Consider the following 57,671-nt stretch of genomic DNA (forward strand, 5'->3'; position numbering starts at 1 on the left):
CTTGGGAACCGGTAACAATGGTTCAATCAATGCCCAGAGTTGATCATCCAAAATCGGTTTGGCCATAGCAGTGCTCCTTGCTCGCCAAACTTATAGCCTGACTGGACGAGAAGCACTAGCTCATTTTGTTAGATGCTCTAACTCATTAAGCGTAATTACTTCAGTTTCAGTGTCATGGTCTGGGTAATGTTAGCAGAGCCGATGCCACCCATATCCATTTCGCTGATCGTCTTCATGTTCATTTCTTGAACGCGGCCCTTGGCGTTGTCGAAGAGCGTAGTGCCACTGGCATCCTTAGTGGTCATCTTCATCTGGAATGGTGCATTGGGATCGGGTTCGAGATTCAGATTGAGCTTCATGTCAATCTTGTCGAAGTCGCCTGACTTGCCTGCATAGGAATACTTGGTCTTGGTCTTCATGGTACCCATCGGGCCCATCTTCATATCCAGTGTTTTCTCCCAGTTGGTGCTGCCGGAGACTGGTGCTTCCTTGGGAAGAACCAGAACGGATTGATCCATCATGTTCTTGAACTGGTCTTCTGAAAACATGTTGCCACCCAGGCCGCCAGCCTGCCCACCAACGTTCTTCAGTTCTTCCATCAGCTTCTCTGACATCTTCACATCCGACACTTCGCCACGTGGGGAAATGGTCATTTTGATTTCGCCTTCTGTCATGGCTTTGAAAATGCCAGCCATGGCAGCGAGCGCTCCTTCGGGTTCCTTATCGCTTTTGGAATCGTATTCCATAGAGCCGATTGGCCCGCCTTCCATTTTCATGACAACGCGATCTATCTTCTGCTTGATCTTGCCATTGCCAGTAGCGGTATCGACTGATTCGGTAGTCTGTGACATTTCGAACATCATGTTCATGTTGATTTCGAATTCTTGCCCCATGGCAGACATTTTCATGTTCTGCTTCTGCTCCATGACATAGGAATTCTTGCTACCTGCCTGGAACTTGTATCGCAGTTCCTGTGCATTTAGACAAACAGGCACCAAGGCTAACAGGCAGAGTGTCAAACCCTGAAGCTTGTAACAACGCGCCAACATGAGAAACTCCTGGAAGAGGAAGGCTGAGGTTCAATTCATCTCATGCCTTCAGAATATGAGTAAACGAGCGTAAAAACAGCATAGTCATGAACTTATCATAGACTTAAGGCAGCATCTTAATTCATACGTGGATCAAGCGGCTTAATCCGGATTCCCAATGCTGATTGCAGGGCTTGTGAGCGTTGCAATTCCGTGCGACATTGCTCCCATAAATCGATCTCTTCTGAATGGAAAATATGTTCCGTTTTGGCTGGCATCACATCCCATGAATCTTCGATGATTTCCTGTTCCAACTGCCCTGGCCCCCAGCCGGAATAGTTGAGCACAAACAGTGTTGGCTCCTGCTGCTTGCGAATCAGTTGCTGCAAATGTTCAGGCAACAAGGCTCCATAAACCCCAGGCATTACTTCCATATCTGCCATGTCCCGGATGGTATGGGCAGCGGCAAATGGCCCACTGACTGGCCCGCCCATATTCAATGGCTTTTGCCAGTTCGAGGTAAATTCAAATGCCTTCTTAGCCACATCCGCCACCGTGACAGACATGGGCTTGTTGAGAATGATCCCCGCTGCTCCATTCTCGGTATGATCAAAGATCAACACGACCGAACGGGAAAAATTCGGATCGTTCAGACTTTCTGTCGCCAGCAGTAAATGACCTTTAAGTGATTTCATATTGGTGATACATCATCGCTTGAATTGACCCGCTTTGCAAGTTTTTCCAGTAGTGATAATGCATCCTGCCTGTTGTTGATTTCTTCATTCAGTTGAGCATCGCGGACTGCATCGAGAAGCACTTTGAAACGCGGACCCTTCGTAACGCCTAATTGAATCAGATCCTCACCCGTAACAAGCGGTGCAGGTTGCAATTGTTCCCTAGTCCAATGACGCAGGTGTTCGCGGCAATAATCGAGACCTTGCGTTGAGATTCCTCGTCCCTTGACATCTGCTTCCACCAGGCTCAACAAGTCAGCCACATCAGCATGTGCCAGGATAGGTTTTAATTCTGCCCAGGGCATGCTTGCAGCATGATGCATTTTCTCCAGTGAGCGAATCAGGAAATCAACCTGGGCAATCTCAGCCTGTGATAGTCTGAATTCCCTGCCAAACGTGCCAAACAATTCCTGATGTGTGATCTGCATTTCCGCTCGAAAGGCACGCTGCAAATCGAGCAACACCGCAGCCCAGCACAGCGGAAAACTGCTTTCGCCAGGCAGTTGGCTGACCAGAACGCCTGGGAATGTCTCTTCTGCCTGTTCAATGTCTACCAGTGTGGGAAGCAGTGTTGGCAATAGACGCAACTTCATGAGGTAATTCAATGCAATCTGACGTGCGGGGTACAGCAGCATTTTTTTCAGTTCATCAGTAATCCGTTCAGCACTGACCTGCTTCAAATCGGGATGCATCAGTTTGATGGCATCTGCGGTCTGTTCCTCCAGGGCAAAGCCCAGCCTGCTGACAAACCGAACGGCACGCAACATGCGGAGTTTGTCTTCCTCAAACCGCTGTACGGGATCGCCGATGGCGCGAACCAGCTTTCGGTTCAGATCAAGTTGTCCGCCGACAAAATCAATCACTTCATCGCGCGTGGGATCAAAGAACAATCCATTGATGGTAAAGTCCCGCCGCTTGGCATCCTCTTCAGGCGTTCCATAACGAACGGAATCGGGGTGTCTGCCATCGGAGTAATGGCCATCGCTACGAAAGGTAGCCACTTGAACATGAATGCCGGGTTCCTGTCCCAGAATTTCAATGACGCCAAACTGGGCCCCTACCGCAATCGTCCGGCGAAACAGCTTTCTGACATGATCTGGGCTGGCATCGGTGGCTACATCGTAATCGTGAGGTGTAATTCGCAGGAGCAGATCGCGTACACAGCCGCCAGCCCAGTAGGCACAATAACCGGCATCACGCAGACGTGTCAGTACCGACAGTGCGAACATCCGCATCTTCTGTGCGTGTTCGGCTGGCGTCGGGTTGATGCCAGATGGCAAGCTGGTTCCGGCCATATCGACGAACGTCCCACTGTGAGGCATCGGGTAGTTGTTCCGGATCGTAGTCATCATCGGTCTGGAGCACCAACACTGACCCGGGAGCTATCTTTGATTGTAATACTTCCACGCTGTTCCGGATGGCAGAAGCCTGCTCACTGATATCCGTATAGGGTGGACCCAGAAAGTAATTCGCAGGTTCTTTGGGAATGGCTCCTTTTTCAATCCATCGATAGGCATCAACCTGGAGCACCCGTACCTGGTCACTGACACCAAATATTTTTGCGTGTTTCAGAATAGCCTGTACAGCAGCGCCATCTTTTTCGATGAACGTAGACTGTCTGGCTCCGCGGCTCAATGCTTCCAGTCCGACAGCTCCGCTACCTGCAAAGATGTCGAAAAAAGGCCGTTCGGGTATTTCGTGCATCAGAATGTTGAAGAACGCTCCCCTAGCCCGATCCGACATGGGCCGGAGCTTGGGATCGAGTTTCACATCGATCTTTCGACCACGAAGATCGCCGCCAATAATACGTAAACGGTACTGCACTGAAACCTCTTGAATAGACGTTGGCTTTGCTATTCTACAAAAACAGCCGCTGGTTCACGAAACATCCATGACCATTCACTTGTGCCCCACATTTTGATTTCTTAGGATAGAGATAACTTGCCTGCTTCCCTCCTGTCCGTTCCCGCCTGAAAGATGTTTGCCATGCTTCGATACCTTGCAGTTCTTGTCTGTCTTTCTATTTCTGTTCATGCTTTGCACGCTCAGCCCGTGCCTCGTCTGAATGTACTTTCACCCGCTGGAGGGCAGGTAGGCACTGAGGTCAAAGTCGTGCTCACAGGCACTGATCTGGATGAGGTCACCAGCCTGCTGATTGCACCCGCGGGTTTAACCGCTGAACGAACACCTGACCCTGCCAAGAAGGGTGCATTCCTGCCCAATGCCTTTACCGTCAAGATTCCCAAAGAAACTGTTACAGGCAACTTTGATGTGCGTGCTGTTGGCACCTGGGGAGCCACCAACCCTCGGGCATTTGTCGTAGGCGAACTGCCCGAATATGCGGAAAAAGAACCCAACAACGATGTCCCCCAGGCTCAGAGCATTTCGCTTAACTCTACGGTGAACGGAGTCATTCAAAGTCCTGCTGATGTTGATTATTATACCGTCAGTTGCAAACAGAATGAAACCATTATTGTTCACATCCTCGCTGAGAGTATGGACAGCCGTCTGGAACCCGATGTTCGCGTTTTTCAAGCATCCGGGAAACTCATCTCTGCCAATCGACCTCGCGCTGTACCCGATGGAATCTGCACCTTTACTGCTCCCGTCGATGGCGTTTACCTGATCCGAATCTGTGCACATGCCCATGTCGAAGGAAATCCAGAGTCGTTCTATCGTTTAAGTGTTTCGACACGCCCCTGGATTGAAGCCATCTACCCTGGCATGGTAGAGCCAGGCAAAGCGACTTCAGGAACGATCTGGGGTTACAATTTGCCAGGCGGAACTGCTGATCCCAGTTTTGTCGTCAATGGCCAGCCTCTTCAGAAACTAAATGTCACGCTGACGCCCCCTGCCGATGCACATGCTGCACAGCAGTTGCAGGGTCAATGCTGGATACCTTCTTTCAGGTCAACTCTGGACGGTTTCTTTTATCGCACCAGGAACGCTGCAGGCTGGTCTAATGCCGTGCCAGTAACCTATGCTCATGCACCAATCATCGTGGAAGCAGCGGATCATGGCACTGCAGCCAAGGCACAACCGATTACCCTGCCTTGTGAACTGGCAGGCCGCATTGAACGACGTAATGACCGCGACTGGTATGCATTCACCGGCAAGGCGGGCGAATTCATTGCCATGGAAGCCTTTGCCGAGCGGTTGGGTGTCCCGGTTGATCTCTATTTCGCCTTGTACCGGGACAATGGCACACTGATCAGCGAGTACGACGATCAAAGTGAACCGGTGTTGTATCATCGCTTTTACGGTCGGACCGACGATCCATCGGTTCGAGTCACATTGCCTGCTGATGGAAAATATCATCTGCTGGTGAGCAGTCGGGATGCGACTCTGCGAGGTGATCCCCGACTGATGTATCGGATCAGTTTGAACAAACCGAGACCCGATTTTCGCGTGGTGGCAGCCGACGCCAATCCGGTTAACCCAGGCGCCATCAGGCTGGTGCCAGGCGGCAAACAGCTTGCAGATCTGGTGGTGTTCCGACGAGGTGGATTTACCGGCCCGATTACCATCGGTGTGGAGGGGTTGCCTGCCGGGGTGACCTGTGAAGCAAACTCCATCCCCGCCGGTGCCAACACCGGTTTGATCGTGTTTTCCGCAACGAATAAAGCAGCCGTTGGGAATGTGAATCTGGTCATCAAGGCAACCGCAAGCATTGATGGACAGACGGTGACAAGGGAAGTACGAACAGGATGCCTGGTATGGCCTAATGTCAATGAACAGAACAACAGTCCGGGCATCAGTCGACTTTGCCGGGCTATGGTACTTTCAGTTTGTGCGGGTAAACCGGCATTCCGGATCAGTTCGGTGGAGAAAGAACTGAAACTTCCAGCGGGAGCCGGACATAACCTCAAAGTAAAAGTAGAACGTCTTTGGCCGGAAGCCAAAACTCCAATCATCATCACCGCGTTGCATCTGCCAGCTGGGGTAACGTTCAATAACAATCAGCCGCTCACTCTGGCAGCAGATAAAAATGATGCCGAGATCAGGCTGCAGGTGCAACCTAACAGCCAGGCCAAACAGTTTCCACTGGTTTTACGCGCAGTCACCCAGGTGCCTTTTGCCAAAGACCCGCAGGCTAAACAGAAACCAACTATTCAGATCTCTGACTGGTCATCACCCTGCCCGGTTGAAGTGTACCGTGAACTGGTCGAAGTCACCGTTCCCAGTTCACCTGTTTCGCTGAAACCTGAGGGAGAAGCTACCGTCGAACTAAAACTGAAACGCCTGAATAATTATCAGGGCGCTTTTACGGTTCAGGTACAGGGGTTGCCAGGAGGAATCACTGCAGTTCCTCTGACCATTGCGGAAAAAGCAGTGGAAGCCAAGCTGGTGCTGAAAGCCAACCGGAATGCTACTGCGGTCAAGACAGACAACGTACGAGTGCGATTTTCAGGCACGGTAAATGGAGTGAATCTCGTGACCGAGATTAAACTTCCGATTGAAGTAGTGAAAGCTGATGTGGCAAAACCTCAAGCACCAGCCAAGAAGAAGTAATTACTTCACCGGCGGAAGTGGAATACTTGGAATTTGTGGAGCCTTCAGAGTTGGATCGCCACTGGAGACCTGTTTCAGCTTGGCTGCCCACGACTGATAGAGTGCATTGAGACTGTTATCACCGGTCGCAGAAAGCTTTTCCTTGTGGGAACGTGCATCCTTCAGTAATGGATGATCTTTCCAATCATTATTGGTGCCGTATTTGTTGATAGCAGAATCGTAAAAGCTGATGGCTTTCGATACATCACCCAGATTCTCGTTAGCACGGGCAGCACCGATGAATGCACGCAGCAGAATTTCAGGATGGCTGGCAGTCTTGCTCAGCGATTCGTACTGCTGGGCAGCCTGGTCGAATTCCTTTAGAGCTTGTTGTGGATCAATGAACAACTGGGAAAAGCCCCGGTCGAACGCCTGATCTGCTGCACCTAACAGAATGGCATGACCTGCGGGTCCTGACTTCCAGGGCTCTGGAGCATCGCCAAGACGATCACGCTGTTCGTAATACTGAATCCAGGCTCGCGAAACACGGTTGGCAGCAGTACTCGACCAGTACCAGTAAACGATGCCCAGGGCAACGACCAGCCCCAACATGAGGAGAATCATGTTCGATGGGCGTTTCACACCAGTCGTTAACTGAGTTAACCCCTTGGAGAGATCATTTTCTGCCAGACGATGCCGTTCTTCAGCCTTCATTGCTGCATCCTGAAACTCTTTGCAACTGACATCTTAGGTGGAGTGGAATACAGGTCAATCCTCCAAGTTCATGGAGTTGCAGCAACAGTTTCTCGTTGGGGTTTGATTTGCACCGATTTTCTGCGAGAACCACGTGCTTTTTCGTGCCTGCCACTGAGTGTTTCGTAGTTTTTGCATAGCCACCAGAACAGCCAGATCAGGTGCAAGGCCAGGCCAGTGGCATACATGACGGTCAATACTGGATAGAAGCGTGATAATTGATTGCGCATACTGTATTCATAGGTAGAACGATCCAGAGGAATCAGCGTCATCATAGCCGGATGGATGAAACTAATGGAATCAAAATACGGATTACGAGAGTTACCCATGATCCAGCACGAGCACAGGCATACCAGAAATAAATGAACCTGTATCGATAGTAACGACACCGTAAAGGCATGCCTGGTCCACAGCGTGAGCAGCCAGGCAAGAGGCAACAGAAGCATACAGAGCAGCCAGAGGGTCATCAGTCCATCCTCCCGGAACATGCCAAAGACCATCGGCACGAGAATGACGGTCACCACCGGCAGGCTGAAACCAGCGAAGAGGGCACCCGTTACCGAGCGGGCTACCAGCGAGCAGGTTATGCCATGCAGCACAAACCCCATCGTGACTAACGTACCCATAAATATGGAGAGCACTGCATTGCTAAACGTAACCTGGTCTGCAAGTACAAAGAGCAGCATGACCGTAATAATGAGCAGGTAAACTTTCTTGACATGTCGCCAGACCGAGAGGAATGTCCCGAATATGACTTCATGGGCTTCGAGTGGCGTCACCAGAATAAACTCAAGGAAACCACGTCGCCGGTCATTCACAATACAGATGCCAGCAGTCAGGCAAGCCATGATTGCCAGGCCCAGCCAGGGCCAAACCATGAAAACGATAATCGATTCGACGCGTCGGAAAAAGTTTTCATCCAGTGTTACGAGATATACAAGAGCCAGAATCACCAGAATCCAGCCACCTAATTGAGCACGCTGCAAGTGATTCTCCCGATCGTAGACGAATGCCCGCCTTGACCGTTGCCAGAGTGGATTTTCGACCGGAAACCAGAGCCATTGATCAGGCTTACTTTTGGGCAGATGCTTGAGCAAGCGGCTAGTGACCGGCTTGAGCAGGATCAGATTCACCACCCAGGTAATTGCCCGCCGTATGCGTTGCATCAATCTACCTGGCCCTGGTTCTATTCGCACACGCCGCATGGCCAGGTAAATCAAAAGGCAGGACCAGAGCACCGGCAAAATCAACATCCACCAGAAATACCAGGGGCCTAACACGGCACTGATCCGCATGGCCGTGAAATCTTCGACTGATATCACGAACATCGCTAATGGATTGATCAGGCAAACAATGGTTAAGGCCAGAAAATAGATTCCATCGCGAGAAAACGCGGGGCTCAATTTTCCAAATATTTCCAGTTGGTACATCACTTCCAGACTGTGAAGCACTTCTGCACCGGCAAAAATCAGCATGGGAATCACCAGCAGCCAGCACAGCATCCACCAGTAGGTTCTGATCAACGCACCGAGTGTGGTTTTGGTCGTCGTGGAAAAATAGATGGCAAAAGAACTGACATACAGCAACGCCACCATGGTAGCTATCAGTGCGTGGACAAATACCTGAGCATTCACGCCGCCGAACAACATGGTCATGGCAACAATGGGCACACCGCTCAGAATCAGCAGCACCATTGAAACCACACGGCTAAGCAGCTTGCCGAAGATGATTTCCCGGTTGGTGAGTTGCGTGGTAAACAGCAGATCAAGTGTCTTTTGTTCACGTTCCCCCGAAATGACACCGGTGAGAAAAAAGGGGACAAAAATATAGACCGCAAGGTACTGCACCCACAGGTAGCCCAGAAAAAAGTGCTCCGCCATGCGGGCCAGGGTTGCGACTGTTGTTTTGCCCTGAATTCGAACCATCCACTGCGATTCTTCATAGACCAACCATAAAACCAGCAGCACCACAGCGCCAAATAGTATGCGATTCTGGTAATACCTCCATCGACGCGACATCTCCACCATTTCCTTGGCGAAGATCGGACCGAACAGGTCTGTAATCATCGAGAGCATCAGCCAATACTCCAGTTGCATTACAACCTAGCAGATGAACCGACGTGATGCATTATCTTTCCAACTGATTACTGTGCCGTCAAACCACCATCCACAGGCAGATTGGCTCCAGTCAGGAAGCCTGCTTCGGGCGAACACATGTATAACACCGCACTGGCGATTTCTTCAGGCTTGCCGATTCTGCCAATGGGATGCATCTTGTTCAGCATTTCCCTGCTGCTTCCCTCTTCGGACATTCGCTCAAACATTTCCGATTCGACCACGCCGGGAGAAACCGAATTGATTCGTACACCCTGGCTGGAATACTCCAGTGCTGCCGAACGGGTCAGACCAATCACGGCATGTTTCGATGCAGCATAGACTGACATGCCTGCTACACCCACCACGCCTGTTACGGATGCATTATTGACAATCACCCCGCCGCCCCCTTTCAACATGGCTGGAACCTGATATTTCATGCACAGCAACACGCCAAGAACATTGCAATCCATTACCTGGCGATAGTTCTCCACGGTCTGTTCATGCGTCGGCTTGTACCGTAGCCCCTCCACACCAGCATTGTTGAATGCCACATCCAGACGGCCAAAGGTTTTCATGGTTGCTTCGATCAATCCATTGACCTGTTCTTCACGACTGACATCGGTTGGAACGAACAAGGCATCGGTCTGATGTGATTTCAATTCTGCAACCAGTGATTCGCCTTCTACAGCACGTCTGCCAGCCACCACAACCCTGGCTCCTTCGCGGGCAAAGGCGATGGCAGTGACCCGGCCAATACCTGAAGTGGCCCCTGTAACCAGTGCAACTTTGTTGTGAAATCGCATCGTAATTCACCTTTCAACTGAAAATGATACGGAGATTGTCAAGTTGATTACATTACACCAGTGTATGAGGCGATATTGACCCCTTTTTCCCACCAGCGTACACTTCCTTGGTTCATATACTGTACTAATACCGCTGTGTTTTCTTCAGAACTTTTGGTGCGAAGATAACTTACGGTTTGAACTCGGGGAAAATGCGGGTAGGGATACCCAATCTCTCAGTATTTCCACAACTCCTTCAGTCAGGCGCTCCACACGATGTCTACCGCTACGAAAGAACCCAAGATGGCTTCGACATCCAATCAACCCGCAGCACCCCGGCAAGACGATAGCAGTCTGTGGGAGAAGATCGGCGATGGATTTACGGCCATGACCGAGGGCGTCAACGGCCTACTCTCCAAGATGTTCGGATCGAGCAACGAACGTGCGGTTCGCAATCTCGGTTTTATCCGTCTGAAGGATCAGGATCCACCTTACCGCATTGCTCCTGGTTCCGTGCTGGCCCGCATCAATGAGCTAGAACCGAAAATGCGGGAGCTTTCCGATGAAGGCCTCAAGGCATTAACCCCTGCATTCCGGGCACGGCTGGCCAAGGGCGAAACGCTGGATGACATTCTTCCCGAAGCGTTCGCTGCCTGTCGTGAAGCTGGCCGTCGATTCAAGAATATGCGTCATTTCGATGTGCAGATGCTCGGTGGCATTGCACTGCACCAGGGCAAGATTGCTGAAATGGTGACTGGTGAAGGAAAAACGCTGGTAGCCACCGCACCTGCCTACCTGAATGCATTGACTGGTCAGGGGGTGCATGTCATCACGGTCAATGATTACCTGGCCCGTCGCGATTGCGAATGGATGACACCCATTTATCAGGGCCTGGGAATCACGGCGGGATTCATTCAAACCGATATTGATCCTGAAGGGCGACGTAATGCCTACGATTGCGACATCACGTATGGCACCAACAGCGAATTCGGCTTTGACTATCTGCGAGATAACATGAAGCCGGCCCGTTGGGGTGACAACCGTTTCAATAAGTATCAGCAGCAGTGTCAGAAGGCACTGAATTACGCCATCATCGATGAAGTGGATAACATTCTGATCGATGAAGCCCGTACGCCTCTCATCATCAGTGGTTCAGCACATGGCAACGTTGAACGATTCAAGCAGGCAGATCGTGTTGCCCGACAGTTGAAGAAAGATGTTCACTTCGAAGTGAAGGAAAAGGAACGCACCTGCCATCTCACTGAAGAAGGCATTCACTATGCAGAAAAGCTGGCTGGTGTGGAAAGCTTTTACACCGCAGGCAACATGCACTGGCCTCACCTGCTCGATCAGGCATTGAAGGCACACCACCTCTACCACCGCGACAAGGAATACATGGTCGCGCCAAGCCAGGAACCACATGAACGTGGCAGACCTATCGTGGTGATCATCGATGAATTCACTGGTCGTGCCATGTTTGGCAGACAGTGGTCGGACGGGTTGCATCAGGCGGTAGAAGCCAAGGAAAATGTACCCATCAAGGAAGAAACACAGACGCTGGCGACGGTCACCCTACAGAATTTCTTCAAGCTCTACAAGAAGCTGGCAGGCATGACCGGTACGGCCATGACCGAAGCCAACGAATTCTGGAAGATCTACAAGCTCGATGTGTTGGCTGTGCCAACAAACCGGGCCATGAAACGCAAGAATTATCCTGATGTTGTCTTCCGAACAGAAAAAGAAAAATGGAACGCCATTCTGGAAGAAATTGTTGATGTACACGCATCGGGACAGCCCATTCTGGTTGGCACGACGGATGTCGCCAAATCGGAAGAACTGAGCGTGATGCTTAAACGCCGAGGCATCAAGCATGAACTGCTCAATGCCAAACCTGAATTTGTCGCCAAGGAATCTGAAATTGTTGCCCAGGCAGGTCGACAAGGCTCAGTCACCATTGCCACCAATATGGCTGGTCGAGGGACCGATATCATTCTCGGCGGTAATGCGGAATACATGGCTTGGAATGAACTGCGTCATGAATACCAGACTCGTCTCGACGTACCGGTTGATGTCTGGAAAGCAAAAGTAGATGAAGTTGAAGCACGTGAGAAAACCAAAGAGGAAGGTCGCAAGGTTGCTGAACTGGGCGGGTTGCATGTGATCGGCACGGAACGGCACGAATCACGCCGCATCGACAATCAGCTTCGCGGTCGATCAGGCCGTCAGGGCGATCCTGGATCGAGCCGGTTTTATGTCTCACTACAAGATGAATTGATGCGTATTTTCATGGGTGAATGGGTCGCCAACGTGCTGACACGTTTGGGCATGAAAGAGGGCGAAAGCATTGAAAGCAAGATGGTCAGCCGGCGTATTGAGGCTGCCCAGAAGAAGGTGGAAGAACGCAACTTCGATATACGCAAAAATCTATTGGAATACGACGAGGTCATGGATTATCAGCGTAAACGCATCTATGGCTTCCGGCAGAAGATTCTCGATGGAGCCAACTGCAAGCTGATTATTCAGGAAATGCTGCAGGACACCGTTTCCAAAAACGTGGACAGATTCCTGGGAGATCGTTACGGCACCGAAGCGTTTACCCGCTTTGTCGGCAATCGGCTCAATTGCGAGTATGACCCCAGCGAATTTGTCCGCATGCCGTTCAGCGAAGCTGAAACCAATGCCAAGAACAAGGCTTGCATGAAGGCGGTCAACGCCATCCAGGATGCCCTCGAAGAGAACATGGATCCCACCATTGAGGACAGCGAGTGGAACTGGGAAGCCTTTGCCAAGTTCATGGACGCGAAGTTTGGCGTCAAGACTTCGGTGCGTGAACTGAAGCAGATCGGCCGTGACAAGATCATGGAAGAGTTGCTGCCTCGCGCTGAAAAGAACATTGAGGCCATTGACATTCGGGAAGGTGCCCCGATGCTTGCAGAAGATTACGGCCTGTCTGCTATTGCTAACTGGTTCAGGCTTAAATTCAACCTGACGGTCAACATCGACGAACTGCGTGATAAATCGGGTGCCACGGTTAAAGCCTTGCTGAATGAAAAGGTGAAGCAGCTTTACACGGAAAAGGAAGTTGAATTCCCCGTCAAAGTATTGATGCATCACTTCCTGGGCCGCGACATGTATGGCCAGCAGCGGTTTGATCCGCACGGACTGTTAGCCATGGCCAAGGAACGGTTTGCCGGTGGTACTGCTGGTATTGCCGATCCTGAGTTCGTAATTGCCACCAAGGACAACATCGAAAAAATGCTGATTGACACCAGCCGGAAAGCCTACCCGGCAGATGGGGCTGATCGCATTGAAGCAGAACTGGACAAGCACTTCGGCTCAGCGACCAAGCTCAGCGAAGAATCTGCACGGGAACTGGCGGCATGGGCCAACCAGTCGCTCAAGCTGCAGGTGGAAGTCAATGAACTGGCTGGCTTCAAGGAAGATCATGTTCGCCAGGTACTTTACTGTGCTTTTGATAATGTCTATCGACCGGAAATGATGTCGATGGAACGTTCACTGGTGCTGAACGTGGTCGACTCTTCCTGGAAAGACCACCTCTATTCGATGGACTACCTTCGATCTGCCATCAGCTTCGTGGGCTATGCACAGCAGGATCCCAAAACGACCTACAAACGCGAAGGTATGCGGGCGTTCGATGAGATGTGGGAAGGTGATCCGAATGCGGAATTCCAGGAGAAGGAAAGCATTCGCGACAAGATTACTGATCTGATTTTCCGCATGGAAGAAGCCATTCAGGATACATCCGAAGCGGTGCTGTCGAGTGCTCAGACCCGGCACGATGCCGCCAGCAGACCCCTGCCTCCCGAAGGCAGTATTCGGGCACAGCAGGATGAAGCCATCGCCAACAGCCAGCAGGGCGCAGGCAAACCGGAACCGGCCCGCAACAAGGGGCCACGCGTCGGCCGCAACGACCCCTGCCCCTGTGGCAGTGGCAAAAAGTACAAGCAGTGTCACATGAAAAAGGACATTGGCTAAAAAAAATACTCGGTGCTGAGTTCTCAGTGCTTAGCCTGAGTACTGAATTGAGATAATTGATGCTTTGGGTGCCATGGTTTGCGTGTACTCACGCTAACCATGCCTATCCGAAACTCGAATACTAAGCACTATTTCATGCGAAAGGATTCGCGAACGTGCCTGGGCTTCTCAATCTTCTTTACCTGCTGGCACTTCTTATCGCCTCTCCCTGGCTCCTTTACCGGCGATGGCGTCAAGGCAAACGTCTAGGCGGCCTTCGTACCAAACTCACCGGCGACGTCGTCTTGACTATGACTTCGGGAGCATCCCCAGGCCAAAACCAACGCATCTGGTTGCATGCCGTCAGCGTTGGCGAAGTATTGCTCCTTCAACCCATTATCAACAAGCTCAAACAACAATTCCCAGATTTCGGTCTATACCTCTCCGTCACCACCACCACCGGCAGAGAAGTCGCAGAGAAAACCTACCCCGATCTGAACATCATCTGGTTTCCTTTCGATTTCACCTGGGCGGTCAACCGTGCTTTATTGCAGATTCAGCCTCAACTGATCATCCTGGCTGAGTTGGAGCTTTGGCCGAATTTCATCACGATCGCTCACGCCAGATGTATTCCAGTTATTGTTGTGAATGGCCGCATGGGGCAGCGCAGCTTCCGGGGGTATCAGCGGCTTCGCTGGTTGATTTCCCCGCTGCTGAAACGCATCGATCATTTTGCAGTACAGCAGGAGGAGTATGCACAAAGACTGCTGCAGCTTGGCATGCCAGCGGAAAAAATCAGCATTACCGGTTCCGTCAAATTTGATGGCGTCACGGTGAATCGCCACGACGCGAAAGTCGAGCAGATGCGCACCTTGCTAGGCATCAAAAAAGAAAGCCTGGTCTGGGTAGTGGGAAGCACCCAGGCACCCGAAGAATCCTGGGCGCTGGAAATCTTTCAGATCGCACGTCCATTTCATCCTGATCTGACGCTGATCATCGTCCCGCGCCATCAGGAACGTTTCCAGGAAGTGGCTGACTTGATGGCAAAATCAGGACTGCCTTTCCGCCGCAGATCAACCCTGAACACTCAGCACTCAGCACCTGGCACCACTCTCTTTTTGATCGACACCCTGGGTGAACTCAAGACCATCTGGGGGCTGGCTGACGTCGCCTTTGTTGGTGGCAGCTTTAACGAGCGGGGCGGGCAGAACATGATTGAACCTGCTGCTTATGGCGCTGCAGTAACCTTCGGCCCGAATACGTGGAATTTCAAGCAGATCGTTCAATCGCTGCTTGAGCATCGTGCTGCCATCGAAGTGAAAAACAAAAACGAATGGGCTGGTACAACGACGCGTTTATTGGCAAGTGCAGCAGAGCGTCAGGAACTAGGCAACCGGGCCCAGCAGTTCGTAGCCAGCCAGCAGGGGGCAACGCAGAAAACGATCGAATTGATTGAACCCTATTTACAACAGGATCACACCCGGAAGCAGGCGGCTTAGTACGCATTCTTCTGTGAGAAGCCTCGCAGAACTGTCAGCACCATGATGCGTAAATCGAACCAGGGATTCCAATGCGTGATGTAATAGAGATCATGGCGAATGCGTTGTCGTAGTGATGTATTACCTCGCCAGCCTTGCACCTGGGCCCAGCCGGTCATGCCTGCTTTCACCATGTGCCGTGCCATGTAGTTGGGAACCGTTTTCCGGAACCGCTCAATAAAGACTGGTCTTTCCGGCCTTGGGCCTACCAGGCTCATTTCACCTTTGAGAACATTGAATAACTGAGGCAGTTCATCGAGATTCCACTTGCGTAGATACTGTCCCAGCCGGGTAGTTCGTGAGTCCCCTGCAGTTGCCCAGATCGGGCCGGTGGATTGTTCCGCATCGAGGCGCATGGTGCGGAACTTGATCATCTGAAATCGCTGGCCGTTCAGACCGCAGCGTTCCTGCCGATAGAACACCGGCCCCTTGCTGGTCAGTTTCACCAGGCAGGCAATCAGCAGCATCATTGGCAATGAGAGAAGCAATGCCAGACTTCCCAGCACCAGGTCCATCGTTCGCTTGACGGCTCGGTTCAAGCCCAAATGAGGATTATCCCGCAAACCGATAAAGGTCAGCCCATCCACTTTGGTAGTAGAGAATGACAATGGAGTGAGTGGGGCAGCATCGAGTATAAGCCTGATTTCCACAATGCTCTGACTCAGCGTTTCATAGACCCGCCTGGCTTCATGGTACCGTTGTAATGGCAAAGCGATAAAGACCTGGCTGATGCCATGTTCCAGAACCAGCCGAGGTAAATCAGACACATTTCCGATGATTGGCAGATCGCTCGTCCAGCGTGTCGGTTCATCTTCAATGAAGCCGATCACATGCATGCCCATCCAGCCGGCATGTTCCATGGCACGGGCCGTTCGACGAGCAACCCGGCCTGTGCCGACAATCACCACCGGGGTGGCGTTGTAGCCCTGGGCACGCAGGTTGCCAAGAATGAGCCACCAGAGCCTGCGAAAGAGGAATAGCCCAAATGTTACCAGAACAACGAGGTAGAGCACAATAGAGCGATGAATACCTGGAAGTGGCTCGATAACATAGAGCGTCAGCAGCCAGAGCGCCATCGCTTGTAAAAGGCTGACTAGTTCTTCCCTGGCTCTACGCAATCGATGCAACACATAGAGCTTGCATACCGCGAGCGACAATGCCGCCAGGCTGAGGATGGCTACCCATTTGGAAATGAACTCCTCGCCTGCCTGCAGGTAGAAAACAACCGAGATGACCAGCAGGTCCCAAAGCAGAAACCAGAAAACCAAAAGTTGTCGATTCGAAGGCAGCACGTCGGACCTCCTTGTCCGTTACCATGCATAGTAAACCGTCTTCGAAGTCGCTGGTCAAGATTAGTCATCAAGTGATTAAGATTTGCAGCAATATCAACCGACTATTTTCCACGCAACTCGCGTCTAATGACCAGTTTCAATCCTGACCAGATTTCATCTACCGCACACACCTTGATATCCACCAAACTTATAGGCAAACAGACATCCCGAATCGTCTGCTCGGTAATATCCGTAGGCACCTTGCTGGCTTTCTTGGGCCAGGATACCCAGATCATGCCATCCTGCTCAAGAAACTCCAGGGCACGGGACAGCAACAATTCCAGTTCACTTCTCTCTTTGACAAAGAAGTGAATGAAATCGAGCTTGCCTCGCAAGGCCTTCGAGACAGTCACATCTTCAGGTAACGATCCCAATTCACGAAGGTAACCATCGGGTGCATCACGGAAATGCACTCGCATTCCCGGTTGTATGCCGAGTTTCTTCAGCAGCGGCGTGCCACTGTAACCGGACATTACCCTTTGTCCTTGCGGGGAGTATTGCTGGCAATAAGTTCGAGCGCCGTTTTCTTGAGTCTTTGCAAATCGAGTTTGCCACTGCCCAACACGGGCATTTCATCAACCTTGTAGTACTGCCGTTCATCCGGTATCCACAAATTAGGCAACCCACTCTTGCCGAGTTTCGATTGCACCTCAGCCAGGTTCATCTTGTCGTAATCGACATAGAGGACGACTAGCTTTTCACCCTTCTTTTCATCCGGTACGCCCACGATGGCAAATACCCGATCTGCAGTATCAACAATAGTGTGCAGTTCATCCTCCACACGGACATGAGGCACCATTTCGCCAGCAATCTTGCTGAAACGAGACAAGCGATCAGTAATGGTCAGGAACCCATCATGATCGAGCTTGGCAATATCACCTGTGACATACCATTTGCCTCGCATGACTGATTTCGTCAGTTCAGGTTTGCCCAGGTAACCTTCCATGACGTTCGGACCATAGACCATGAGCATGCCAGGCTGCTCTGGTGGCAAATCCACTTCGGTCTCAGGATCAACAATTCTGACAGCAATGCCCGGAAATGGATGTCCGATCGAGCCGGGCTTGGTACCAACTTGTTTGACACCTCCCAGTTCGGCATCGTTCAGGTTGGCAGACACTGCAGGGGCCAATTCAGTTGTTCCGTAACCTTCCTTCGGCTCGATATCAAATTTGGCTTTGAACTCCTCCCGTACCGAGCATGGCAGTTTCTCTGCTCCAGTAATCAGTAGTCGTAAGCTGGCAAAGTCTTCCTTCGCGCATTTCCGCATGTAGAAGCGGAGGAATGTTGGAGTAGCAGTAAAGATGGTTGCCTTGAATTCCCTGCAGGCATCGCCCACTTCACTGGCCTGTCTGGGGTCAGGGAAGCAAACCACTGAAGCACCAGTGACAATTGGCAACCAGAAACAAACGGTGTAGCCGAAGCTGTGAAACAGGGGCAGAACAGAGAGAATGCGATCCGTTGCGTGAATATCAATGGCTTGCGATGCAGATTCGATATTAGCCATCACATTGTGATGGCTAAGCATGACACCCTTAGGTTCGCCGGTGCTGCCACTCGAAAAGATCACAGTAGCCAGATCGTTGCTTGTGTGTTTGCCCAAGCCGAGCACCAGATATTCAATCGCCACGCGAGGCAACAACAGTAGTGTCAGGAAGGTACGCAGTTTGACAAACTTGGTAACCTTCGGTCCAAAATCTTCCAGTTCAACGATTTCGACATCGGGGCCAAAATCAAACACCAGCTTATCTTCGATCTTCTTGCGAAATTGTCTCGAAGTCAGCACCTGCTTGATATTGCACTGCTTGATGGAGGATCGAATCGATTCTATCGATGCAGTGTAATTCAGATTAACGGCAGTTCTACCCAGCAAACTCACGGCAATGTTGGCAATCATGCCACCCACGACGGTTGGCATCAAGAGTCCCACCATTTTGGAATCGCCAATTCGTTCTTTGATCAGACGAGACAGGCAGACAGCCCCGGTCAACGTTTCGATGTAGTTGAGCTTTCTGCCAGTCTTCCCCGGTTCCATCAAACAGGGACGGAAACGATGCCTGCACACTTCACGGACAAATTCCCGATGCAAAGGTTTATGTTCGTCTTTTCTCAGGTTAAAGGAATCAGCGATCAGTTCCTGTACAGCTTCCCGCACCTTCCAGGAAGGCGTAGCTTGTGGCATCACCTTGCCATAAATGATCGTGAATGGATACCGCCAGCGCTGCGGCCATTTCCAGAAGAGCTTGCCATAGCGGTAACTGAAGATGCTGCCCCAGAGGCGATCCAGGCCAACCGGAATAATGGGTGCATCAGCCTTCTTGAGGATGTGCTCCATGCCCCGTTTGAAAGGCATCATAGTGCCAGTGCGGCTGATCGCGCCTTCAGGGAAGATGCCTACCAGTTCACCACGGTGCAGTGCTTGCTGTGCCAGCTTGAGGGAAGTGATCAAATCGCGGGCACTGCCATTGTCGGAGATGGGTATCACCTGCCCCAGGCGAAGAAGCCAGCCCATTCTGGAAGTATTTACATAGGGCGCCCATACCAGAAAACGTATGCGTCGCGGGCAATGGTAGTAGAGAAACAGTCCATCCAGCATGCTGAGATGATTGCCGACGATCAAGCCAGGGCCGGTTTTGGGTATGTTCTCTAACCCGACAACCTTGGTACGGTAAAACAGCTTGAGGATGACCCAGATGGCGGAGTAACAGATCGCCCGGAGAATCTTCTGAAGAATCGTCAACTCGGGTAACGTACTGGGAGTGGAATGTGCGTGGCAGGCTGTCATGAATTCACCGATCTCACTGGAAAACTGCTATGAACAGTAGCAAAGCAAACAAGTTTTTGCCACTGGTAAGTCCTAACATGACAAAACTTATACCCTTCTAAAGTTCAAAAAGTAACGCCGATGAGAATATCATCGGCGTGCGAAAGGTGCTAAGTCAAAACGGAATTACGCCAGGGCTTTTTCAACTGCTGCAGCATAAGCTGATTTAGGCTGAGCACCCGATAGCCTTTCGATCACTTCACCATTCTTGAAAATATAAACCTGGGGAATGGTGTTGATACGGAATTGAGCTGCCAAATCCTGGTTGTCGTCGACGTTCACCTTGCCCACTACCACTTTGCCTGCATATTCATCGGCAAGTGCCTCGATGTGAGGAGCAATCATGCGACAAGGTCCACACCAGACAGCCCAGAAATCAACCACGACTGGCAACGCGCTTTCCACCACAGCACTCTGCCAATTGGCCTGGTTCAGTTCCACTACATTCTTAGCAGCCATAACTCCGTATCTCCCTGGACAAACTAAGCTTCAACTTCAGCATTGTAGACATGTCACAGGCTGAGGCCAAGTTTTCTTGATTTCCTATTATTTGGAACGGTGTTAATGCCTGATTCCTACACAATGGATAGCGGTAATAGCGCCTATGCGTAGTTAAGGGTAGCATCCGCACAGAGTTGCCATAGCATACTCAGTACCTGCTTGTGGCATCTGATTTGCTCTGTATTATGCTAACTTACTGCATAGATGGCGATGTCTAACTACCTTACGATACTTTTTCTGCTGTCTTGCTTGATTTTTACCGGTTGCGGTGAAAGTGCCTATCCCACTGGGACGAAATATCATTTCCAGCCTTACACCGTTCTCGAAGGTACCGATACTGTCAAAACCTATGCTCTCAATGAGGATCAGGTTGAGCAGATGGATGAGTTGCTGTTACCGTTTTTCGGTACACCCCGCAACCCTCAGGTCAAAATTGATGGCCTCGACAGTGAACTGAATGAACTTCAGTTATCACCAGACCAGATGGCAGAGGGCAGCAAGTTGTTCCTGGCACAGTGTGCCAACTGTCACGGCAAGGAAGGAGCCGGGAATGGAAAATCTTCTGTGACACTGGACCCCAAACCACGCGACTACCGGTACGGCAAATTCAAATACTTATCAACGGTCCGCAAGGATAACGACGGGAAACCTGATACAGGCCGAGCCAGCCTGCCCGCTCGTGAAGACCTGTTTCGCACCATCAAAATGGGTTTGCCTGGTGCAGGCATGTCCAGCTTTGATCAAAGCGATGAGCGTATCAACCGCCTTGTAAGCTATGTGATCCATCTGGCATTGCGAGGCCAGGTTGAATATCGACTCACACGATTCTGGCTTGAAGAAGATGAGAAGCCTACCGAAAAGGATGTTAAAAAAGAACTGACTGAACTGGTCAAACAATGGGCCAGCGATGCGAGGTCAAGAATCACTCCATCGGTGCCTTGGGAAGAAATCGAACGGGAAGGCATCAAGACCAACTGGGCAGCGGGCAAGGATCTGTTCCTGAACAAGGCAGGCTGCATTGATTGCCATGGCAAGGATGGCAAAGCCAATCCGCAGGAACTGAAGAACATTGCAGCCATGAAGGATGACTGGGGCGCGCCGATCAAACCTCGCAGCTATGTCACTGAAGATTTTCGCGGTGGTGATCGACCGATCGATTTGTTTTATCGTATCAAGCTGGGCATCAAGCCATCCCGAATGCAAGCCATTGACGGTGTCAAATTCAATGATGCGGATATCTGGAACCTGGTGGGCTATATCCGCAGTCTGAAATGGAAGCAGTAGTCATCATGCAGCAGGAGAGTAAATACCATCCGATGCTGTTCTGGTTAGCCCTGGCTACCTGTGTGATCGCTTTCGTACTGATTGGCAGCGGCGGAACGGTTACCTCCACCGGCGTGGGGATGGTGGATGAGAAGTGGACATTTTCCCCTTTCAACCTGTTCACGGTTCGCGGGTTCGAAGAATCCGTGAAGAGCCTGGGGATGTTTATCGAGCATTCTCATCGTCAGTTGGGATACATCGTAGGCATGCTTGCCGTGGTTTTGGCCTGTTTCTGCTGGGCTGTGGAACGCGGCCATCGTCGTTGGATTGGCGTCGCAGTGCTGGTAGCAGTGGGCTTGCAGGGCGCCCTGGGTGCGGCTCGTATTCTGCTGAATCCCAAAGAGGGTATTCTCAATCCCGTCCTTGGCAGGGATTATGCCATGATTCATGGCTTCTTTGGTCAGGTGACTTTTGCATTTCTGGTCGCATGTACTTTCACCTTTTCGCGCAGTTGGATATCTGCGCGACGTGATGCAACGTCAAGCGCTGATGAGTTTCAATCTCTCACCAAACTGCTGAGTATCCTCTTCCTTGTACAGTTAACTATTGCGGTGCTGGTTCGACATTATGGAGGTGGACTTCTGCTCATCGCTCATGCCTCCGTTGCTGTCCTTATTTTCCTTCTAACCTTCCTGGTCGTCGTTCGCAGTATTCGTCTTCCCCGCCAGTTGATCAAGTTTCCCCTCTATGCGTTAGCCCTGGAAGTTATCATGATGATAGTATTGGGGACTACTGCGTGGTGGCTGGGTGCCGGCTATGGTGCACTCGATGGCACTACACCCGATCTGCATCGCATGACCCTGGCAACGCTTCATCAATGGCTTGGCGCCTTGACGTTGGCAACCAGCATTATTCTGACGATGAGAACCCGCAGGCACCTTGTCCCTCTTTCCACCGAACCCCCAGTGGAAGCAAAGGCAGAAAGATGAATTCGCAGACATTGGCCCAAAACGCGGTGCTGCATCCGGAAGCTGTAGAGCAGCTTGCCGCAACGACGCACTCTGTCTGGCGTGATGCCATGCTGCTGGGAAAACCACGCATCACTGTCATGGTAATGATGACAGTTGCCATCGGCTTTCTGCTCGCTCCGCTGGGAACCAGCCAATGGCTTCTCATGCTGAATGCGATGCTGGGAGTTGGTTTTGTTGCAGCTTCTTCCGGTATTCTGAACCAGGCTTGGGAACGTGAAACTGATGCTCTGATGCCTCGCACTAAATCCCGGCCGATGCCAACGGGTCGCATCAGCCCTGCCCTTGGCTATTCCATTGGCCTGGCATTCGGATTCATTGGTCTTGTCTGGCTGATATTGGCAGTCAACACGCTCACCGCCATGTTAGCATTCCTGACTTTGGTATTTTATGTGTGCCTGTATACACCGTTAAAACGGTACACGGCCTGGAATACCTTTGTTGGCGCGATTCCCGGTGCTATGCCTCCGTTATTGGGCTATGCTGCCGCAGCTAACACACTGTCACTTGAAGCCTGGTTCATGGCTGGACTATTGTTTCTCTGGCAGTTCCCTCACTTTTTCGCCATCGCCTGGATTTATCGAGAAGATTATCGCCAGGGTGGTTTGGTGATGGTTTCAACCATCGATAAGACCAGGGGCAAGTTTACGGGCGACATGACTCTTGCAACCGCATTGGTACTGGTTGCATTCAGCATGCTACCCGTTGCCTATGGCTGGACAGGCACACCCTATCTGATTGCTTCTCTGGCGTGTGGCTTCTTATTCTGCTGGACAGCGTTTCGATTTTTACAGAATCCCGATAGGTTTTCCGCACGACGTACACTGCTCGCCTCGCTGATCTATCTGCCCGTCATGTTCCTGTTATTCCTGATTGACGGCCCACGCGTATGGTAGTGGCGGTAATTAAAAAGATGATTATTTGCGAATTTTTTCAAACTTCTCTGGCATTCGTCCGTCTAGAACGGTAGGATCAATTACCGCGATCATTCGGTTCATCATATCTCATCGAATGGTCGAAATGAGTGCTCATTCAGCATTCCTGAATGTAACTCATTGACACATCTTGGAAAACTGTGATAGGTTGATGATACATCCCATTCTGTTCATGGTTCAGTCTGAAGACGACTCGCCTCGTTTTACTCTCAGATTAGTATCATGAACAGACAACTGGATGATACATCGCTGAATATGCGGGAGATTTAGTATGGCCGCCAAGCTGCCCGGCGTTTGGGGTATTGATCTTGGACAAAGCGCACTGAAGGCCATTCGCCTTGAATTAATAGATGGAGTCGTGACAGCTACGGCGTTCGACTACATCGAACACCCGAAGATTCTCAGCCAGCCCGATGCTGATCCGGAACAACTCACTCGCGATGCCCTGCAGCAGTTCCTTTCGCGAAACAAATTGCAAGGCGATCAGATTGCCATCAGCGTACCAGGGCAAACCGGCCTGGCGCGATTCGTTAAACTGCCTCCCGTTGAAGCCAAGAAAATTCCCGACATTGTCAAATTCGAAGCCAAGCAGCAGATACCCTTCCCACTCGATGAAGTGGTCTGGGACTGGCAGCGCATCGGCTCCGAGAGCGGCGAAGATTTTGCGGAGAACGAAGTCGGCCTGTTCGCCATGAAGCGCGACATGGTCAATCGTTATCTGCAATCATTCCGCGACGCCATGATCGAAGTACATCATGTGCAGATGGCCCCACTGGCATTGGCCAACTATGTCACGTTCGATCAGTTGGGCAAAGGTGCCTACGGCACTGACGATCCCAATGATTCCAGTGATGATGGTTGCATGGTGGCAGTCGATGTTGGTGTCGATAACTCCAATCTCGTAGTTACCGATGGAAAGAAAGTTATCTGGCAGCGACCCATCCCCATTGGAGGCAATCATTTCACCCGCGCGTTGACCAAAGAAATGAAGCTCACCTTTGCCAAGGCTGAGCATCTCAAACGCAATGCCACTAAGGCTGAAGACCCCAAGAAGATCTTCCAGGCCATGAAGCCTGTCTTCTCTGATTTCGTCGGTGAGTTACAGCGTTCGCTGGGATTCTTTACGAATACCCATCGCGGGGCCAATGTAACCCGCATGGTGGGTTTGGGCAATGCATTCCGCCTGCCTGGGTTGCAGAAGTTTGTCAGCCAGAGCTTGGGAATGGATCTGGAGAAAGTGGAAACATTCGGCCGGCTGGCTGGCGATGACGTCAAGAAATCCCCCATTTTCCTCGATAACATCCTCAGTTTTGCGGTCGCGTATGGCCTGGCATTGCAGGGGCTTAAGCAGTGCCGCATTCAGACGAATCTGTTGCCTAATGAAATTCGCGTCGAGCGTATGATTCGTGCCAAGAAGCCGATGGCGCTGGCTGGTGCAGCGGCATTACTACTGGGATTGGGAATCTACTCCTGGTCGAGTGGTTCCAGTTTTGCTCACGCCAAGTCTGCAGCCAAAGCTGCCGAGGAAGCAAACTCGGTCATCTCGAACAAGAATCGGCTGGATACTCAATACACCGAAAAGCGAAATGAAGTAATCAAAGCCAGGCATGATGCTGCGAACATCATTCGAGGCAGCGAAGAGCGGGTCAATTGGCCGCTGTTCTATCGTTTGCTGAATGATTGCTTGCCACGTCCCAACGGCACCAATCTGCCTGCCAATACACTTTGGGATACCACCGTTCCCAGCCGGGCTTATTACAACATCGAATCGCAGCGTGCCAACGAAATTTTGCTGGAACGTCTGCAACAGGCGCTATTGACCGACAACTTCAATCAGAATGACCTCATTCAGGTGAATATTACCGGTGTGTATGCGAGGTATTGTGACCTGGCGATGGCCAACAGCTTTTACACGAACGTGAAAAACCCTGAAATCAATTTGAACCGGGATGGTGTAAGGTACGATTGGCCAACCTATCGTGGGAACGATGACTGGAAGGAAGCACCCAAGAAGCCAGGCTGGGCAATTGAAATTCGCGGCTACACCTTCCACAGGGAAGCGCAGCGATTTGTTGAACACACACTGGTGGAAAATCTGAAGCAGAGGAAGGCCGTTCCCTGGCCATTGCAAAGCCCGATGCCGAAGCTGACGCCGATCGAGACCAGCCATGTGGCACTGATCAAGTACCGAACTACGACCAATCCCGCTGAATCGTTCAGCCTGATCGATGCACCACTGTATATCAACGATCTGGTATCGTCAGGTGCAACAGGCGGAGGTGGTGGCATGGGAGCCAAAGCCGGTGGACTGAGTATGGGGGGTGGTCTTGGAGGAGAAGGTGGTGCCGCGGCCGATGCACCTAATCCACGCGTTACTCCCTGGGTGGGACTCGGACTGGTACATGGATCCGCTGGAGCCGGTTCAGGCATGGGTAATGCTGGCGGTGGACTAGCCCAGAAAGGTGGCTTGGCTGGTATACCCGGAGGAAGTTCGTCAGGTATGACAGTGGGTGGCGGACAAACTGGCACTACTGCCAACTCTGGGAATGTTGCCAACACCGCGGAACGAGCTTTTGAACGTAAGCGAACGGAATTCGTCATAGTCCTGTACTGGGTAGAACCTCTACCCACCGAACCTGAAGAGGCCAAAGCGAGCGGACAGCCCTCAGCAGCTCCTTCACAGTAACCTATGCTTCATAGCTTCCATGATCATTTGAACTCACAGGCATACAGCACTTTAGGATTCGTACCATGGCCATGAAACTCGATAAAGAAACAGTGATCAAACATCGTTTCTGGTTCCTGTTACCCGTCTTCGCTATCTGCCTGCTGGTGGGTTGGATCTGCGTACTAGGTGTGCGTGGCGAAACAGCCAAGAACTATACGACTGCCCGTGAGCGGGACAATGCACTGAAAAATATCAGCAGCCAGCAGGAACTGAAGAATCAGTCATGGATTGATGCCATGATCAAGGAACTGGAAGTCTCTTCAGCCAAGAAAAACGAACTCTGGTACAAGGAATTTGATCGTCAAAACAAGGTGGTACGCGACACCAAGGATCGCAATCAGTATCGCATCATGCAGCCATTCTTCACCTGGCCGGAACGTACTCGTGCGCAGTGGATGAAAACCAGCCAGGGTCGCGACCTGTACAACATGGATTTTGGTGAATACCTCGGCAATGTTCCCAGTGATGAATACCGCGAAGAATACCTTGGCCAGTTTGAAGGCATTGTAGATCTGGTGAAAGACTGGTTGAATGAAACCAATCCCAACAATCCGTTAGGTGCTGTACGTGTCTACGGAGGAAAAGATGACCATCGCAGATATGTCATTCCACAGTTGCTGAAACCTTACAATCTGCTCAAGGAAAAACATGTACTGTCTGATGAAATCCACCTGCTGCAGGAAGATGTCGCAGTCAAACGGGAAATCATGGCCAGCCTGGCTGATCTGCTGGACAGTTACTCCAAGCTGAAACATGAATGGAATGAAGTGCCATTTGATGATATCAAAGCAGCCTCAGCGCCTGTTGCTGTGTCTACCAGTTCGAATCCTGCCGATGGCCAGGCAGCAGCCAACCCGACTATAGCTGCTCCAGTTGCCACCACGGATAATGCTCCGGTTGTCCCTGCCGCCCGGGAAAGCTCTCCTGAAATTTATCAGAAAGTACGTTTCTACAATTACATATGGCCCAATCTGCTTAACACAGCAGAGATAGCTCAGAATGCCAAACTGAAGCCCACCACGGTTGAGTTCGGCTTGCCCGTTGTAGACCCCTATAAAGGCTGGAGACTGGACCTTCAGGTAGGCCAGGATCCTCAGGATGATAAGAAACTGATATTGCATATCGTCTCGGCCAACCATAGCAGCCTGCATAGCTTGCCAGTGATGCCACTCATGGTCTGGTATTCAGAACTCGGCAGCGAACTGGAATCAAATCAGCCCCTTTTTGTGAGCGATGCCGGTGGAGTTGGCCCCAGCGAATACTGGCCCAATGCAACGATCAAAAAAATCAGTGAAAAGAAATTGAAGGAAATTCCGCTTCCCGCCAATTTTGGCAAGATCACACGAGTCACCCGTGTACTGCCAGAAAATGCCATCGATCAGCAGGTGGTCTTCAACAATGACTGGCTGGTAAACTTGCAACTGACACGTCGTGCCAATACGCCTACCCTCACCTTGCGAGGTGAGGTTATCAATCGCAGTGGACGGCGATTACCCGTCTCTACCTTTACTGCCGGTTTGACTCTACCCAACTCAACCAATCTACTTCAGGAAGAATTCAAAATTCCAGTAGATGCCTTCAATGCCGGCGAACGTCGAACCTTCGCTCAGGAAATCAAGAACCCCATACAACCTCGCACCATTGCCATCGTTCGACAGAAACTCAACTGGCGATCAACGCCGATCAAGCGAATCGATCGACTGGAAATCGGCGAAGTAGCCCATCAACAATCAGATCGATTGAAGATCCTGCCATTGAAAGCCTATGATTTCAAAACTAAGGATCCATTGAACCAGAACATATCCACTACACCCGTAGACCCTGCAGCAGGTGGAGAGCAGGCAGGCGAGGCAACCGCTGGTGGTTTTGGTGCACTCGGTATGGGAGGTGGAAACAAGCTGGGTACCGGTGGGGCCGCCGGAAACGTTTTCAGCCCCAATCAGGGTATTCCGCTGAAACGCTACGTGGAAGTATCATCGCAGTTGCGAAGAATGCCGGTTGCCCTGGTCATGGTCGTGGATGCCACAGCAATTACAGATGTGATAGCTGCCATGTCGAACTCACGCCTGCGTTTTCAGGTTACGATGGCTCCCTGGACCAAAATCCAGAATCTGGGTCGACCAGGAACGGCCGAAGCAACAGCCAGTGCCAGTACAGCCGGACAACCTTCCTCACGTGGTGCCGAAGCGCTCGCGTCTGGTGGAAGCTCCATGCTTGCTAAAGGCGGTAGATTTGGACCAGGTACTTCTGGTGGCAGTGGTGGAGGAACTGGTGCACCTGGACTGATAGGCAGCGGTGATGGACCACCAGCTGGTGGTATTCAAGGTGGTGGAATTGGAGGGCGACAAGGTCCCGGGGCTGGTACAGCCGGCGGTCAGAAACCCACGGTTGTCAGCATGGGTTTTGAGGACGATTCGAGCGTGGTCGAACTACAGATTTATGGCATCATCACAGTCTATGAAAGCCCTGATCATGCTCGACGAATTGAGCAGCAAAAGGCCAATGCACCTGCAGCCGCCCCAACAACACCTCCAGCCCAGTAACCAGGGATGAAGTCTTGATCATTTCCCCCACTTTAGAGAGTTACGAACGAGGAACGAGTCATGGCTAAAGTCAAATTCGATGCGAAGGAATTCATGTTGCAGTATGGCGACCGCATCGGAGTCGGAATCGCAGGCTTCCTGGCATTGCTCTTCCTGGTATTTGCCATACTGGGCACCAGTGGTGGAGTATCTGCCGAACAGGTGAAAGACAGTGGCAAGAATGCCGACGACGCCATTCGTCGCTCCGAAGTGAACCCGGAGAAAATTGCACTCAAAGATGAGGCAACCGTCAAACCGCTGAATCAGATCGATGAACTTTCCCGTTCATTGACCAAACAGATTTCGATTGATCAGCTTCAACTCGCTTATCGGTTCTTTGAACCTGAAGTCCCCCGTGGTAAATTCCGCTCCAATCCTAAAGTACTGGATGTCATCGAACTTGCAGTTGAACCACTGATTGGAGCGTTCCGGATGTATGAAATCCGCTATGTCAATAACAATGAAGAAGTCATGGTGGTAACACCACGTGCTGGAGTCAAAGCACCCAACCTGGGACAGAATAAGAACAACTTTCAGCAGGGAAATGGCCAGAATCTTGGTACCGGCGGACCACCAGGGGGTGGATTGGCTGGTGGCGGACTAGGTATGGGACAGGGTTCTGGTCGTGGAGGACCTCCAGGAGCAGGGAGAGGCAAACTCGGAGGTAAGGGTGGCTTAGCAGGGGGTAATCAAGGAAAAAGTACCACGACAACGACTAAGGCTCCTTCAGGCAATCCTGGTGGTGATGAATCCATTTATACCTTTGTCTGGCAGAAGAATGTTGCTCCCAACGATATTCTTGGAGTAACCATCAGACCCTTACGAAGTGCCTACATTGCAGCCACCTATCCGCACGGCAAGCAAACAGAAGAAATTGCCAAAAAACTGCAGATCCAGCCGTTTGAAGTGGAACGTCTCTACCGTCGAATCGATGTTCAGCGACGTCGCATTATTCCCAAGGGCACTTTGCTGCCTGACGGAAAGTACACCGAAACCGAACTGGTGGAAGTCGCCAATCCACGAGATCGTTCCAAAATGGAATACAAAACTCAGGCTGATATCGACAAGGCGCTCGCATCACTTGACGACCAGAGTTCTGACAAGGATCGTGATGCAGCAGCAGGATGGACCGATATTAATATCCGTAATGTTGCTGCAGTCATGCGGACAGCTTACTCGGTTGTTCGATCCAACAATGAGCCTTTCTATACCGAAAAAGAATCAATCATTCAGGAATTGCTCGACTATGCAGGCCCCCGTATCGCCTTGCGATTGCCTCGCATGGTACGCAATGACGAGTATCCCGACATCATGTCAAAGCTGCCAACGTTGATGGCAGCTGTGAAGAAAATCAAGGATGATGCCAAGGCAAAGATACCACCACCACCTCGTGACAGCCGCATTACCGGTGGTACCATGGAAGAATTTGAAGGCACAGGTGGAACCGAGTCGGAAGACTCGAAAAAGGATAAACCCAAGGATGCACCTGAACAGTCTTCGATCCCCGATTATATTCCTATTCGCTTCATTGATGTTGATCTGCCAACCGAACTCGTTGGTGGAACCACCTATGAATATCGCATTCGCATGGTACTCAATAACCCGAACTTCAAGCGGGAGAGCGATGTTGCAGCTCCGGAATATGCTCGCGATGAAATGCTCTTCGGAGATTGGAGTAAAGCCGCACGAGTTTCCTTTGAACCTGATGACCTGATTTATGCCGGCGAGCGGGATCGTGCCAAAGGTACCACCGATGACCGTGAGAAGGACAAAGTTCCCGTGCAATTGCACAGTTGGCTGGGCAAGGCCCGCACGCTGGGTGGCAATGAAATGGACTTCGCACTCGTGGGCGACTGGTGGGTGGAAAAACTGCTGATTGGCCGTGGAGAATATATTGGTCGTTCACCAGATGCACCCGGAGCTGCTGGCGAATCGAATCTGGTGCAGTGGATTTCCTATGCATTTGATTCGGTAAACAATAAAGTCGGTGCGGATGTTCAAAAGAAAACCAGGACACTTGATCTCTACACCGAGAATCTGCTAGTTGATTTCCATGGTGGTACTTACCAGTCGTATCGTTCCGATTTCGCCCGTACCACCAAGCGGGAAGATGTACCTGCTGAACTGCTGATTCTAACAGCCGATGGCAGGCTGATTGCCCGTCAAACTGGCGATGATGCCCAGGATACAGGTCGGCAGAAACGTCTCGAGCATTGGAAGAACTGGGTAGAAAAACTGCACAAACCTGGTGACAAGAAATAAGCTGATTCCACTTGACCAATCAGGAATCCACGTTATGAACCCTCCTGCTGAGAAATCTGCAGGAGGGTTTACTATGCGCACCGTTCTTCGCTGGATGCTGACCCTGTGTCTGCTCGCTGGCTGTCTGGCTGGCCTGCATTTCTGGCTGCAGGAATATCAGAAACCCCTGGTGCGCAGTGAAATTGAAGAACCGCTGTTCACCGTTGCCGACGCCGAATACTCCAAGGCCCTGCAGGAAGGTAGACAGGTGATTCGGTACGGTCCACTTCCTGGATCGGCTTTTTATGCGGGCAGTCTGGCCTTTCAACAGCCGGAAGAAGCACTGGCTTGGCTCAAATCAACAGGTTATTGGGACAAAGGCTGGCGGGTGTTTGAACTCACCGGCGATTTCCTGAAGGATACGCACCTGATCCGAGGCCTGGCACACACCAATAAAACGCTGCTCATCAGCCGGGAAGTGCCGGTTCACTAAATGACTGTATTTCAAGCGATTCAGGGTTCAGATGCTACCCAAACGCTACCTGCTCTGGTAGTGTAAAAGGATTCCTACCCTGTTGGTTGCTTGAATCGTTGTGATGAAGAAATCCTGCTGCTGTACCAAGACATCCTGGCCCACCCGTTTCTTCCTGGTGCTGTTAAGGCTGGCCATAGGCTGGCATCTTTTCATCGAAGGCGCCACCAAGCTGGAAACCTGGAGCGTCGGGCCATCCATCTCCAATAAGCCTTTTTCCAGCCGAGGCTACCTGCAGCAATCGCAAGGACCGCTCGGTCCGTTGTTCAGGAATATGGCTGGCGACCCCGATGCTACTCTGCTGACCTTGCTTGATACCAGCAGTCAGGCAATTCCCCCTGCTCTGGAAAAACAGTGGCAGGACTATGTCAACCGCTATTCAGCTCACTACCAACTCGACAATGCACAGCGACAACAGGCAGATATCCTGCTGAAACAGCACCTGCAGATGTTACAGACATGGTTCAAGGATGGCAAAAAGGAAGTAACCCGGGATTACCCGTTTGCCACCACTATTCCCACCCTCAGCACTGCTACACGCATCAGCACGTATCGCAACAAGCATCAGGAACTCAGGGGCTACATCGATCAGTGGAATGTGCTCTTCAGCAAGGATGTCACCAAATCACGAGTGAGTGCGCTTCGCAGCGAGGTTAGTAAACTGCGAACCGAACTGCAACAGGATCTTGACGAACTGCAGAAGAAGCTGGGACAAGAACTGGATAAACTGCTGACGAAGGAACAGGAAGCAATTGATTTCGAAAAGTACATGGGCAGACTAATAAGCGCCTCGAATTCCGAAGGCAACAGCTCTGACCATCAGGCACTGGCAGAATTAAAACAAGCAGCACGTGAGGTTAAGAATAGTACTTTCACAGTGAATTGGGACACATTCAATACTTATCCTGAATCGGTGATCAGCGCTTTTCTGCAGGATCCGGACTATCGCAAGCTGGCCAATCGCATTGGCAAACGGGAAATGGCTCCACCCTTGCGTGTAGAAGATACCCGCCTGCTCGACTGGGCAGACCGTTCCGTCGCCTGGGGCCTGACACTGGCGGGCCTCGGATTGCTTCTGGGATGTTTCACTCGCTTGAGTAGCCTGGTGGGCGCTGGATTGCTCATGCTTTTTTATGTCTCTCTGCCTCCCCTTCCCGATTTGCCTGAAAACCCGCTCGCTGAGGGTAAGTATCTCTTTGTCAATAAGAACCTGATTGAAGCACTTGCACTCCTGGTGCTGGCAACCACTGCATCAGGCCGCTGGTTCGGCATTGATGCGCTGCTCTCCTGTATCTGGCCGTTCAAATATTTCTGGCCAGGAGAGAAGCCAGAAGCAAGTAGCAAGTAGACAGGAGCCAGGAGAAAAACAACAACCGCCTTGATCCCGAGCACTGGGAACTGAGAACTAAGCACTGAGCACTAAAGAGAGAGAGCCATGGCCATCGACTTAACCCCCGCCGAGCGTGAAATAGGAAAAGCGAACTTTCAGGGCGTGGTGGGCAGCCATTACAACGCCAACCAGCCCAACCGCAGACAGTTCATGAAAGGGGCACTCGCTGCTGCCGGTACTGTGCCTGTCGGCGCTGCTGCCTACTATGGCTACAAGAAACTGCAGGGCGGGCCGGTGAAAGCTGGCCTCATCGGCTCCGGCGATGAAGGTGGTGTGCTCGTTGGTGAGCACAATCCTGAGTATCTCGAATTCATTGGTGTGGCTGACATTCGGCCATTCAACCGTCGTCGCATCTTCGATGGGGAGCCGCGTGGCCCACGCAAGGGGTTCAACAAAATCTACGGCTCGCGTGCCAACAACATCAAGGTTTACAGCAACTATTCGGAACTGCTCGATAACCCTGAAATCAAAATCGTCGTTATTGCCCTGCCTTTGCATCTGCATGCACCGGTAGCCATTGAAGCGTTGAACAAAGGCAAGCACGTTCTCTGTGAAAAGCTGATGGCATGGAATATCACGCAGTGTAAAGAAATGATCCGTGCTGCAGAAAAGTATGATCGTTGCCTGTCCATCGGGCATCAGCGGCATTACAGCATGCTGTACGCTCATGCAGTGGAAGTGCTGAACGCCGGCGAAATCGGCGATATCCACCACATCCGGGCGTTCTGGCATCGCAATAATTCCTTGCCTCGACTGGATAAGAACGGCGTACAGATGATGGAAGACATGGTTGACCACTTAACCGGGAAGAAGACCGGCAAAATGATCCCCATGTGGCGTGATGGCTGGCGACCGGAAATTCCTCCCGATGATCGCCAGGAACTCGAAGCCAAGGTTAGACAATTAGGCTATTACAGCCTGGAGGAACTGGTCCGCTGGAGACTCTACGACCGCACCGGTGGCGGCCTGATGGCGGAGCTTGGCTCACACCAACTCGATGCCTGCAGTATTTTCCTGGGCAAAGTGAAACCCCTCGCTGTCACTGCTATCGGCGGAAAATATTTCTACCGCGATGACCGCGATGCAGAAGATCATGTTTTCTGCACATTTGAATTTCCAGGCAAGAACTACTGGAAAGACCAACCCTGGGGTGAAGTGAACGACAAGGATGACAAAGTCATTGTCACCTATAGCTCGATCAACTCCAACAGCTACGAACCTTGGGGCGAATGTGTCATGGGCACTAAAGGCACCATGATTGTGGAAAAAGAAGAAACGGTGATGCTGTATGGCAGCGGAGGTAAGGGCGCTGCAGTCACTACCAGCACGGCAGGTGCCGGCGCACCAGCTACTGCAGCTTCTTCCACCTGGGAAGCCGCTACCGCCAAGGGTAAATCAGCTCTGGGCAGCGATGGCCCGGTTTCACGAGGCTACCGGGAAGAAATGGAGCACTTTGCCTACTGTGTGAAAATGTGGGAAGACAAGAATGTCAAACCCGCTGAACGTCCTCACCCGCGCTGTGAAGGCACCGTGGCGATGGCAGATGCGATTATCGCTCTCACGGCCAACCGTGCCATGCGAGGCCATGCAGGCAACCAGTTCCAGCCCCTGCGTATCGTGTTCCAGAAAGACTGGTACGATCCGAAAAGTGATGCTGTACCGGATGCTGATGCCACCGTGAAAACAGTCAGTTAATGCTAATGTGTCTTGGCCCACTTCTTTTCGAGATGCCGGGCCAGCCAGCCTAATGGCACTGACATCAACAGATACAGGGTGGCTGTCGCCAGGCCAATCTCCAGGTACTGGTTGGCTGGCTTGGAAAGAATCTGAAACTGCTTCGATAATTCCACCAGCGATATGGCACTGACCAGGCTGGTATCCTTGAACAGTGCTACAAAATCATTGGTCATGGGCGGCAGAATACTGCGCATGGCTTGAGGCAGAATGATCCGGCGAAAAGTCAATCGCTTAGGCATCCCCAGGGCGGCAGCGGCTTCCCATTGTCCTTTCGGCACGGCAGACAAACCTGCACGATAGACTTCGGCCTCGTAAGCAGCGTAGTTCAATCCAAATGCAAGAATGGCGACAAACTCTGGGCCGTAATTGCGATAGTCTTCACCCAGAAGTAAGACCACCAGGTTGCCTATCTGTGGCACACCATAGTAGAGAACATAGAGCAGAAACAGAACCGGAATGCCACGGAAGAACTCGACATAAGCAATGGAGATAAACTGTAACGGCCTGCTGCCATAGAGCCGCATCAGGGCGATAGGCAAGCCGATAATGATGGCGAGCAGCATGCTGAGCACTGCAATGCGGATAGTGACCTTGGCCCCTTCCCAGAGAAGTTTCAGGTATCCACCTTCGCCAAACATCTGGTACGGCTTGTTTGCTTCGCCTGCAACATCCTGTGGCTTGTTCAGTTCCTGTTGATCGTCATTCCACAGGTTCCATTTTTCGTAGATGCGTTGTAACGAGCCATCGTTCCACAATTCCTGCAATGCCTGGTCAACCTTGCCTGCAAATGCCTCATCTTCCTTCCGCAGCACTATGACGTAATACCCCTTGGCAAAAGGCGGCCCGGCAAACTGCAGCTTGGGATTGGGCTTGGCATACGTCACTGCCATCGGCTGATCGAGTAGCACAGCATCAATGCGGCCCAGCTCCAGGTCGCGATAGGCATCGGTCGGCCCGTTGTAGAGTTTCTTTTGTATGTTCCTGGCATTCAGGATGCGGTCGGCAGCGGTTTCCTCCATCGTACCTACTATCGCATTCTTCTTCAGGCAATCTTCCAATGAAGCAAACCGTGTATCGCCTTTCCGGGTCACTAACTGCTGCTGGTAAACGTAATAAGGACGACTGAGCCGGAACTGCGCTGCCCGATCTGGCGTCGCTTCGATGCCATTGAGCGCCAACTGGTAGTCGCCACGCTTGAGACCGTTGGTAAGTTCCTTGAATTCATTTTGCACAAACTCCATCGGTTTGCCGAGCTTCTGCCCTAAAGCTTGTGCGAGTTCTACTTCATAACCCAGGTAGTTGGCAGAGTTATTGGGATCACGAAAAATATACGGGGCTCCACCTTCTGCATCGGAACCCCAGCGGATGACGACCGTTTCTGAAGGCTTGCAGCCGGTTAGGCAAAGTAGCAATAACAGTACCACCTTGAGATGTTGTTTCATCGATATTGCCAGTCCCACGACATGGAAAAACCCTGTTGCATGTATGCTGCAGGCAACAGGGTAAAAATCCGATCGAGTTATTTACCGTTGATATGAGCCAGATGGAATTTACGGCCAATGATCAGTACCAGTACTGCTGCAATCAAAGGCAAGGCAGTATCGACACCGAAAAAAGCAAAGGGTGACATCGGGAAAGCGGCATCCGGGTTAGCATAGTTTCTCGCCCAGAAGGAATTGATGAAATTGGCTATGGCATTGGTCATGAGAAAACAGGCCGTGATCAAACTCTTCATGCTGGATGGTGCCTGGCCATAGGAGAAATCGAGACCTGTACCATAGGTCAGAACCTCTCCCAAGGTCAGCAGGAAATAAGCCAGTATCAGCCACAGGCAATTCACTTTAGCGCCATCGGCGGACATGTAAGCACACAGGGTCATGATCAGGGGTCCACAGGCGGTAAACACCAGCCCGATGGATATCTTCTGAATAGGGGAAATGCGACGGCCGGTTGGATCAACGCGTGGCCAGAAGAAACTGAAGAATGGAATCAGAATGAGAACGCCGAGCGAATTGATCCATTGAAATGCGTCTGCAGACAACTGAGCCGGTCCGCCAACTGCTGCCAGCCAGGGTGTGTTCAAATCCATGTTCTTATCTGCAAAGAGCACCCATTGTGTATCATTGTGCTCGTAAGGCAACCAGAACAGCACATACATGGCAAACACGCCAAGCAGAGAGGTTATTACCTTCCATTGCTTTTTTCTTTCTTCAGGAGTCATCGGTGGTTGCGGGCCAGGCTTTTCAATGGCGTAATGTTTTCTACCAACGGCGAAGGCGATCAGCGCGCCGATCATGAGCAGCGCTGGTATGGAAAAAGCCACCTGGTAGGCAAAGGACATGGCCTGATCCTGTGCTGCCGTCTGCTGTGTGATATCCTTGGGCTGCTCACCCTGGACATAATCTCGTACCAGAGGGAGCGCGAGCATCGAGAGGAGTGCACCTACATTGATGGAGAAATAAAACCAGAGGAAACCGTTTGCACGCAGGTTGACGTTGCCAGGCCTTTTCTGGTCGTAGGTCATGCCCAGCAGTGATGAGATGTTCGGCTTGATGACTCCGCTGCCGAAGGCAAGCAAGCCCAGGGCAAAGAAGAGCATGGACCTGTCGCCATACGCCAGCATCATCTGGCCAATAACGTAAGGAATGGAAAACCAGACGATGGTCCAGTATTTACCGAAATACCGGTCAGCAACATACCCGCCTAGCAAGGGCAACAGGTAACAGGCCATCTTGAACCAGTAATAATACGATGATGCATCGGCTTCATCGATCTGCAGACTCTTGGTCATGAAGAGCATCAGAATAGCACGCATGCCGTAGTAGCATGCACGTTCTGCAAATTCACCCCAGAAGATAAAATACAGTGCGCTGGGATGCTTGCTACTCGTGCTGGGAGAGTCCTGTGACATAGATCACCTGTTTACGGTTGAGACTGTTCCTGTTCCGCCAATCGGCGGTTAAAGGGCTTGGCAATGAAGTAAAAAACAATCACTGCAATAATGCATATCGCCAGTTGTACGCTGAAGTATTGCGTGGGGGTATACCGTTTAAGAACGGCCTGCTTGGCGCTGACGAGCGAAAGTTCGAGGCCGCTTTCCATCGTTACTCCCATTGTAGCGGGAGACGCTGCCAGGCTAGACGCCATGAAACCTGTTGCCTGTAGTATTTGCCTGGCTTCGGTTTTGATGACTTCAACACTGTAGATGGGCGTTACCTGGCTGTTGATCAACGTGCCACTGAAAATCGTGAAGAGAAAACAAGCGGTAATAAAACCCTTCATCGATTTTGGAGCAGCTACAAAGGCGAGTTCCAGCCCCACGGGGGAAATCAGTATTTCCGCTACTGTCATGCAGAAATACGCAGCCACGAGCCAGAGGATGGATGTTTTGCCTGTACCAGCCATTTGATCGGCCAGAACAAACATGAGCGGAGTTAGAGCGGTAAAGACAAACCCCAGCTGCATCTTGTCGGTCGGGCGAACCTTATGTCCTCGCTTCTCCATCCAGGTGAAGAGGATGGTGGAGAGTGGCAGAAGGGTCAAAATAAACCAGGCATTGAGTTGTTGAAACTGATCTGCCTTGTAGGTCGTACCGAAGATGGTGGTATCGAGTTTCTCGCGGGTAAAATAGAGCCAGACGGTGTTGTAATGTTTCATCACGCTCCAGAAGACCGCGCACAGCACAAATACACCCAACAGCTTTGCCAGGGTGCTCCACTGTTCTGCACGTTCTTCCGGTGTTTTTTTCTTGTGATGAATCGTTTCAACGGCGTAGTATTTCCTGCCCAAGGCAAACAAAATAAGCGCGATCACCATCAGAATGGTCGGCAACCAATATGCGTTGTTGTAGCCTACTCGAGATCGAAGCCATGGCATGCCTGCCTGGGCAAGCAGAGAGCCGACATTGATAGCCCAGTAAAACATCGAGAAGGCTGTGCTGCGCAGCTGCAACTCTCCCGGTTTCTGCTGATCGTACGTCATTCCCAACAAGGTTGACAAGTTAGGCTTGATGACGCCGCTACCAAACGCCAGGATCACCAATGCAATAAGCATGATGACTGGTGGAATAGCAAAGCCACTTGTAGTACGAATGACGTCTTCGGCTGTCAGCGGTATGGTCATCAGCCAGTTGCCAATGACATACGGTACTGCAAAGCCGACGATGGTCCAATATCTACCGAGAAAGCGATCAGCGATGATCCCGCCAATGAGAGGGGTCAGGTAGGTCGCTGCTTGAAAGTAATAAGCCCAGCGGGAAGAATCTGATTCACTGAACAGCAATTTCTCGTTCATGTAAAACGTGAGAATAGCCAGCATACCATAGTACGAGCAACGTTCCGCTAGTTCGCCCCAAAAGAGAAACCAGAATCCGAATGGATGCCCTTTGATGTAGGCAATGATCTTGCTGAGGGGATTGCTGCTCGTGGCCGGTGTCTGGGACATCACATCGTCCTGGTGGGAATTTATTACTTGCCTTCCGGTGGTGCCCCATGCGGAACGGGTTTCAGTGTACCATCTGCCTGGCGATCTACCGAGACATAAATGACATCGGCCTGCGTGACGGGAATGATCCTGCCTTGCCTTTCTGCTTCCACTTCAACACGCACGGTTATGGATGTTCTTCCAACACGAATGGAATGTGCCCAGAAACTGACGAGGTCACCCACCAGCACCGGTTCCTTAAAATCGACTTTATCGATGGCAATCGTAACGAGCATTTTCGCTTTGCCGCCCTTGGCATCCAAGGCATGGCGAGCACCACAATGTGCTGCCTGATCGATATAGCTGAGCAATACGCCACCGAAGATGGTTCCCAGCGGGTTGGTATCGCGAGGCATCATAACCACTTTGATGGCTAGGTATCGTTCTGACATGCTGCTCCTAACTGGAAATATCGCCATTGCGTGCCGGAGGAATATCCATCTCCGGTTCTGAGGTAGGCAGAGACAGCACAGGCGTCGAAGGCGTTGCTTCCTTCACGCCCAATTCATGGCGAACCTGCCTGGCTGCTTCCACCATGTTATTGACTTTTCGGATGGCGACATTGCGGGAAAGCGACGCGAGTCCGGCATCGGCAGATATCCATAATCGCTCAGCTGGAACCTGCGTTTTGGCCTGATGAATGCGTTCCACCAGCAGACCTACTGGTTCCACCCAGGTACAGGTGGTATCGACAATTCCCAAGCCTACCCGCCGGGCAGGTATTTCTTCCAGAATACTGATTTCTGAAAAATCCGAGGCTGCAAATGCCAGATCAAACTGCCGAACATTCATGGTGGCAGCAACCACCGCCGTCGTCAGCGGAGCGAGCCAGGGGCGATAGGATCGGCGGTTCATGGGCCTGCCATAACCATCCAGATAGCCCAACCGCAAATGGATTTCGATTGGCAGACCATCCACCGTACGTCGCACCAGATCGGCCAGCGTGGCTGGGTCTTCATTCGACCAGGCCATGCCCGGTTCATCGAGTTGGATCATGGTGACACCCATGCTGCCCAGCGATTCCATTTCATCACGCAGAATGCCCGAAAGCGTTTGCGCAGTTGATAATCGGCTTTGCCCGCCATGAATGAGGCCAGCTAATGTATAAGGGCCGGGAATGGAAATGACTGAAAGCGTACTGCTCAGGGACATCAGCCGTTCCGCATCGCTGCATAGCCCCAGGCCACGCAATGCAATCAACGGCTTGGTCTGCTGATACCGTGCCGCTTGATGGTACAATCTGCTGCGGAGCCTTTTGCGATGAGGCAACACTTCCAGACCCTGAATGCGGTCCAGGATAGTGATGCCTTCGACGACACCGGGCAATCCCAATTGGGTCGTGACTATATCTGCACCCGCCCGCAATTGATCATCCAGTGCAACCAGAAATGCATCTCGCGATACTTCTTCCTGATCTTCGTGGAACCCACGATCTGTGTGGCGCAACCCATCCAGATGATGTCGAACATACCAACTGGCAGCAGGCCAGGAACCAGCAAGATAAATAGGAAGCAGAGGAAGATCAGACATGGTTTCTCAGGACTTACAAAGCGTGTGGTACAGCAGATAGAGAGTACCTGCAATACAGGGCCTGTGCCAGTGAAAAAGACAGGTGTCAATCCAATTTCCCGAGACGCTGTAGGCAGACTCGGTTCCCGATTTTGGAATCTGAACCGACCAGGAATATCAGCCTTCAACTGAATCCTGATCATATCCATCAGACAGTTCAGACTTGGCTCACATTCCAATCCAATGATCATGCCTTATCCCGCGATTTTCGTATTCATGAACAAGAGTAACTCGCGCTTTGCAGGAACCATGAATGCCCAAACGTACTGACATCAAGAAGATTCTGATTATCGGCTCCGGGCCTATTATCATCGGCCAGGCTTGTGAATTTGATTACTCCGGAACCCAGGCTTGCAAAGCACTTCGCGAAGAAGGATATCAGGTAGTTCTCGTTAACTCCAATCCTGCCACCATCATGACCGATCCGGAGATGGCAGATCGGACGTATATTGAACCGATCACCTGGGAATACGTTGCGGAAATCATCCGGATTGAACGGCCTGATGCGTTGCTTCCCACCCTGGGTGGCCAAACCGGTCTCAACACGGCGATGGCTCTACATAAAAACGGCATACTGGAAAAGTATGGCGTCGAAATGATCGGTGCCAAGCCGGAAGCCATTCACAAAGCGGAAGACCGACTGGCGTTCAAGCAGGCTATGGAAAAGATTGGGCTCGATCTTCCCAAATCCAAACAGATCCACAACCTGGATGAAGCACGCGATGTGCTCGACCTCGTAGGCCTACCATGCATCCTTCGCCCCAGCTTTACCCTGGGTGGCACGGGTGGTGGAATCGCTTACAACCGTACTGAATTCTTCGATATGATTGCCCGCGGACTGAATCTCAGCCCGGTGCACAGCGTGCTGGTGGAGGAATCGTGCCTGGGCTGGAAGGAATATGAGCTCGAAGTGATGCGCGACCACGCTGACAATGTCGTCATCATCTGCTCGATTGAAAATCTCGACCCGATGGGAGTTCACACGGGTGATTCCATCACGGTGGCGCCGGCACAAACGCTGACTGACAAAGAATACCAGCGCATGCGTGATGCCTCGCTGCGGGTCATCCGTGAAATCGGCGTGGAAACAGGTGGATCGAACATCCAGTTCGCAATCAACCCTGCCAATGGGCGGATGATTGTCATCGAGATGAACCCGCGTGTCAGCCGCAGTTCCGCACTGGCCAGCAAAGCAACGGGTTTCCCCATTGCCAAGATTGCAGCCAAGCTCGCGGTAGGCTATCGGCTTGATGAACTGAAAAACGACATTACGCGTGAAACACCTGCCTGCTTCGAACCGACTATTGATTACGTCGTCACCAAGATTCCACGCTGGGCATTCGAAAAATTCCCCGATGCTGATGCCACGCTGACCACGCAGATGAAATCGGTCGGCGAGACCATGGCTATCGGCAGAACCTTCAAGGAATCACTTCAGAAAGCCTTGCGCGGCCTGGAAACCGGCCATTTTGGTCTGGGGTCACATCGATTCGACCGCTGGGGGACTCCGAAGCAACCGACTATTGAAGAAATTGAGCACAAGCTGGCAACACCCAACGCTGAACGCATTTTCTTCCTGCGCTATGCTATGAAAGCTGGCATGAGCCTGGATGCTATTCATCAGCGTACGAAAATTGACATGTGGTTTCTCAACCACATCGCAGATATCGTTGCCATGGAAGAAGAACTGCGGCAGATGGCGAACTTTGATCAGGTCACAGAACCCATTCTCCGACGTGCCAAGCAGTTTGGGTTTTCAGATAAGCAGCTCTGCAACATCTGGAATGTCAGCGAAAGTGAAGTGAAGCAGAAACGGCGCGAGTATGGGATTCTTCCCGTATTCAAACTGGTCGATACCTGTGCCGCGGAGTTTGAAGCCTACACGCCGTATTACTATTCCACTTACGACGCAGCTCCGAAACAATTTGGCGGGGGAGAAGTGCTGGTCGAAAATGAAGTGAAGCCCAAGGGGAACAAGAAGCGAATCATGATTCTGGGCGGTGGCCCCAATCGTATTGGTCAGGGCATTGAATTCGATTACTGCTGCTGCCAGGCGTCATTTGCTCTCAAGGAAGCTGGCTATGAAACCATCATGGTCAATTCCAACCCTGAGACGGTTTCGACCGATTACGACACCAGCGATATGCTGTTCTTCGAACCGCTGACAGCTGAAGATGTACTTCATATCGTGGAAGAAGTGAAGCCGGACGGAATCATCGTCCAGTTCGGCGGTCAGACACCGCTCAACCTGGCTAAGGCACTGGAAGCTGCCAACGCCCCGATTATCGGCACCAGTGTTGACAGCATCGATGTAGCCGAAGACCGCGAACGATTTTCTGAGCTGGTCAACACGCTGAAATTGAAACAGCCTCCCAGTGGCATTGCTTATGACGTAGGTAGCGCTAATCGAATAGCACAACGGATCGGGTATCCTGTGCTCGTCCGACCCAGCTATGTGCTTGGTGGCAGAGCCATGGAAATCGTAGGTGAACAACGGGGACTGGAACAATATGTTTCTCGAGCTGTTGATGTATCACCCGGTAAACCGATTCTCATAGATCGCTTTCTCGACAACGCGATCGAGGTCGATGTCGATTGCCTGGCTGATGGCAGGGATGTCATCGTTGGTGGAGTCATGCAACACATTGAAGAAGCAGGGATCCATTCAGGTGATTCTGCCTGTGTTCTTCCGCCCTACAGTCTGACACCGGAAATCACGGAAGAAATCAAGAGGCAAACCAGGCAACTCGCCCTGGCCTTGAATGTACAAGGCCTGATGAATGTTCAATTCGCCGTAGCCAACTTCAAAGCCTTTGGCAACAACGACAACCAGGCAGAAAAGCCAGTCATTTACATTCTGGAAGTGAACCCCAGGGCCAGCCGGACATCACCTTTTGTTTCCAAAGCCATCGGACTACCCATGCCGAAGGTTGCTTCACTGATTATGGTGGGCAAAACCTTGCGCGAGTTGGGAGTCACCAGAGAGATTACCCCTCCTTACTACTCCGTGAAAGAAAGCGTCTTCCCGTTCAACAAATTCCCCGGCGTAGATATCATCCTGGGTCCTGAAATGAAATCAACCGGCGAGGTCATGGGGATCGATGAAGATTTTGCAGTTGCTTTTGCCAAGACACAACTGGCATCCAATAATCCTCTGCCTAAAAATGGCCTGATCTTCATCTCCGTAGCAGATCGCGACAAGGAAGTTGCAGTTCCCATTGGAAAACGGTTTGTCGAATTGGGATATGATCTGGTAGCAACGATGGGAACCATGCGAGCGCTCCATGCCGCGGGAGTCAAGTGCCGCGAGATCAACAAGATCAGCACCGGCAGGCCCAATCTGCTTGATCTGCTTGAGAATGATCAGGTGGCACTGATCATCAATACCCCCAGCAGTCGGATCAGCCGTTCGGATGAACGAAAAATCCGTTCTGCGGCAGTGACGCGGGGAGTCACCTGCATTACGACGATATCTGCAGCTCAGGCTGCAGTTGCTGCGTGTTCCGCACTACAGGGCAGCACGGTGAAAGTTAAATCGTTACAGGAACGATTAAAACTGTTATCACCTTCGACTTGATCAATCGCACAGATTCTGCGAAATTACGCCATGCATCATAGGGGCAGGTCTGTTGACTATGCCTCAAACCTGAAGAACTTCATGGATGAAGTGCATGACACCATTGTCCATCATCAACGATCAGTCTTCGCCCGGCCTGCAGGATATTCAGTCCCGCTTGTCAGGTATCGAGGCGCGACGCATCGCCATTATTAAGCCCAGCGCCTTGGGTGATATTGCCCATACTTTACCTGTAGTCACTGCTCTCAGGCATCGTTTTCCCCGCGCTGAGATTAGCTGGGTGGTGAATAATGTGTACGCAAGCCTGCTCAAGAACCATCCCGATCTGGATGATGTCATCAGCTACGATCGCCACAGTTTCCAAAAAGACTGGGGCACCGGCATCGATTACCATGCGCGATTTTTCCGTCAACTCTTTCGCAGACACTTTGACCTGGTCATTGATTTACAAGGACTTCTTCGAACTGGCCTGATGGTTCGGGCATCCGGCGCTAAATGGAGAATGGGACTGTCATCTGCCCGTGAAGGATCACGGTGGTTTTATAACATCGTGCTGCCTGATGATCTGTGGAACATGCATGCGGTAGATCGGTACTGGCTTGCTGTAGATGCACTCGGCGTTGGTAATATGACCAAGCAGTTCAAGCTGCCCAATCTGGAACCCGAACGAAAAAACTGGCTGGCCAAGCTGGCTCACTTGCCTCGCCCGTGGGTGATGATGAACCTGGGTACACGCTGGCATACCAAGCGCTGGCCCGTGAACCATTTTGCGATCCTCAGCCAGCATGTCTCACTGGCCAGTGCAGGCAGCACGGTTCTGGTCGGTGGACCCGACGAGACGCAACTTGCTGAGCAGTTTACAAGCTACTGGTCACGTAATGTCTATTCGACTGTCGGGAAAACTACGTTGCGTGAATTGGCAGCCCTCTTGAGTCTGGCTGATCTCGTTATTTCCAACGATAGTGGCCCATTACACCTGGGGGTAGCACTGGGCAAAGCGGTTTTGACTCCATTTACCTGTACCTCGCCTGTACGCACTGGTCCGTATCAACAGCCTCAAGGTGTTGTCTCGACGAATGTGCCCTGCGCTGCTAGTTATGTTAAAACCTGCACTCATATGAGTTGCATGAGTGAATTGACACCCGCTCGAGTTCTTCCAACACTGGATATCCTTCTTCGCTCATGGCAACATTACACCGCCTGATTTTAGCCAGCAGTTCACTTGGCAGAAGAGCCTTACTGACCCAGGCCGGGTATACTTTTGAAGTAATGCCCAGCCATATTGATGAGCACGATGGTACAGGAGTAACTGATCCAAGAAAATACGTCGCTGAATTAGCCTGGCAAAAGGCAGAAGCTATCAGCTATCAGCTATCAGCTGTCAGCCAACCTACTTTCCCCTCTCCCTACCGGGGAGAGGGATTGGGGGTGAGGGGTTCCTCTCAAGTCGAAGCCCATCCTTCACCCCACCTGCCGCTGAGCACCGAGCAATCAGCACCCAGCACTCTGATTCTCGCTGCTGATTCAACTGTCTGGCACCATGGTCAGATCATCGGCAAACCCGTTGACGAAGCCGATGCCCGCCGAATCTTAGGAAGCTTGGCTGGAACCACCCATGAGCTTTGGACAGGTGTATGCCTTTGGCGGTTGGAAGATGGATTGCAGTTCTGCTGGCAGGAAAAGAGTGATCTCTACTTTCGGCCGCTCAGTGCAGATGAATTGGAATACCTCATTCAAAGCAAAGTCTGGGAAGGCAAAGCAGGCGGTTATGGCATTGAATCCGTTGGTGATCCATATCTGACGGTAGTTACTGGAACTGTCAGCAATGTGATTGGGTTGCCTGTTGAATCATTGACAATATTGCTCCGTCAAGTTGCGCCTGACCTCATACACCAGGATTGATCAAGGGAAACCGCATCGTAAAGCTTGTTCCCCTGCCTACAGTAGATTCACAAGTGATGCTTCCATGATGTGCATCCACCAGGCTCTTGCAGATGGCTAATCCCAGTCCCTGACCGCCTGTTGTCCGGTTTCGCGACTGATCGACACGAAAGAAACGCGAAAATATATGAGGCAATGATTCTTCAGGAATCCCCATACCATTATCCGTCACTTTCAGGATGGCATCCTTGCCATCGGTATCCACCTGCACCTGAATGCGACCATGTTCCGGCGTATATTTCAGCGCATTGCTGATCAGATTGCTAAGCACCATACTCATCAAGATCATATCGCCCTGTATGGTTATCGTCTGGGCAGGGAGTTTGCATTCCAACACATGATTACCTGCTCTTGCCTGATGCTGGGCCATCGCATGACGCACCACCTGGCATAATTCAATCGACTTGAAGTTGGATTGAAGTTGACCAGCATCAGCACGGGCCAGAGTCAGAAGTGAATCGATGAGGGTACGCATCCTGCTGGAGCCATCGAGGCATGACTTCAGGATTTCGCAGTATTCTCCCTCACTGCGGGGGCGTGAGAGTGCCAGTTCCAGGTTAGTATGCAAAACCGCCAGCGGCGTTCTCAACTCGTGGCCTGCATCTGCGGTAAATCGAGATTGTCTTTGAAAAGCGCCCTCCAGCCGATCAAAGGTATCATTCAGCACGGTTGCCAGTTCTTTGAGTTCAGTATCCACTTGACGGGTATCAATGCGTTCATGAAGGTGTGTTGCAGACAGTTTGGCAGCAGTAGCTGAGATAGCTTTCACCGGTTTCATAATCATGCCGGAGATGTACCAACTGCCCAGCAGACCAACAAATAACGCAAGAGAACCACTGGCAATCAACTGGTAGAACAGTGTATCCAGACGTGTCAGTTCGTGAACCATGGATACGCCTACCAGGATCAGGCTTCGTTCAGGACCCCGAAACAACGCTAATCTTGTCTTGTCAGATTCGATGAACATGATGGTCATCATCTTGCCCAAGAGATTATTGAAATACTGTGGATCTCGCTTAAGATCAGGGTCACTATTCGTAGCAAAGACAACTCCGTTTTCTTTAAAAATCGTAAAGAACTGTGGCATTTTGTAGATTTCACTTTCCGTGGGAGGTGGCAATCTGAGATCCCGCCTCATTCTTTCCACTCCATCACGCATAGCCTGATTACGCCGCTCCATTTCAGACTGGCGATTGGTATCGCCTTCACGGCGTTTGTCTGGATTGCGTTTTTCTGCTGGCCTGAGTTCCATTGCTTCTTTTCTGATGCTGTTGTCGAGTAGGCGTGCTTCACGATTCTGGTTTGGCGAACTGAAAGAACCTGGAGCGAACGGATTGTTAAATGGATAAGGCTTCAACAACTCGCGCAGTGGATAGGCCTTCACCGCTGCATCCAAATAGCGAACAGCACCTTCGAGTCGGACATCCATCTGCTGCAGGCTGGCATGTTCAGCGCTCCAATAGAGGTAACAGGCAAATCCAACAATGACCAGGAGCAGAACACCGGCAAACCAGAACAACAGCCTGGCGCGGATGGAATTAAGCATATACCAGATACCCCTGCCCTCGCCGGGTCACGATGAAATCTTTCCCCAGTTTCTTGCGGATATTGGAAACATGCACATCAATCAGGTTGGACATGCTGTCTTCTGATTCATCAAAAAGATGTTCGTAAAGTTCCGTACGTGTTACCAGCTTTCCTGGTTGCAATGCGAGCATCTCAACCAGAGAGTATTCCAGGGCAGTCAGATTGGCATCTACTCCGTTAAGTGTAACCATGCGCGACTGAGTGTGCAGCGTCACCGACCCCAGTTGAATGATTGGATGAGCCTGCCCTTTGGACCGCCGTATAACTGCACGCAGCCGAGCATTCAATTCCTTTAGATCAAATGGCTTGACAATGTAGTCATCAGCACCGTTGTCCAGACCATGGACCCGATCATCAATACCATCACGGGCGGTCAGCATCAGTACCGGCGTCTTCTTCGTTTTTCGTAGTTCCTTCAAGACAGCCCAGCCATCCAGCCCTGGCAACATGACATCGAGGAGTATAGCGTCATAGTCCCAGGTACTTGCTTTGTAGAGAGCATCCTGGCCGTTAGTTGCTTCATCTACCGCGTAACCTTGCTCACGCATGGCACGAGCGATGACCTGTAACAACTGTGGCTCATCTTCAACGACCAGGATTCGCATGTTCAGAAAACCTTTTAACAGAATAGCTTAACATCAGATTAAAGCCATCTACCTCAAGCCAAGATGAAGCTAACTCAGGTCAAGATGAGATAACAAGGAGAAATGGGGGTCTTGTCATTGATTGGGCAAGTGAGCTTTTCAGCTTCTACCATTTATGGTATAGACAGACTCTTCATAATGCATGTGCCGATACGGGGATGATCATGGAACGGATTCTATGTTCAGTGTTGTGTATTCTGTTTGTCTTGCCGAGCCTGAATGCAGATGGTGAAAAGAAGACAGCGGGCACGACGAGTCCAGCACCAGCAGAAGGCAAAATGTTTGGCGAACTGAGCCATGATTTCGGCACAGTTCCACGCGGCTCACAGTTATTGCATCGATTCCAGTGGCGAAATACGACAGATAAACCACTGGAACTGGTGGAATACCAGCGATCCTGCGGCTGTACCACGGTGAACATCACTCCCAAAGTAGTTGAACCTGGCGCACTGGGCACGATTGAAATGCTGATGGACACCAAGCCTTTTGCCGGTGAGAAAACAGTCAATCTGAGCCTCGTGTTCGGACCAGGAAAACTTGTCAGCGCTCAATACCAGGTTCGTGCCTTCAGTCGAGGCGACATTGTCTACAATCCTGGCCAGTTCACCTTCGGTGTCATCAATGAAGGCAGCACTCCTCATGGAGTTGTAGATATCGAATATGCAGGCAACCATGATTTCAAAATTACCGGAATCGCGGAGCAACCTGCTGGAGTTGAAGTCAACATTAAGGAGAACTATCGCCGACCAGGTGCCGTGGGGTACCAGATCAGCACTACATTGAAGAACGATATTCCCAGTGGCGACTATAAGCAGACAATCCAGTTGCGAACCAACGATCCCAATAACCCCATTTTACCGGTTCTTGTCGATGCGACCATTCGATCGGCATTGGCAGTGGTTCCCGACAAGCTGTTTTATGGCACCGTGCGAGCTGGTGGCACCATGAATCGACGCGTAACTCTGCGGGCTTCAACACCGTTTCGTATTCTGGCTGTGGAAGGCCAGGCCAATGGCGTTTCGGTGGCCATCCCCAGTGCAACTGCCTCGGTGCATTCACTGATATTCCAGTGGCGACCAGTTGATACTGGCGAATTGAATATGGAAGTACGCATCAAGACTGATAGCGACAAGTTTCCGATGTTAGTACTGCCAATCAGCGGTATTGCACAGTAAATGCTGTTCGTTTTCATTTGCCGGATGATCTACTTTTCATCCGGCAGCTTCATCTGATTATCGCGAAATCGCCCTTTCAGCTCTTGCAGATTCTTTTCGTTACCCAGAGGACGTTCGCTGGCAAACTTCCAGGCCTCCTGGTAACCCTGTTGCGCCAATGCCAGATTACCCAACATTTTAGCTACATCTGCGTAGTAGATCATTTGCTGAACGATCATCGGCTGGCTTCGCAGGTTGGGATTGTGACGGATAATGTCCATCAATTCTCTGGCCAGCCGTAATGCTCGTGAAATATCACCAGACTTATTGACCAGCCCCACGAGGTTGCCCATCTGCAAGATAGTAAGAGGATGACGCGCCCCCAAATACTTTTTCATAAGCGTCAGAATTTCCTGATAACTGGCTTCTGCATCCTGAAATTTTCCTTCACTTCTAAGTTTTTCTGCATACACCATTTTGACAAGAATATTTCCAATGGGGCCTGCTTGTTTGGACTGCTGGAAAACTGTCATGGCTTCGCTTGCATATTGCAAGGCAATTCGTTCCTGCCCGGGTTCCGATAACTTTAAGCTGGCAAGTGCTGCAAGCGTAAAACCAATATCTTCATGGTTCTTCGGTAATAGTTCGCGTCGTATTTTCAGAGCTTTCAGTAACAATTGCTCTGCTTCCTTGCGCAACTTATCCTGAAACTGCGGCCCTTCCACGCTCAACGGACGATAGAACGAAAGACTTCCGAGCCAGTAAGCCGCCTCTGCTACCTGAAGAGAGTTCTCGCCCAAAGCATCCTGCCTGGCTTTCAGCACTTTTCTGAAGTATTGATCCGCTTCCTGATAGTTCCCCAAATCCTGGGCAATGCAACCAAGCAAAAGCTCCGAAGAATAAGTGGATTGATGCGTTGCTCCCAGATGCTTCACATGCAACTCACGGCTTTCCTTGGCCAGGTTCAACGCTTCGGTATACAGACCCAGTGCCTGGTAGGTTCTGCTCATGGCTTCCAGCAGCCTGGCTTTGATCAGAGGCTGATCTTTCAAGTGTTCTTGAACGAGTACATTGCCTCGTTCCAGAAAGAGTTGAGCAGTCTGTAGGTTGGTTTGTTCTTCATCCCCTCGAAACCCAGAAGAAGCTCCAGCGAATGGCGAAGCTGTTTCGAAAATGCGAGTCAGGTAATCGGTCAGTTGCTGAGCAGAAACCTCTTTAAGCCGTGCTTGCTGTTCACTCAGTTGCGATTTGGTGTGTTCTTTGGCCAGCAGCCAGGAACCAATCGCTGTTGCCAGCGGGATGACAATACCCAATGCAACCAGCACTGCTACCAGTGAATGATGATGACGTAGAAACCGTTTGAAGGTGACAACCCACGGTTCTTTCCAGGCTGTAACCGGCTCATCTGCCAGGAATCGATCCACATCGGAAGCTAATGCACTGGCTGATGCATAGCGATCTCCCGGCTCGCGAGACATGGCCTTAAGGCAAATGGCTTCGAGTGCGCGAGGCACACCACCTACTATGGAAGAAGGCGGATCAAACTTCGCCAGTAATGCCTGCTCAAAGGCGCTTTCTTTGGTGATCTGCTGATATGGTGGACGATTACAGAGGATGGCGTAGAGCGTAGCCCCAAGCCCAAAGATGTCTGTTTCTGAGGTAATTTCTGCCGAACCACCCGATGCCTGCTCAGGACTGAGATAGCCTAGAGTTCCCTGGATGGAACCTGAATAGTGAGACAGATTGCGATTGGCATTCCAGTCTGTGGCACCTCTGCTTGTTTTCTGTTGCCGGGGCGACATACCCCAGTCGAGCACAATCGTTTCTCCGAACTTGCCCAGCATGATATTCTCAGGCTTCAGGTCGCGATGCAGCACCCCTTTACTGTGGACATATGCAACCGTCTGGCAAACTGCCACAAAGCGTGACAGCAGATGTCGAAATGCGAGTCGTTTCTCAGAAGTCTGGCTGGATTGACCTTGATGATACTCCTTGATGGCCTGCTGCAGCGTTTGCCCTTCGATGAAACGCATACTGTAGCAGGGGCGTTTGTCAGCTAATTGCCCCACTTGATAAATGGGTACAATTCCAGGGTGTTCCAGTTGGCTGGTCACACGGGCTTCGCAGAGAAAATCTTCTCTGGCATGTTCTGAACCACACCACTGAGGCAAAAGTGTTTTGACTGCGACACGTCGGTTGAGGAATAAATCCTGTGCCTGGAATACCTGACCCAAGCCACCCTGAGCATGAAAAATCAAAGAAGCGTAGCTGGTTTCCAGTTGAAAAGGCATTTGTTCATAGTGCTCAAGCATTTGCTTGAGCGGATTGAGTAGTTCATCTCCATGAACAACCTTAGGCAACATGTTCTGATAAAGTGCCAGGTCTGCCTTCATGCCCATGCGACTGCGGTGACATAGATCAATCCTGATGAGTTCCAGGATGAAAGGAATGGAATCCTGCTCGTTGATGAAACGACCTAGTGGAGATGAGTTGGCTGCGTTCCACTGTGCGTCAAACGAAACCAGTCTGCTTTCTTCATGCTCAGTAAATGCTGGATCGCTTACGACCGGAGACATGTTTCCATCGCATCAAGTACACAGCCTGAATTCAGGCATAATTCACAGCAACATCATACTATCTGATGGAACAGATTCATACTGAAAACCGACTTGAAACAGATTGTCAGTCAGACGTTGAACCCCATGAATTCAGACGTATAACTCCAATGGATCGTCGATTTTCCACCAGGAGTAAACTGCCATGGCAGTGCGTGTAGCAATCAATGGATTTGGACGTATCGGCCGTATGGTGATGCGCATTTTAGCCATGCGAGGCGGGTTCGATGTTGTCGCCATCAATGATCTGGATGATCCCAAAGGGCTGGCACATCTGCTCAAGTATGATAGTGCACATGGTAAGTTCTCCAAATCGGTTACCGTCGATGGCGACACCATGGTGGTGGATGGCAAGCCCATCAAGGTACTGAAGGAAAAAGTGCCTGCCAACCTGCCGTGGAAGGCAATGAATGTCGATCTTGTGATCGAATGCTCCGGTGTATTTAACGATAAGGAAAGCCCCAAGGGTGGTTTTGGCGACCATCTGAAAGCTGGAGCCAAGAAAGTCATTATCTCCGCACCAGCCAAGGGTGAAGACATCACTGTGGTGATGGGCGTCAATGACAGCAAGCTGACCAAAGAACATCAAACCATCTCCAATGCCAGTTGCACCACCAACTGTCTGGCTCCCATGGCTATGGTTCTGGATGAAAACTTCGGCATCGTCAACGGCGTGATGAACACCATTCATGCTTATACCAACGATCAGCGCATTGCAGACCAGATTCACAAGGATCTGCGTCGCGCCCGCGCAGCTGCCATCAACATCATTCCCAGTTCCACCGGTGCAGCCAAGGCTATCGGCCTGGTGCTGCCTCATCTGGCTGGAAAGCTCGATGGATTTTCGCTGCGTGTTCCTGTCATCACTGGCAGCATCACTGATCTGACAGTCAACCTCAAGAAAGAGGTAACGGTGGAAGAAGTGAACGCTGCCATCAAGTCTGCCGCTGATGGCAAGCTGAAAGGCATTCTGGAATACAGTGAAGAGCCACTGGTTTCCTGCGACATCATCGACAACCCTCACTCGTGCATCTTCGATGGACTTAGCACGCTGGTCAGTCCCAAGGGCAAGGGGAACACTGTCAAAGTCCTCGGCTGGTACGACAACGAATGGGGCTACAGCGAACGCACCGTTGACCTGGCTGCGAAAGTGGCAAAGTTGATGTAATTAATCCCGTACCGCGGTCGGATCAACCGACACTCAAACGTGGTATACATTAACCCCCGGAGAGCACTTGTGCTCTCCGTCTTCATTGATCATCTCAGGAATTACACTCCATGCCCAAGAAAACCCTCACCGACCTCGGCAACCTGCAAGGCAAGCGCGTTCTTATCCGCGTCGATTTCAATGTTCCTCAGGACGATGCAGGGAACATCAGCAATGATCGCCGTATTCGCTCTGCGGTACCCACCATTGAACATGTCATCAAGAATGGTGGTGCAGCCATCATTATGAGCCACTTCGGCAGGCCCAAGGGCGATCCGAAGAAAGATGCCCCATTCAAGATGGACAAAATTGCCACTCGACTGGGTGAATTATTGAAAAAGCCTGTCAAAAAACTGGACAGCGTTGTGGGGCCAGAAGTAACATCTGCTGTCGCTGCACTAAAACCAGGCGATGTCCTCGTCCTGGAAAATCTGCGATTTAACCCCGGTGAACAGAAAGGCGATGAAGCCTTTGCCAAAGAACTGGCAGCCTTGGGCGATGTCTATGTCAACGATGCCTTCGGCACCTGCCATCGTACCGATGCTTCGATGTACGCAGTGCCTGCAGCGATGGCAGGCAAACCCCGCGTCGTGGGATTTCTGGTTGCCAAGGAACTGGACATTCTGGGCCAACTTCTCAGCAATCCACCCCGTCCATTGATTGGAGTCATGGGTGGCGCCAAAGTCTCCGACAAGATGGGCTTCATCAAGAGCATGCTCCAGAGAGTTGACCAACTCCTGATCGGCGGTGCCATGACCTATACCTTTATGCTGGCCAAGGGACAGACCATTGGCAGTAGTAAAGCAGAAGCCGATAAGATCGATCTCGCTAAAGAGTTGCTTTCCTTGGGCGGAGATAAGATCGTTCTGCCTGTCGATCACCTGACTGCAGACAAGCCCGATGCCAGCGCCAAAACCACCGTGGTAGAGGGTCAGATTCCCGCAGGTGCTTTCGGCATGGATATCGGCCCCAAAACCATAGCACTCTACAGCGACTTGATTCGCAAGGCTGGCACGGTTGTCTGGAACGGCCCGCTGGGCAAGTTTGAAGACGAACCGTTCGCTAACGGTACCAAAGCTGTCGCGCGGGCGATGACCGAATGCAAAGGCACCACCATCGTAGGTGGTGGCGAAACCGCTGAAGCCGTGGAAGCCTTCGGCCTCGATACGAAAATGACCCATGTCTCCACAGGCGGCGGAGCGTTCCTGGAATATGTGGAAGGCACTCCCTTCAAGGCTCTCTCGGTCATTGATGAAAAGTAACAATACCATCCACGGTTTGTGGGGTTAGAAGCGGTGAAGACAATTCACCGCTTTTTTTTTGGTAGTTTCAAACATGCTCCTCTCTTGCTTGCTGCTTGCGTTGGCGTTTCAGGATACTTCTACTTATCCCGATCCAGGTCCACATGCCGTTGCCAGCAAAAACTTCGATTGGAATGATGCCGAGCGCAAGCGGGATGTTCCAGTCAAAATCTATTATCCACAAGATGTGAAAACGCCTGTTCCGGTCATTCTCTGGTCGCATGGACTCGGTGGCAATCGTGAAGCCTATGTATACCTTGGCAAGTTCTGGGCCAGTCACGGCTACGTAGTGGTGCATCTGCAGCATAAAGGATCGGACAGCGCTGTCCTGCGGGATGGTGGTATGCAGGCATTGCGCACCGCAGGCAACGCCCGCAATGCCATGGATCGACCGAAGGACATTACTTTTGTGATCGATCAACTCACAAAGTTGAACCAGGACGATGGCGATTTCAAGGGTCGCTTCAATCTGAATGCCATCGGAGTGGGTGGACATTCGTTTGGTGCGCAAACCACGTTGCTGGCAGGCGGCCAAAAACTGGGGCCAGCTACATCCTTTACCGATAGCCGCGTCAAGGCACTGATGCCCATGTCGGCACCGGTACCCGCAGCCATCCTGCGCGAACAGGCTTATCAGAATATCAAACTGCCCATTATGCACATGACCGGAACCAAAGATGATAGCCCCATCGGCGAAACCAAACCGGAAGAACGTCGTATTCCTTTTGATAAAATCTCCGGCTGTCCGCAGTGGTTCATCAACTTTCAGGATGGCGACCATATGATCTTCTCCGGCAGAATGGCTCGCGCTGACAATGAGCAGAAAAAACAGGATGTTGTCTTTCAGAAACTGATCAAGCAGTGCAGCCTGGCGTTCTGGAACGCCCATCTTAAGAAAGATGCTCAAGCACTCGATTGGCTCAATAACCATATGAAAACGTATCTGGGCAAACATGCAGCCAGTGTTGAGACGAAGCGATAAACCATAGGTATGAAATTCACCATAATGTATTTCCGATCAGCGTTCAGCTTGATCGTATTGTCGATCTATTTCTGTTCCATGGCTGCACAGGAAGTCAAGCAGCCTCCAGCAATCGATGTCATACTGTGGTTTGATACGGAAGATTACATTCTCCCAGACAGCGATGATGCCGCTTTGCAACTGGCAACCTGGCTCACGGAACACAAAATCCAGGCAACCTTCAAAGTTGTTGGTGAAAAGGCTCGCACCCTGGAACGTCGTGGCCGGACTGATGTTATCAATGCCCTAAAGAAACACGAGATAGGTTACCACAGTAACTGGCACAGCATCCCGCCAACACCTACACAATATCTCGATGCCTGCGGCTGGCTTGATGGCGTTGCAGAATTCACACGACGAGAGAAGCCAGGTTACGACGATGTCGTCCGCATCTTTGGCCAGAAGCCCACTTGTTACGGCCAGCCGGGCAGTTCCTGGGGACCACAATCCCACGCAGCACTCAAATCATGGGGCATGAATATCTACCTCGATGCCGGCAGGCACATCGACCTTGATGGCAAACCCTTCTGGTATGGCGGCTTGCTCAATTTCTATCGCCTGAAGCAGCAGATTCGCGTGGGACTGTTTTACCCGCATGAACTGGAAGAAGCACGCATTCGCTTTCTGCAGGCTAGAGATCAGTTGCTGGCTGAAGGTGGCGGCGTGATCAGCATTGTCTATCATCCGTGTGAATTTGTGCATCAGCAATTCTGGGACGGCGTCAACTTCAAGCACGGCGCCAATCCACCTCGTGACCAGTGGAAGTTGCCTCCCGTGAAAATTGATGCTGAAAAGAAACAGGCATTCCACAATTTCGAACAGTACATCGCCTTCATGAAGCGATTTCCTGATGTGCGGTTTGTGACTGCAACGCAGGCGGCAGCGGCATATCCGGACAAAGCACGCAAGGAATATTGGACTTATCTCGAAGTGGAAAAACTGGCGCTGGATGCCTCAAGAAACTTTCATCTCCGCGGGATAAACTGGCTGGTTACCAAAGATTATGCACTCAGCCCGGCTGAGTTTTTCTGGCTGTGCATCATGGCAGTCGATAAGCAAATTGACAATGAAAAAGCAAGCACGCTGGATGTCATCATTTCCAAAACTCTACCTGGAGCCATTGCAGGTCCTTGCCGAGCACCCTGTAAGGAAGTCCAACGAAACCTTAAGCTAGATCGCAATGATATAGAGCGTGCTGTGGGGCAGGTGAAGGATTATCTACAGGTCCACCAGCAGATTCCACCTGAAGTATGGATAGGCAGCCAGGCTGTAACGCCAGAACGATTTCTGCTGGAGATGGTGCGGACTCTCGATTATCGATCACAGATTCGTCAAAAACCTCTGCGAACGGTGCTATTGATTTCAACGGACCCAGGGCTACTTACCACGAAACATGTCGCTGATAATGGCCCGCATCTCTGGAAATGGGTGATATTTCCTGAAGGCTTCTCGGCACCGAACGTGATGCATCACGCACGTTTGCAGGCATGGACTCTCAAACCTGCCATCAGACAACCTTGATTGTTACACTTTAATTCCAACTCTCGCCAGTGCTTCGCCAACACGCTCTTCTGAGGGTAGTTGCGGCTGGTCTTTCAGCAAGTCGATGACCACGTCAACCAGTCGATCTTCATTTGAATTCAATACCGCAACCATGTAATCATCCGATGGGGTCGATGTTTTCCTGGCAATCCGTCCCAGCACCATCAGGATGGACCGAACAGCCACTCTGGTTTCATCCCGGTTCATGATGTTTCTCCTGATTCAATCAGAATCTGCATGCTATCAGAACCAGGAGCTACTTACTGCGCATTTTTCATCAGGGATTGATAACGACTATTCTTCACGCACAGGTTTCAATGCCCTTAGCTGCTCTACCCGTTTTTTGAAATCATCCATGTTGGAGGCATAGGTCATATTCCATCGCATGTTGACAACTGGTACCGTGGCCCAGTCAGAGGCTGGATGGCCCAGGCTGTCTGCCTTTTCTCCTTTGGTAGCTTTTTTGCTCAATGTATTCAGCGCTCCACGTTGATTGGCAGCTTCGGCTAGCTGACCAGCCTTGTACAGGCTGCGGGTAATGT

41 protein-coding genes (1 of these 41 running past the window's edge) are annotated in these 57,671 nt (G+C 51.2%); 20 read left to right on the forward strand and 21 right to left on the reverse strand.

Annotated features, from left to right (window positions below):
* Positions 1 to 155: 155 nt before the first annotated feature.
* The 4 genes from JNJ77_14825 to JNJ77_14840 form a co-directional block, all read right to left on the reverse strand.
* The gene (locus tag JNJ77_14825; protein ID MBL8823857.1) at positions 156 to 1,049 is read right to left on the reverse strand and encodes a hypothetical protein; all 894 of its coding nucleotides are present in this window, start codon (positions 1,047 to 1,049) and stop codon (positions 156 to 158) included.
* Positions 1,050 to 1,165: 116 nt separating this feature from the next.
* Entirely contained in the window at positions 1,166 to 1,723 is a 558-nt protein-coding gene (locus tag JNJ77_14830; protein MBL8823858.1) for a YqgE/AlgH family protein, read from the reverse strand.
* Positions 1,720 to 2,991 carry a CCA tRNA nucleotidyltransferase gene (locus JNJ77_14835; protein ID MBL8823859.1) on the reverse strand — a complete coding sequence of 424 codons (1,272 nt, stop codon included), beginning with the start codon at positions 2,989 to 2,991 and terminating at the stop codon, positions 1,720 to 1,722. Before JNJ77_14835 ends, JNJ77_14830 begins: the two co-directional genes overlap by 4 nt.
* Positions 2,957 to 3,586 carry an RsmD family RNA methyltransferase gene (locus tag JNJ77_14840; GenBank protein ID MBL8823860.1) on the reverse strand — a complete coding sequence of 210 codons (630 nt, stop codon included), beginning with the start codon at positions 3,584 to 3,586 and terminating at the stop codon, positions 2,957 to 2,959. The genes JNJ77_14835 and JNJ77_14840 overlap by 35 nt, the downstream gene beginning before the upstream one ends.
* Positions 3,587 to 3,748: 162 nt before the next feature.
* On the opposite strand from JNJ77_14840, the gene JNJ77_14845 reads away from it, so the two are divergent.
* Positions 3,749 to 6,274 (forward strand): PPC domain-containing protein, encoded by a 2,526-nt coding sequence (locus tag JNJ77_14845; protein MBL8823861.1) that lies wholly within the window; start codon positions 3,749 to 3,751, stop codon positions 6,272 to 6,274.
* Here JNJ77_14845 and JNJ77_14850 read toward each other — a convergent pair whose 3' ends face one another.
* The 3 genes from JNJ77_14850 to JNJ77_14860 all read right to left on the reverse strand — a co-directional run bounded on the left by JNJ77_14850 (position 6,275) and on the right by JNJ77_14860 (position 9,905).
* Entirely contained in the window at positions 6,275 to 6,967 is a 693-nt protein-coding gene (locus JNJ77_14850) for a hypothetical protein (GenBank protein MBL8823862.1), read from the reverse strand.
* A 68-nt stretch (positions 6,968 to 7,035) separates the two neighbouring features.
* On the reverse strand, positions 7,036 to 9,081 hold the full coding sequence (locus tag JNJ77_14855; GenBank protein ID MBL8823863.1) for an ABC transporter permease subunit: 2,046 nt from the start codon (positions 9,079 to 9,081) through the stop codon (positions 7,036 to 7,038).
* Between the two features lie 68 nt (positions 9,082 to 9,149).
* Positions 9,150 to 9,905 carry an SDR family oxidoreductase gene (locus tag JNJ77_14860; GenBank protein ID MBL8823864.1) on the reverse strand — a complete coding sequence of 252 codons (756 nt, stop codon included), beginning with the start codon at positions 9,903 to 9,905 and terminating at the stop codon, positions 9,150 to 9,152.
* A gap of 282 nt (positions 9,906 to 10,187) precedes the next feature.
* Between JNJ77_14860 and secA the strand changes: the two genes are divergently transcribed.
* On the forward strand, positions 10,188 to 13,880 hold the full coding sequence (gene secA / locus JNJ77_14865; protein ID MBL8823865.1) for a preprotein translocase subunit SecA: 3,693 nt from the start codon (positions 10,188 to 10,190) through the stop codon (positions 13,878 to 13,880).
* Between the two features lie 155 nt (positions 13,881 to 14,035).
* The gene (locus JNJ77_14870; protein MBL8823866.1) at positions 14,036 to 15,358 is read left to right on the forward strand and encodes a 3-deoxy-D-manno-octulosonic acid transferase; all 1,323 of its coding nucleotides are present in this window, start codon (positions 14,036 to 14,038) and stop codon (positions 15,356 to 15,358) included.
* Here the strand turns inward: JNJ77_14870 and JNJ77_14875 are convergent.
* From JNJ77_14875 to trxA, 4 genes are all read right to left on the reverse strand, one after another.
* Positions 15,355 to 16,689, reverse strand: coding sequence for an undecaprenyl-phosphate glucose phosphotransferase (locus tag JNJ77_14875; GenBank protein MBL8823867.1), 1,335 nt, complete (start codon positions 16,687 to 16,689; stop codon positions 15,355 to 15,357). The genes JNJ77_14870 and JNJ77_14875 overlap by 4 nt on opposite strands.
* A 101-nt stretch (positions 16,690 to 16,790) precedes the next feature.
* Positions 16,791 to 17,201, reverse strand: coding sequence for a DUF3052 domain-containing protein (locus JNJ77_14880; GenBank protein ID MBL8823868.1), 411 nt, complete (start codon positions 17,199 to 17,201; stop codon positions 16,791 to 16,793).
* Complete coding sequence (locus JNJ77_14885) at positions 17,201 to 19,513, reverse strand: AMP-binding protein (GenBank protein MBL8823869.1); 2,313 nt, start codon at positions 19,511 to 19,513, stop codon at positions 17,201 to 17,203. Before JNJ77_14885 ends, JNJ77_14880 begins: the two co-directional genes overlap by 1 nt.
* A gap of 165 nt (positions 19,514 to 19,678) precedes the next feature.
* Complete coding sequence (trxA, locus tag JNJ77_14890) at positions 19,679 to 20,011, reverse strand: thioredoxin (GenBank protein ID MBL8823870.1); 333 nt, start codon at positions 20,009 to 20,011, stop codon at positions 19,679 to 19,681.
* 252 nt (positions 20,012 to 20,263) lie between these two features.
* Here trxA and JNJ77_14895 point away from each other — a divergent pair, with 252 nt between their 5' ends.
* The 9 genes from JNJ77_14895 to JNJ77_14935 all read left to right on the forward strand — a co-directional run bounded on the left by JNJ77_14895 (position 20,264) and on the right by JNJ77_14935 (position 34,447).
* The gene (locus JNJ77_14895; GenBank protein ID MBL8823871.1) at positions 20,264 to 21,337 is read left to right on the forward strand and encodes a c-type cytochrome; all 1,074 of its coding nucleotides are present in this window, start codon (positions 20,264 to 20,266) and stop codon (positions 21,335 to 21,337) included.
* Positions 21,325 to 22,305, forward strand: coding sequence for a hypothetical protein (locus JNJ77_14900; GenBank protein ID MBL8823872.1), 981 nt, complete (start codon positions 21,325 to 21,327; stop codon positions 22,303 to 22,305). Before JNJ77_14895 ends, JNJ77_14900 begins: the two co-directional genes overlap by 13 nt.
* Positions 22,302 to 23,240 (forward strand): protoheme IX farnesyltransferase, encoded by a 939-nt coding sequence (gene cyoE / locus JNJ77_14905; GenBank protein MBL8823873.1) that lies wholly within the window; start codon positions 22,302 to 22,304, stop codon positions 23,238 to 23,240. The genes JNJ77_14900 and cyoE overlap by 4 nt, the downstream gene beginning before the upstream one ends.
* A 310-nt stretch (positions 23,241 to 23,550) precedes the next feature.
* Positions 23,551 to 25,965 carry a type IV pilus assembly protein PilM gene (gene pilM / locus JNJ77_14910; GenBank protein MBL8823874.1) on the forward strand — a complete coding sequence of 805 codons (2,415 nt, stop codon included), beginning with the start codon at positions 23,551 to 23,553 and terminating at the stop codon, positions 25,963 to 25,965.
* 65 nt (positions 25,966 to 26,030) lie between these two features.
* Entirely contained in the window at positions 26,031 to 28,550 is a 2,520-nt protein-coding gene (locus JNJ77_14915; protein MBL8823875.1) for a hypothetical protein, read from the forward strand.
* A gap of 60 nt (positions 28,551 to 28,610) precedes the next feature.
* On the forward strand, positions 28,611 to 30,851 hold the full coding sequence (locus JNJ77_14920; protein ID MBL8823876.1) for a hypothetical protein: 2,241 nt from the start codon (positions 28,611 to 28,613) through the stop codon (positions 30,849 to 30,851).
* Positions 30,852 to 30,924: 73 nt separating this feature from the next.
* Positions 30,925 to 31,323 carry a hypothetical protein gene (locus JNJ77_14925; GenBank protein ID MBL8823877.1) on the forward strand — a complete coding sequence of 133 codons (399 nt, stop codon included), beginning with the start codon at positions 30,925 to 30,927 and terminating at the stop codon, positions 31,321 to 31,323.
* A 103-nt stretch (positions 31,324 to 31,426) separates the two neighbouring features.
* Entirely contained in the window at positions 31,427 to 32,710 is a 1,284-nt protein-coding gene (locus JNJ77_14930) for a hypothetical protein (GenBank protein MBL8823878.1), read from the forward strand.
* A 93-nt stretch (positions 32,711 to 32,803) separates the two neighbouring features.
* A complete protein-coding gene (locus JNJ77_14935) occupies positions 32,804 to 34,447 on the forward strand; it encodes a Gfo/Idh/MocA family oxidoreductase (GenBank protein ID MBL8823879.1) in 1,644 nt (547 codons plus the stop codon).
* 2 nt (positions 34,448 to 34,449) lie between these two features.
* Here JNJ77_14935 and JNJ77_14940 read toward each other — a convergent pair whose 3' ends face one another.
* From JNJ77_14940 to JNJ77_14960, 5 genes are all read right to left on the reverse strand, one after another.
* Complete coding sequence (locus JNJ77_14940; protein MBL8823880.1) at positions 34,450 to 35,931, reverse strand: ABC transporter permease subunit; 1,482 nt, start codon at positions 35,929 to 35,931, stop codon at positions 34,450 to 34,452.
* Positions 35,932 to 36,008: 77 nt separating this feature from the next.
* Positions 36,009 to 37,400: a hypothetical protein gene (locus tag JNJ77_14945; GenBank protein MBL8823881.1), complete on the reverse strand. Its 1,392-nt coding sequence runs from the start codon at positions 37,398 to 37,400 to the stop codon at positions 36,009 to 36,011.
* Between the two features lie 11 nt (positions 37,401 to 37,411).
* Positions 37,412 to 38,932, reverse strand: a complete 1,521-nt coding sequence (locus tag JNJ77_14950; protein ID MBL8823882.1) for an MFS transporter — start codon at positions 38,930 to 38,932, stop codon at positions 37,412 to 37,414.
* Between the two features lie 23 nt (positions 38,933 to 38,955).
* Positions 38,956 to 39,363 (reverse strand): acyl-CoA thioesterase, encoded by a 408-nt coding sequence (locus JNJ77_14955; protein MBL8823883.1) that lies wholly within the window; start codon positions 39,361 to 39,363, stop codon positions 38,956 to 38,958.
* Between the two features lie 7 nt (positions 39,364 to 39,370).
* Positions 39,371 to 40,501, reverse strand: coding sequence for a hypothetical protein (locus tag JNJ77_14960; protein MBL8823884.1), 1,131 nt, complete (start codon positions 40,499 to 40,501; stop codon positions 39,371 to 39,373).
* Positions 40,502 to 40,793: 292 nt separating this feature from the next.
* Here JNJ77_14960 and carB point away from each other — a divergent pair, with 292 nt between their 5' ends.
* From carB to maf, 3 genes are all read left to right on the forward strand, one after another.
* Positions 40,794 to 44,117: a carbamoyl-phosphate synthase large subunit gene (carB, locus tag JNJ77_14965; GenBank protein ID MBL8823885.1), complete on the forward strand. Its 3,324-nt coding sequence runs from the start codon at positions 40,794 to 40,796 to the stop codon at positions 44,115 to 44,117.
* 94 nt (positions 44,118 to 44,211) lie between these two features.
* Entirely contained in the window at positions 44,212 to 45,321 is a 1,110-nt protein-coding gene (locus tag JNJ77_14970) for a glycosyltransferase family 9 protein (GenBank protein MBL8823886.1), read from the forward strand.
* A complete protein-coding gene (gene maf / locus JNJ77_14975) occupies positions 45,300 to 46,019 on the forward strand; it encodes a septum formation protein Maf (protein MBL8823887.1) in 720 nt (239 codons plus the stop codon). Before JNJ77_14970 ends, maf begins: the two co-directional genes overlap by 22 nt.
* Here maf and JNJ77_14980 read toward each other — a convergent pair.
* Together JNJ77_14980 and JNJ77_14985 are read right to left on the reverse strand one after the other, a co-directional pair.
* Positions 46,003 to 47,604: a HAMP domain-containing protein gene (locus JNJ77_14980; GenBank protein MBL8823888.1), complete on the reverse strand. Its 1,602-nt coding sequence runs from the start codon at positions 47,602 to 47,604 to the stop codon at positions 46,003 to 46,005. The two genes, maf and JNJ77_14980, sit on opposite strands and share 17 nt — an antisense overlap.
* The gene (locus JNJ77_14985) at positions 47,597 to 48,250 is read right to left on the reverse strand and encodes a response regulator transcription factor (GenBank protein MBL8823889.1); all 654 of its coding nucleotides are present in this window, start codon (positions 48,248 to 48,250) and stop codon (positions 47,597 to 47,599) included. The genes JNJ77_14980 and JNJ77_14985 overlap by 8 nt, the downstream gene beginning before the upstream one ends.
* 203 nt (positions 48,251 to 48,453) lie before the next feature.
* Between JNJ77_14985 and JNJ77_14990 the strand changes: the two genes are divergently transcribed.
* Entirely contained in the window at positions 48,454 to 49,464 is a 1,011-nt protein-coding gene (locus JNJ77_14990; GenBank protein ID MBL8823890.1) for a DUF1573 domain-containing protein, read from the forward strand.
* Positions 49,465 to 49,493: 29 nt separating this feature from the next.
* On the opposite strand, the gene JNJ77_14995 is transcribed toward JNJ77_14990, so the two are convergent.
* Entirely contained in the window at positions 49,494 to 52,019 is a 2,526-nt protein-coding gene (locus JNJ77_14995) for a serine/threonine protein kinase (protein MBL8823891.1), read from the reverse strand.
* Positions 52,020 to 52,203: 184 nt separating this feature from the next.
* Here JNJ77_14995 and gap point away from each other — a divergent pair, with 184 nt between their 5' ends.
* The 4 genes from gap to JNJ77_15015 all read left to right on the forward strand — a co-directional run bounded on the left by gap (position 52,204) and on the right by JNJ77_15015 (position 57,108).
* Complete coding sequence (gene gap / locus JNJ77_15000) at positions 52,204 to 53,226, forward strand: type I glyceraldehyde-3-phosphate dehydrogenase (protein MBL8823892.1); 1,023 nt, start codon at positions 52,204 to 52,206, stop codon at positions 53,224 to 53,226.
* A gap of 110 nt (positions 53,227 to 53,336) precedes the next feature.
* Positions 53,337 to 54,527, forward strand: coding sequence for a phosphoglycerate kinase (locus JNJ77_15005; GenBank protein ID MBL8823893.1), 1,191 nt, complete (start codon positions 53,337 to 53,339; stop codon positions 54,525 to 54,527).
* Between the two features lie 73 nt (positions 54,528 to 54,600).
* A complete protein-coding gene (locus JNJ77_15010; protein MBL8823894.1) occupies positions 54,601 to 55,548 on the forward strand; it encodes an acetylhydrolase in 948 nt (315 codons plus the stop codon).
* A gap of 24 nt (positions 55,549 to 55,572) precedes the next feature.
* On the forward strand, positions 55,573 to 57,108 hold the full coding sequence (locus JNJ77_15015) for a hypothetical protein (GenBank protein ID MBL8823895.1): 1,536 nt from the start codon (positions 55,573 to 55,575) through the stop codon (positions 57,106 to 57,108).
* A gap of 3 nt (positions 57,109 to 57,111) precedes the next feature.
* Here the strand turns inward: JNJ77_15015 and JNJ77_15020 are convergent, their stop codons facing one another.
* Positions 57,112 to 57,336, reverse strand: coding sequence for a hypothetical protein (locus JNJ77_15020; GenBank protein MBL8823896.1), 225 nt, complete (start codon positions 57,334 to 57,336; stop codon positions 57,112 to 57,114).
* Between the two features lie 87 nt (positions 57,337 to 57,423).
* Positions 57,424 to 57,671 carry the final stretch of a helix-turn-helix transcriptional regulator gene (locus JNJ77_15025; protein ID MBL8823897.1) on the reverse strand. 514 nt of this gene lie beyond the right edge of the window, so 248 of the gene's 762 nt are visible here — the last part of the coding sequence; its start codon lies beyond the right edge, outside the window; its stop codon occupies positions 57,424 to 57,426.

The sequence above is a fragment of the Planctomycetia bacterium genome (assembly GCA_016795155.1).
In the GTDB taxonomy this organism is placed as follows: domain Bacteria; phylum Planctomycetota; class Planctomycetia; order Gemmatales; family HRBIN36; genus JAEUIE01.

Bases quoted from the DNA above. Each gene is read 5' to 3' on its own strand.
- JNJ77_14825 (MBL8823857.1), bottom strand. From the start codon at position 1,049: ATGTTGGCGCGTTGTTACAAGCTTCAGGGTTTGACACTCTGCCTGTTA.
- JNJ77_14830 (MBL8823858.1), bottom strand. From the start codon at position 1,723: ATGAAATCACTTAAAGGTCATTTACTGCTGGCGACAGAAAGTCTGAAC.
- JNJ77_14835 (MBL8823859.1), bottom strand. From the start codon at position 2,991: ATGTTCGCACTGTCGGTACTGACACGTCTGCGTGATGCCGGTTATTGT.
- JNJ77_14845 (MBL8823861.1), top strand. From the start codon at position 3,749: ATGCTTCGATACCTTGCAGTTCTTGTCTGTCTTTCTATTTCTGTTCAT.
- JNJ77_14850 (MBL8823862.1), bottom strand. From the start codon at position 6,967: ATGAAGGCTGAAGAACGGCATCGTCTGGCAGAAAATGATCTCTCCAAG.
- JNJ77_14855 (MBL8823863.1), bottom strand. From the start codon at position 9,081: ATGCTCTCGATGATTACAGACCTGTTCGGTCCGATCTTCGCCAAGGAA.
- JNJ77_14860 (MBL8823864.1), bottom strand. From the start codon at position 9,905: ATGCGATTTCACAACAAAGTTGCACTGGTTACAGGGGCCACTTCAGGT.
- secA (MBL8823865.1), top strand. From the start codon at position 10,188: ATGGCTTCGACATCCAATCAACCCGCAGCACCCCGGCAAGACGATAGC.
- JNJ77_14880 (MBL8823868.1), bottom strand. From the start codon at position 17,201: ATGTCCGGTTACAGTGGCACGCCGCTGCTGAAGAAACTCGGCATACAA.
- JNJ77_14885 (MBL8823869.1), bottom strand. From the start codon at position 19,513: ATGACAGCCTGCCACGCACATTCCACTCCCAGTACGTTACCCGAGTTG.
- trxA (MBL8823870.1), bottom strand. From the start codon at position 20,011: ATGGCTGCTAAGAATGTAGTGGAACTGAACCAGGCCAATTGGCAGAGT.
- JNJ77_14895 (MBL8823871.1), top strand. From the start codon at position 20,264: ATGTCTAACTACCTTACGATACTTTTTCTGCTGTCTTGCTTGATTTTT.
- JNJ77_14900 (MBL8823872.1), top strand. From the start codon at position 21,325: ATGGAAGCAGTAGTCATCATGCAGCAGGAGAGTAAATACCATCCGATG.
- cyoE (MBL8823873.1), top strand. From the start codon at position 22,302: ATGAATTCGCAGACATTGGCCCAAAACGCGGTGCTGCATCCGGAAGCT.
- pilM (MBL8823874.1), top strand. From the start codon at position 23,551: ATGGCCGCCAAGCTGCCCGGCGTTTGGGGTATTGATCTTGGACAAAGC.
- JNJ77_14915 (MBL8823875.1), top strand. From the start codon at position 26,031: ATGGCCATGAAACTCGATAAAGAAACAGTGATCAAACATCGTTTCTGG.
- JNJ77_14920 (MBL8823876.1), top strand. From the start codon at position 28,611: ATGGCTAAAGTCAAATTCGATGCGAAGGAATTCATGTTGCAGTATGGC.
- JNJ77_14925 (MBL8823877.1), top strand. From the start codon at position 30,925: ATGCGCACCGTTCTTCGCTGGATGCTGACCCTGTGTCTGCTCGCTGGC.
- JNJ77_14930 (MBL8823878.1), top strand. From the start codon at position 31,427: ATGAAGAAATCCTGCTGCTGTACCAAGACATCCTGGCCCACCCGTTTC.
- JNJ77_14940 (MBL8823880.1), bottom strand. From the start codon at position 35,931: ATGAAACAACATCTCAAGGTGGTACTGTTATTGCTACTTTGCCTAACC.
- JNJ77_14945 (MBL8823881.1), bottom strand. From the start codon at position 37,400: ATGTCACAGGACTCTCCCAGCACGAGTAGCAAGCATCCCAGCGCACTG.
- JNJ77_14950 (MBL8823882.1), bottom strand. From the start codon at position 38,932: ATGTCCCAGACACCGGCCACGAGCAGCAATCCCCTCAGCAAGATCATT.
- JNJ77_14955 (MBL8823883.1), bottom strand. From the start codon at position 39,363: ATGTCAGAACGATACCTAGCCATCAAAGTGGTTATGATGCCTCGCGAT.
- JNJ77_14960 (MBL8823884.1), bottom strand. From the start codon at position 40,501: ATGTCTGATCTTCCTCTGCTTCCTATTTATCTTGCTGGTTCCTGGCCT.
- carB (MBL8823885.1), top strand. From the start codon at position 40,794: ATGCCCAAACGTACTGACATCAAGAAGATTCTGATTATCGGCTCCGGG.
- JNJ77_14970 (MBL8823886.1), top strand. From the start codon at position 44,212: ATGACACCATTGTCCATCATCAACGATCAGTCTTCGCCCGGCCTGCAG.
- maf (MBL8823887.1), top strand. From the start codon at position 45,300: ATGGCAACATTACACCGCCTGATTTTAGCCAGCAGTTCACTTGGCAGA.
- JNJ77_14980 (MBL8823888.1), bottom strand. From the start codon at position 47,604: ATGCTTAATTCCATCCGCGCCAGGCTGTTGTTCTGGTTTGCCGGTGTT.
- JNJ77_14985 (MBL8823889.1), bottom strand. From the start codon at position 48,250: ATGCGAATCCTGGTCGTTGAAGATGAGCCACAGTTGTTACAGGTCATC.
- JNJ77_14990 (MBL8823890.1), top strand. From the start codon at position 48,454: ATGGAACGGATTCTATGTTCAGTGTTGTGTATTCTGTTTGTCTTGCCG.
- JNJ77_14995 (MBL8823891.1), bottom strand. From the start codon at position 52,019: ATGTCTCCGGTCGTAAGCGATCCAGCATTTACTGAGCATGAAGAAAGC.
- gap (MBL8823892.1), top strand. From the start codon at position 52,204: ATGGCAGTGCGTGTAGCAATCAATGGATTTGGACGTATCGGCCGTATG.
- JNJ77_15005 (MBL8823893.1), top strand. From the start codon at position 53,337: ATGCCCAAGAAAACCCTCACCGACCTCGGCAACCTGCAAGGCAAGCGC.
- JNJ77_15010 (MBL8823894.1), top strand. From the start codon at position 54,601: ATGCTCCTCTCTTGCTTGCTGCTTGCGTTGGCGTTTCAGGATACTTCT.
- JNJ77_15015 (MBL8823895.1), top strand. From the start codon at position 55,573: ATGTATTTCCGATCAGCGTTCAGCTTGATCGTATTGTCGATCTATTTC.
- JNJ77_15020 (MBL8823896.1), bottom strand. From the start codon at position 57,336: ATGAACCGGGATGAAACCAGAGTGGCTGTTCGGTCCATCCTGATGGTG.